At 51.1% G+C, this 56,489-nt stretch carries 44 protein-coding genes, 2 tRNA genes and 1 pseudogene (1 of these 47 only partly in view); 25 read left to right on the plus strand and 22 right to left on the minus strand.

Translation table 11 applies throughout. The annotated features are described in order from the left end of the window. The 3 genes in view from DPQ22_RS03760 to bla are tightly spaced (at most 39 nt apart) and all read left to right on the plus strand, a layout consistent with a single transcriptional unit that may run on beyond the window. Positions 1–444, plus strand: the 3' portion of a protein-coding gene (locus DPQ22_RS03760; RefSeq protein ID WP_150213271.1) for a phosphatidylserine decarboxylase. Its footprint begins 393 nt before the window's first position; the window shows 444 of its 837 coding nt (coding positions 394–837); its start codon lies beyond the left edge, outside the window; it ends in the stop codon at positions 442–444. Between the two features lie 9 nt (positions 445–453). Continuing rightward, the gene (locus DPQ22_RS03765) at positions 454–1,323 is read left to right on the plus strand and encodes a CDP-alcohol phosphatidyltransferase family protein (protein ID WP_150213273.1); all 870 of its coding nucleotides are present in this window, start codon (positions 454–456) and stop codon (positions 1,321–1,323) included. A 39-nt stretch (positions 1,324–1,362) separates the two neighbouring features. After that, on the plus strand, positions 1,363–2,304 hold the full coding sequence (gene bla, locus DPQ22_RS03770) for a class A beta-lactamase (RefSeq protein WP_210244015.1): 942 nt from the start codon (positions 1,363–1,365) through the stop codon (positions 2,302–2,304). Positions 2,305–2,576: 272 nt separating this feature from the next. Here the strand turns inward: bla and DPQ22_RS03775 are convergent, their stop codons facing one another. The 8 genes from DPQ22_RS03775 to rpsF all read right to left on the minus strand — a co-directional run bounded on the left by DPQ22_RS03775 (position 2,577) and on the right by rpsF (position 10,493). Continuing rightward, entirely contained in the window at positions 2,577–3,140 is a 564-nt protein-coding gene (locus DPQ22_RS03775; RefSeq protein WP_150213275.1) for a CvpA family protein, read from the minus strand. Between the two features lie 262 nt (positions 3,141–3,402). After that, complete coding sequence (gene radA, locus DPQ22_RS03780) at positions 3,403–4,818, minus strand: DNA repair protein RadA (RefSeq protein WP_150213277.1); 1,416 nt, start codon at positions 4,816–4,818, stop codon at positions 3,403–3,405. A 21-nt stretch (positions 4,819–4,839) separates the two neighbouring features. After that, positions 4,840–5,829 (minus strand): DUF4062 domain-containing protein, encoded by a 990-nt coding sequence (locus DPQ22_RS03785; RefSeq protein ID WP_150213279.1) that lies wholly within the window; start codon positions 5,827–5,829, stop codon positions 4,840–4,842. A gap of 183 nt (positions 5,830–6,012) precedes the next feature. Continuing rightward, entirely contained in the window at positions 6,013–7,506 is a 1,494-nt protein-coding gene (locus tag DPQ22_RS03790; protein WP_150213282.1) for a replicative DNA helicase, read from the minus strand. A 404-nt stretch (positions 7,507–7,910) separates the two neighbouring features. Next, on the minus strand, positions 7,911–8,561 hold the full coding sequence (gene rplI, locus DPQ22_RS03795) for a 50S ribosomal protein L9 (RefSeq protein WP_150213284.1): 651 nt from the start codon (positions 8,559–8,561) through the stop codon (positions 7,911–7,913). Between the two features lie 21 nt (positions 8,562–8,582). Continuing rightward, the gene (locus DPQ22_RS03800) at positions 8,583–9,611 is read right to left on the minus strand and encodes a DUF2232 domain-containing protein (RefSeq protein WP_150213286.1); all 1,029 of its coding nucleotides are present in this window, start codon (positions 9,609–9,611) and stop codon (positions 8,583–8,585) included. A gap of 202 nt (positions 9,612–9,813) precedes the next feature. Further along, complete coding sequence (rpsR, locus tag DPQ22_RS03805) at positions 9,814–10,062, minus strand: 30S ribosomal protein S18 (protein ID WP_150213288.1); 249 nt, start codon at positions 10,060–10,062, stop codon at positions 9,814–9,816. 2 nt (positions 10,063–10,064) lie between these two features. Continuing rightward, entirely contained in the window at positions 10,065–10,493 is a 429-nt protein-coding gene (gene rpsF / locus DPQ22_RS03810) for a 30S ribosomal protein S6 (protein WP_150213291.1), read from the minus strand. A gap of 498 nt (positions 10,494–10,991) precedes the next feature. Between rpsF and glnA the strand changes: the two genes are divergently transcribed. After that, complete coding sequence (gene glnA / locus DPQ22_RS03815) at positions 10,992–12,398, plus strand: type I glutamate--ammonia ligase (protein WP_150213363.1); 1,407 nt, start codon at positions 10,992–10,994, stop codon at positions 12,396–12,398. A 153-nt stretch (positions 12,399–12,551) separates the two neighbouring features. On the opposite strand, the gene DPQ22_RS03820 is transcribed toward glnA, so the two are convergent. From DPQ22_RS03820 to ssb, 8 genes are all read right to left on the minus strand, one after another. Continuing rightward, entirely contained in the window at positions 12,552–14,090 is a 1,539-nt protein-coding gene (locus tag DPQ22_RS03820; protein WP_150213293.1) for a KAP family P-loop NTPase fold protein, read from the minus strand. Between the two features lie 136 nt (positions 14,091–14,226). Then, positions 14,227–14,655 (minus strand): organic hydroperoxide resistance protein, encoded by a 429-nt coding sequence (locus DPQ22_RS03825; RefSeq protein WP_150213295.1) that lies wholly within the window; start codon positions 14,653–14,655, stop codon positions 14,227–14,229. Between the two features lie 88 nt (positions 14,656–14,743). Next, complete coding sequence (locus DPQ22_RS03830) at positions 14,744–15,334, minus strand: hypothetical protein (protein WP_150213297.1); 591 nt, start codon at positions 15,332–15,334, stop codon at positions 14,744–14,746. 449 nt (positions 15,335–15,783) lie between these two features. Further along, a complete protein-coding gene (gene nagE, locus DPQ22_RS03835) occupies positions 15,784–17,565 on the minus strand; it encodes an N-acetylglucosamine-specific PTS transporter subunit IIBC (RefSeq protein WP_210244016.1) in 1,782 nt (593 codons plus the stop codon). 17 nt (positions 17,566–17,582) lie between these two features. Further along, positions 17,583–20,171 (minus strand): phosphoenolpyruvate--protein phosphotransferase, encoded by a 2,589-nt coding sequence (ptsP, locus tag DPQ22_RS03840; protein ID WP_150213299.1) that lies wholly within the window; start codon positions 20,169–20,171, stop codon positions 17,583–17,585. A gap of 37 nt (positions 20,172–20,208) precedes the next feature. Next, the gene (locus DPQ22_RS03845; RefSeq protein WP_150213301.1) at positions 20,209–21,231 is read right to left on the minus strand and encodes an SIS domain-containing protein; all 1,023 of its coding nucleotides are present in this window, start codon (positions 21,229–21,231) and stop codon (positions 20,209–20,211) included. A gap of 13 nt (positions 21,232–21,244) precedes the next feature. After that, on the minus strand, positions 21,245–22,351 hold the full coding sequence (gene nagA, locus DPQ22_RS03850) for an N-acetylglucosamine-6-phosphate deacetylase (protein WP_150213303.1): 1,107 nt from the start codon (positions 22,349–22,351) through the stop codon (positions 21,245–21,247). 513 nt (positions 22,352–22,864) lie between these two features. Further along, positions 22,865–23,389 carry a single-stranded DNA-binding protein gene (ssb, locus tag DPQ22_RS03855; RefSeq protein ID WP_190323134.1) on the minus strand — a complete coding sequence of 175 codons (525 nt, stop codon included), beginning with the start codon at positions 23,387–23,389 and terminating at the stop codon, positions 22,865–22,867. Between the two features lie 257 nt (positions 23,390–23,646). Between ssb and uvrA the strand changes: the two genes are divergently transcribed. From uvrA to DPQ22_RS03870, 3 genes are all read left to right on the plus strand, one after another. Next, a complete protein-coding gene (gene uvrA, locus DPQ22_RS03860; protein WP_150213305.1) occupies positions 23,647–26,574 on the plus strand; it encodes an excinuclease ABC subunit UvrA in 2,928 nt (975 codons plus the stop codon). A 486-nt stretch (positions 26,575–27,060) separates the two neighbouring features. Further along, a complete protein-coding gene (locus DPQ22_RS03865) occupies positions 27,061–27,579 on the plus strand; it encodes an NYN domain-containing protein (RefSeq protein WP_150213307.1) in 519 nt (172 codons plus the stop codon). 222 nt (positions 27,580–27,801) lie between these two features. Further along, positions 27,802–28,023, plus strand: coding sequence for a hypothetical protein (locus DPQ22_RS03870; protein WP_150213309.1), 222 nt, complete (start codon positions 27,802–27,804; stop codon positions 28,021–28,023). A 76-nt stretch (positions 28,024–28,099) separates the two neighbouring features. Here the strand turns inward: DPQ22_RS03870 and DPQ22_RS03875 are convergent, their stop codons facing one another. Next, a complete protein-coding gene (locus DPQ22_RS03875) occupies positions 28,100–29,887 on the minus strand; it encodes a glucan ABC transporter ATP-binding protein/ permease (RefSeq protein ID WP_150213311.1) in 1,788 nt (595 codons plus the stop codon). Positions 29,888–30,201: 314 nt separating this feature from the next. On the opposite strand from DPQ22_RS03875, the gene DPQ22_RS03880 reads away from it, so the two are divergent. The 3 genes from DPQ22_RS03880 to DPQ22_RS03890 are packed head-to-tail and all read left to right on the plus strand — an operon-like array spanning position 30,202 to position 32,708. Continuing rightward, on the plus strand, positions 30,202–31,173 hold the full coding sequence (locus DPQ22_RS03880; protein WP_150213369.1) for an RluA family pseudouridine synthase: 972 nt from the start codon (positions 30,202–30,204) through the stop codon (positions 31,171–31,173). A 33-nt stretch (positions 31,174–31,206) separates the two neighbouring features. Further along, positions 31,207–31,848: a GIY-YIG nuclease family protein gene (locus DPQ22_RS03885; RefSeq protein ID WP_150213313.1), complete on the plus strand. Its 642-nt coding sequence runs from the start codon at positions 31,207–31,209 to the stop codon at positions 31,846–31,848. 17 nt (positions 31,849–31,865) lie between these two features. Beyond that, complete coding sequence (locus DPQ22_RS03890; RefSeq protein WP_150213316.1) at positions 31,866–32,708, plus strand: ATP12 family chaperone protein; 843 nt, start codon at positions 31,866–31,868, stop codon at positions 32,706–32,708. A 103-nt stretch (positions 32,709–32,811) separates the two neighbouring features. On the opposite strand, the gene DPQ22_RS03895 is transcribed toward DPQ22_RS03890, so the two are convergent. Then, positions 32,812–33,438 carry a MarC family protein gene (locus DPQ22_RS03895; RefSeq protein ID WP_150213318.1) on the minus strand — a complete coding sequence of 209 codons (627 nt, stop codon included), beginning with the start codon at positions 33,436–33,438 and terminating at the stop codon, positions 32,812–32,814. A 449-nt stretch (positions 33,439–33,887) separates the two neighbouring features. On the opposite strand from DPQ22_RS03895, the gene gyrA reads away from it, so the two are divergent. From gyrA to tgt, 6 genes are all read left to right on the plus strand, one after another. Then, the gene (gene gyrA, locus DPQ22_RS03900; RefSeq protein ID WP_150213371.1) at positions 33,888–36,620 is read left to right on the plus strand and encodes a DNA gyrase subunit A; all 2,733 of its coding nucleotides are present in this window, start codon (positions 33,888–33,890) and stop codon (positions 36,618–36,620) included. Positions 36,621–36,836: 216 nt separating this feature from the next. Beyond that, complete coding sequence (coaD, locus tag DPQ22_RS03905) at positions 36,837–37,334, plus strand: pantetheine-phosphate adenylyltransferase (protein ID WP_150213320.1); 498 nt, start codon at positions 36,837–36,839, stop codon at positions 37,332–37,334. Positions 37,335–37,500: 166 nt separating this feature from the next. Then, positions 37,501–38,100 (plus strand): peptidylprolyl isomerase, encoded by a 600-nt coding sequence (locus DPQ22_RS03910; protein ID WP_425305142.1) that lies wholly within the window; start codon positions 37,501–37,503, stop codon positions 38,098–38,100. A 151-nt stretch (positions 38,101–38,251) separates the two neighbouring features. Beyond that, entirely contained in the window at positions 38,252–38,767 is a 516-nt protein-coding gene (locus DPQ22_RS03915; protein ID WP_150213324.1) for a peptidylprolyl isomerase, read from the plus strand. 195 nt (positions 38,768–38,962) lie between these two features. Then, positions 38,963–40,120 carry a tRNA preQ1(34) S-adenosylmethionine ribosyltransferase-isomerase QueA gene (gene queA, locus DPQ22_RS03920; RefSeq protein ID WP_150213326.1) on the plus strand — a complete coding sequence of 386 codons (1,158 nt, stop codon included), beginning with the start codon at positions 38,963–38,965 and terminating at the stop codon, positions 40,118–40,120. Between the two features lie 58 nt (positions 40,121–40,178). Next, complete coding sequence (gene tgt / locus DPQ22_RS03925; RefSeq protein ID WP_150213328.1) at positions 40,179–41,327, plus strand: tRNA guanosine(34) transglycosylase Tgt; 1,149 nt, start codon at positions 40,179–40,181, stop codon at positions 41,325–41,327. 109 nt (positions 41,328–41,436) lie between these two features. Here the strand turns inward: tgt and DPQ22_RS03930 are convergent, their stop codons facing one another. Continuing rightward, a complete protein-coding gene (locus DPQ22_RS03930; protein WP_150213331.1) occupies positions 41,437–42,702 on the minus strand; it encodes an AbrB family transcriptional regulator in 1,266 nt (421 codons plus the stop codon). 598 nt (positions 42,703–43,300) lie between these two features. On the opposite strand from DPQ22_RS03930, the gene DPQ22_RS03935 reads away from it, so the two are divergent. Further along, positions 43,301–44,548 (plus strand): MFS transporter, encoded by a 1,248-nt coding sequence (locus tag DPQ22_RS03935; RefSeq protein WP_150213333.1) that lies wholly within the window; start codon positions 43,301–43,303, stop codon positions 44,546–44,548. Here the strand turns inward: DPQ22_RS03935 and DPQ22_RS03940 are convergent. Together DPQ22_RS03940 and DPQ22_RS03945 are read right to left on the minus strand one after the other, a co-directional pair. Next, positions 44,529–46,052 carry an MFS transporter gene (locus tag DPQ22_RS03940; RefSeq protein WP_150213335.1) on the minus strand — a complete coding sequence of 508 codons (1,524 nt, stop codon included), beginning with the start codon at positions 46,050–46,052 and terminating at the stop codon, positions 44,529–44,531. The genes DPQ22_RS03935 and DPQ22_RS03940 overlap by 20 nt on opposite strands. Positions 46,053–46,917: 865 nt before the next feature. Further along, positions 46,918–48,135, minus strand: a complete 1,218-nt coding sequence (locus DPQ22_RS03945; protein ID WP_150213337.1) for an NADP-dependent isocitrate dehydrogenase — start codon at positions 48,133–48,135, stop codon at positions 46,918–46,920. A 282-nt stretch (positions 48,136–48,417) separates the two neighbouring features. Between DPQ22_RS03945 and DPQ22_RS03950 the strand changes: the two genes are divergently transcribed. The 5 genes from DPQ22_RS03950 to DPQ22_RS03970 all read left to right on the plus strand — a co-directional run bounded on the left by DPQ22_RS03950 (position 48,418) and on the right by DPQ22_RS03970 (position 54,839). Next, a complete protein-coding gene (locus tag DPQ22_RS03950; RefSeq protein ID WP_150213339.1) occupies positions 48,418–48,984 on the plus strand; it encodes a Csu type fimbrial protein in 567 nt (188 codons plus the stop codon). 282 nt (positions 48,985–49,266) lie between these two features. Then, on the plus strand, positions 49,267–50,019 hold the full coding sequence (locus DPQ22_RS03955) for a fimbrial biogenesis chaperone (RefSeq protein WP_190323135.1): 753 nt from the start codon (positions 49,267–49,269) through the stop codon (positions 50,017–50,019). 350 nt (positions 50,020–50,369) lie between these two features. Next, the gene (locus DPQ22_RS03960; RefSeq protein ID WP_190323136.1) at positions 50,370–52,976 is read left to right on the plus strand and encodes a fimbria/pilus outer membrane usher protein; all 2,607 of its coding nucleotides are present in this window, start codon (positions 50,370–50,372) and stop codon (positions 52,974–52,976) included. Between the two features lie 413 nt (positions 52,977–53,389). After that, the gene (locus DPQ22_RS03965; RefSeq protein ID WP_150213345.1) at positions 53,390–53,911 is read left to right on the plus strand and encodes a L,D-transpeptidase; all 522 of its coding nucleotides are present in this window, start codon (positions 53,390–53,392) and stop codon (positions 53,909–53,911) included. A gap of 325 nt (positions 53,912–54,236) precedes the next feature. Continuing rightward, complete coding sequence (locus tag DPQ22_RS03970; protein WP_190323137.1) at positions 54,237–54,839, plus strand: rhomboid family intramembrane serine protease; 603 nt, start codon at positions 54,237–54,239, stop codon at positions 54,837–54,839. 39 nt (positions 54,840–54,878) lie between these two features. On the opposite strand, the gene DPQ22_RS03975 is transcribed toward DPQ22_RS03970, so the two are convergent. Next, entirely contained in the window at positions 54,879–55,832 is a 954-nt protein-coding gene (locus DPQ22_RS03975) for a TrmH family RNA methyltransferase (protein WP_150213349.1), read from the minus strand. Between the two features lie 225 nt (positions 55,833–56,057). On the opposite strand from DPQ22_RS03975, the gene DPQ22_RS03980 reads away from it, so the two are divergent. From DPQ22_RS03980 to DPQ22_RS08835, 3 genes and pseudogenes are all read left to right on the plus strand, one after another. Beyond that, positions 56,058–56,142: transfer RNA gene (locus tag DPQ22_RS03980), tRNA-Tyr, on the plus strand. Positions 56,143–56,173: 31 nt separating this feature from the next. After that, a tRNA-Gly gene (locus DPQ22_RS03985) sits at positions 56,174–56,247 on the plus strand. A gap of 166 nt (positions 56,248–56,413) precedes the next feature. Next, a pseudogene (locus DPQ22_RS08835) lies at positions 56,414–56,489 on the plus strand (GTP-binding protein); the annotation flags it as partial.

Consider the following 56,489-nt stretch of genomic DNA (forward strand, 5'->3'; position numbering starts at 1 on the left):
ATGCTGGATAAAGCCGGTGAGTCTAATGAGGCCAACGGCCTGTTGCTGCAAACAGCCTATGGTGAGGTGGGCGTGGTGCAAATTGCCGGGCTGGTTGCCCGCCGCATTGTCTGCTGGGTAAAAAAGGGGGAGGAGCTGGCGGCCGGCCGGCGTTTCGGCCTTATTCGCTTCGGCTCGCGGCTTGATGTTTATCTGCCGCTACAGACAGAAATCTGCATAAGCGTGGGGCAGAAAATGGTGGCGGGAGAGACTGTGCTGGCGCGTTTTGCCGCTGTCGATAATGGCAAGGAGAATATCGCCGATAAGGCTGAGCCTGATGGCGCCGGGGATAGTGCCGGTAGGCGCGGCAATAGCGACAGCATGAGCACTGCTGTTCACCCGCCTGCTGTGCCTGATGAGGAAGAGGGCGACAAGCCGGATTTTTTGCATTTTCGTTTAGATTAGGTCAGGCCAATGAAACCATCGCTTCCTTTTCCGCCTTTTGACGGTGACAAAAAAGCCGGGAGGCTCCGCCGCTTTGATGCGGATAATGTTTTTGCTCAAACCGGGCAAGAGGGGGAAGCGCAGGAAAAGCAGCGCAAATTTATTTCGTTTCGTTTTTTGCTGCCAAATATTATTACGGTTGTGGCAATTATTTCCGGCCTTTCCGGCGTGCGCATGGCGATAGAAAACCGCTTTGAGCCGGCCGTTATCTGCCTGTTGCTGGCGGCTTTTCTCGATGGGATAGACGGCCGCATTGCCCGCGCTATTCGCGGCACTTCACGTTTTGGCGAACAGTTGGATTCGCTGGCTGATGCCATTAATTTTGGCGCTGTGCCGGCTTTGGTGGTTTATATTTATATATTAGATGCTATGGGGCGGTTTGGCTGGCTGGCGGCGCTGATTTACAGCACCGCCTGCTGTTTGCGGCTGGCGCGGTTTAATGTGATGATTGACAATAGCAATTCTACGCCCAAATGGCAGCAGAATTATTTTGTCGGCCTGCCTTCCCCCGCCGGGGGGTGCCTGTTGCTTTTGCCGGTTTGTCTGGGCTTTTTGGGCATGCCGCAGACAAATGCCGCTGCCCTGTTTTTCTGCTTTTATACGATTTTTCTGGCTTTATTGATGGTATGCAACCTGCCTGTGTGGAACGGCAAGGCTATTCGCGGCGGTTTGCGGCGCGATATTGTTATACCGGCGCTGTTTTTTGTGGTGATTTATCTTATTTTGCTGGTCAGCTATATGTGGGAAACACTGGCCGTTACCTGTTTTATCTATCTCGCCTTTTTGCCGCTCAGCGCCTATAGCTATTATCGCCTCAGTAAAAAACAGGCGGGCAGGTGAAATATTGGCAGCCTGGATTTTGTGGCTGGAGGAGGGGTTATGTCGTCTGGCCGGTTTTACCGGCAATGGCTGATTGCCGGAATTTCCCTTGTCTTTTGCAGCAATATGGCCAATAGTGCAATAGCAGCAAATGAGGCGATAAAGCCGGCGGCTTTTGTAAATGGAGCGCCACAGGCTAGCTGGCTTGCCGCCATTGCCGGGTCGGAAGAAAAGTTTTTGCAGGCGCGCATCGGCATTGCCGTTCTTGATAAAGCCGGCGGTATTATAGCAGCCTGGCGCGCTTATGAGCATTTTCCTCTGAACAGCACTTATAAACCGCTTCTCTGTGCGGCCTTGTTGCATAAGGTTGATAAGGGTGCCTTGGATTTGAGCGATAAAGTGCGGTTTGATAAAAGCCGGCTGGTCAGTTATTCCCCCGTTACACAAAATTTTATTACCCCCGCGGCCATGGATTGGCGGCAATTATGCCGCGCCGCGGTGGAGTTTAGCGATAATACTGCCGCTAATCTGATTTTAGCTGCTTTGGGAGGGCCGGGGGAGTTTAACAGATTTTTGCGCAATATGGGCGATAATATCACGCAACTTGATCATTTTGAGCCGGATTTGAATCACATCAAGCCGGGTGACAAGCGTGACAGCACAATGCCTGTGGCGATAGGCCGGACATTGCAGCAACTGGTGTTTGGCGATATTTTGCAGCCGCAATCGCGCCGGCAATTAACGCAATGGCTGTTAAATGATAAAGTGGCCGACGAGTTGTTACGCTCCGTTTTGCCGCCGCAGTGGAAAATTGCCGATAAAACAGGGGCAGGCGATTATGGTTCGCGCTCTATTATCAGCATTATCTGGCCGCAAAAGAGAGAGCCGCTGCTTATTGCCATTTATATTACCGCAACAAAGGCAAGTATAGCACAAACTAATGCCGCTATTGCCCGCATAGGCAAAAAAATATTCACTATTCTTGCGCAGGAGCATGAATAAAAGCTTTAATTCTGAGAGCCGGGGCAGTGCGGCGCGCGGCAGCTTTCATCACGCATAATAATATAGAAATTCTATAATTATTCTGTTGCTCTGTGGCGCCATCTTCGCCGGCAGAAGGGAGATAAAACCAGTAATTGCCAGGATAAGAGCAGGCTGCTTGCCCCTGTTTGATCATTGATGCAGCCGAAAGTCATTGAGCTGGAAAAGCGAAAGGACTTACCGTGTTAAGCCTGAAATAGTGCTGCCGCTTCTTTTCAATTTTGCTCTTCAGCCTATTCTACCGGCGTTGCTTCATTATCATTGCCGCTTGCCGCACCGCTGGCGGCAGGGGCGGTTTTTTCGTCAATTTTATCAATCAGGCTTTTCGGCACGGCGCGCCAGATCGCGCTGCCAATATTATCCAGCAGCGGCTTGCTTTTCGCCTGCGCCAGCCAGGCCGGCTGTTCATCAGGCTTGATAAGCCCGTTCAGAAACAGAATGGCAATGGCCAAAATCACCAGGCCGCGGACAATGCCGAAAACAAAACCCAAAGTGCGATCCAGCGCGCCAATGCGACTGTCGATAACTATATCGGCAAATTTCATGGAAATAATGGAAAGAATAATCAAAGCAACCAGAAATAATACAATAATAGTAACACCAAGGGCAATTTTGGGGTTATGAATATAATTAGCGGTGAAGCCGAGCGCCGGCTTATAGGCCAGATAAGCGAATAAAGCCGCCAAAGCCCAGGAAACCAGCGATAATAATTCACGCGACAGGCCGCGCACCATCGCCAGGACGGCGGAAAGAAAAATAACGAGAATAACAATTCCGTCTAACGCTGTGACCGGCATAATCTATCTCTATCCCTCAAACGAGCCTCAGGTGCCGGGCCTAACCTCCCCACCGGGGCTTTTGCGCTCCCCCACTCGCAGCCGCTTTACCTTATCTGCCACAATAGCTGTTTCCGCTAGCGCAAGGCAATATTTTTTTGCCCTGGCTTTAACAGCTTTCACTGTTTTAAGCGACTATAGGGCGCAAACAATATTATCCGGCCCTTAAACCTGTTTTTCTTTACGCGGTGATTTTACCCGGCAATAAGAGCGCGGGCAGTGTTTATTTTTGCCGGTTTTTCTGTTGCGCGGCTTGCGCGGCAATTTGTGCTACTAATTGCGGCAGCGATTCTATTTTATCCAGCCGCAAGGCGGCATTGGCTTTTTCACCCTCTCCCGTGCTTTTGCGGTTGAGAGAGGCCGGCAGCACGGCCTGTTTGAAACCCAGTTTCTCGGCTTCTTTCAGCCTTTGCCCGGCGTGGCTGACCGGGCGCAAACTGCCGGAAAGGCTCACTTCGCCAAAATAAACGCAATCAGCCGGCAGGCTCACCCCGGCCAGCGAGGAGGTCAGCGCCGCGGCCACGGCTAAATCGGCCGCCGGTTCGCTAATGCGATAGCCGCCGGCAATATTGAGATAAATATCATAATTGCCAAAACGCAGGCCGCAATGCGCCTCAAGCACGGCAATAATCATCGCCAGCCGGCTATTATCCCAGCCAATAACGGCGCGGCGCGGCGTGCCGAGCGAAGTTTGCGCTACCAAGGCCTGAATTTCCACCAGCAGCGGCCGCGTGCCTTCCATGCCGGCAAAAACCGCCGCACCGGGAGCGTGCTGACTGCGCTCACCCAAAAACAGTTCAGACGGGTTGGCTACCTGCCGCAAGCCACTATCCGACATTTCAAAGACGCCGATTTCATCGGTCGCACCAAAGCGGTTTTTTACCGTGCGCAAAATACGATAATGGTGGCCGCCTTCCCCTTCAAAATAGAGCACGGCATCAACCATATGCTCAACCACGCGCGGCCCGGCTACCTGGCCGTCTTTGGTCACATGGCCGACCAAAACCACCGCCGCGCCGCTTTGCTTGGCAAAGCGAATCATCGCCTGAGCTGAGAGCCGCACCTGGCTCACCGTGCCGGGGGCAGAATCGGCAGTGTCCGACCATAAAGTCTGCACGGAATCGATAATCACCAAATCAGGGCTTTTTTCCTGTTTGAGGGTGGCGAGAATATTTTCTACATTCGTCTCTGCCGCCAGTTTGACGCCGCTTTGCTCAAGTTTCAGACGCCGCGCCCGCAGGCGTATTTGCGCCACCGCCTCTTCGCCTGAAACATAAAGGACATTATGGCCTTTATCGGCCAGCGCCGCCGCCGCTTGCGTGAGCAGGGTGGATTTGCCAATGCCGGGATCGCCGCCCACCAGCAGCGCTGAGCCGCGGACAAAACCGCCGCCGGTCACCCTGTCCAGCTCGGCAATGCCGGAAATGATCCGCGGCACTTCTTCCGTTTCACCGGCAAGGCGGGAGAGCGCCACCGGCCGGCCGCTTTTGCCCGGCATGGCCGGCGCGGCACCAATACCGGCGGAAATGCTTTCTTCCGCCAGCGTATTCCAGCCGCCGCATGTGTCACAGCGCCCCTGCCAACGCGGATACACCGCCCCGCAATTTTGACAAATAAACTGGATTTTAGCTTTGGCCATAAATTAAGGTGCTTTGTGATATTAACCGCTAACGGCTGAGTCTGATTCAGTTTTTGCTTTACGAGCGAGGTAGTCGTCATCGGAAATTTTTTCACCTTGCTCAGTAAGCTTCCAAATCCCATCTTGACAAGAAATTAAATCCGAGTGTCTAAATTTCCTACGGATATGTTCAAGCTGGCCATCATCAATTTTGCATTTAAACTCAGCGGCGAAAAGTTCGGGCATTATGAGACATCTATTCAAGACGGCTTTTACATAATCATCTGTCCTTTCCTTTTTAAAGGGGAATCTTGCTATAGTCAGGAATAAGTGCCGCCATGTTATAATTATAGGCGGTTTTATATTTCGCGTATTCTCGGCAAGAAATTCAGGCGGGATAGGGTCATCTAAGCCAGAAATAGAGGATTTATTTTTCCCTAATTTAGCTTTCAGTTTTTCGTTTTCAGCTTTCGGGGAATCGCGTTCCTTCAGCAAGGCATTTTGCTCGGCAGTCAGTTCCGCGCTTGCCACGGTATCGCCGCGCACCCAGCCAATAGCGGGTTGTATGCCTATAGCCTGAGCAATACTGGCCACAACAAGAGCGGGAAGATTTTTATGCTCGTTCCAGCGCTCGACAAGATAGGAATTTTCTACCTTTTGGCGGAAGTCTGCCAGCTTTTCAAGCATTTCAGGGTCGCTATCCGTATGCTTATTGGGCAAATCTTCAGGCGCATCATGCACAAAAGCCAGAATAGGCAGACCTTTTTCAAGTGCGTAATTATATTCTGCTTCTGTGTAGCTGATACCTTCCTTAGTGAGGGAACCATATCTACCGCCAATGATAAGGACATAATAATCGCATTTATCAATAGTGCGCCGAATATAATCCATCTGTTTTTCACCACTGGCAGGGAAGCCTTCCATACCCATAGGCGCATGGCCCATTTTGCGGATAGCATGAGCTATGGCATTTCGCTCCTGTTCCAAATCGGTAAAAGTTGAACTGAGAAAAATAAGATAAAGCGTTTCCATAGACGGAATCCTTTAAAACCACACCGCGCTGCTGTCTGTTTGTAAGCTGAGGCAGCGGCTAAGGCAAGGCGCTATCGGTTCACGCGCCAACTCTTTTCGCCGCGGGTTTTGCGCTTTTCGGATTCTGTTTTGAGAGCCGCTAAATTTATGCACCAGCCCCTTTACCGCAGAGCTTTGCCGCGCTCAGCCATAGCGTTCGGGCAGGCGACTTTCATCAGCCAGGTCGCTAAAGCGGGTATAATCAGCCTGGAAGGCGAGGCGCACAGTGCCGGTTGGCCCGTGGCGCTGCTTGGCGATAATCACTTCCGCCTTGCCAAAACTGTTTTCCATATCTGTCTGCCATTTAGAATAGTCTTCTGTCCCCGGTTTCGGTTCACGATTTTTAATGTAATATTCCTCACGAAAGACAAACAAAACCACATCGGCATCTTGCTCGATAGAGCCGGATTCACGCAAATCTGAGAGCTGCGGCTTTTTATCCTCGCGCGATTCTACCTGACGCGATAATTGCGACAAAGCAATAATCGGCACATTCAGCTCTTTGGCCAGCGCTTTTAAGCCGGTGGTGATTTCGGTTATTTCCTGCACCCGGTTTTCAGAAGCGCGGCGGGAAGAGCCGCTCATCAACTGCACATAGTCAATCACCAGCACATCAAGCCCGTGCTGGCGTTTCAGCCGGCGGGCGCGGGCGGCCAGTTGTGCCACCGAAATGCCGCCCGTCTGGTCAATAAACAGCGGCACTTGCTGCATTTTCTGCATAGCGCGCATAAGGCTGGCGAAATCATTTTCGCTAATATTACCGCGGCGAATATCGCTGGAAGAAATTTCCGCCTGCTCGGCCATAATACGGGTGGCAAGCTGCTCAGACGACATTTCCAGCGAAAAAAAGCCGACCACGCCGCCTTCATTTTCTTCGCCTTTATCTTTTTGGCAGGCAGCGGCAATATTAAAGGCAATATTGGTGGCGAGTGAGGTTTTGCCCATGCCGGGGCGGCCGGCCAAAATAATCAGGTCGGATTTTTGCAGTCCGCCCATTTTATTATCCAGGCTGTGAATGCGGGTGGCAATGCCGGAAAGCCTGGAAGAGCGTTTTAACGCGGCACCGGCCATATCAATGGCTTTGGTCAAGGCGCTGCCGAAATTCTCAAACCCGCCGCCGTAACGGCCGGTTTCCGCCAGTTGAAACAGCCGCTTTTCCGCTTCCTCTATTTGCTGCGCCGGCACCAGCTCTACCGGTGCGTCATAGGCGGTATTGACAATTTCTTCTCCCAGATTGATGAGGGAGCGGCGGGTGTAAAGATCGTAAATAATATGGCCGTAATCAGCAGCATTGATAATGGTGATTGCCTCAGCCGCCAGCCGGACAACATATTCAAACACGGTCATAGTGCCGATTTTTTCTTCTGCCGGAATAAAAGGCTTGATGGTAACCGGATCGGCCAGCTTGCCGCTGGCGACCAGTGTGGCCAGAATTTCATAAATTTTGGCATGCAGCGGCTCAAAAAAATGTTCAGGCTTTAAAAAATCAGAAACGCGGTCATAGGCATCATTATTGATCAAGAGCGCGCCCAGCAATGCCTGTTCTGCCTCAATATTATGCGGCGGCCGGCGCCATGTGGCCGGGTTATTATTCTCTTCCGCATGTTGTTTCAACGCATGAATTTCTGCCGCTGCCATTGTCCAACCCTTATCTGTTGCTGCCGCTTGACAAACATAGCGCTCCGGCTGCTAAAACTGCCTCACGCGGAAACAGGCTGCCAATGCCGCAGCATTGCCGGTGCGCTGTCTCACAATTTCAAGAAATGCTGTAAAGCGGGAAAACCCCTGGCACCAAGCTTAGCGCTTCCGGTAAGCCGGCATAAGTGAAAAAAACGGGGCATTGCCAATAATACCCGCGATTCACAGAGATTCGCACAATTTGCGGTTTTTATAGTGAAGATGGATTTTATGCCTTGACGGCCGGGCGACTCAAGTGCAAATCCGGCAGGAAAAGCCGTGCCGGTTTTATATAATGCGCAGCGGTCAAAAACAAAACAGGGCGCAAAACGCCCTGTTTATTAAACTGTTTTCCGGCAATAAGATCAAGCCTGCTCGGCTTTCCCCAGTGCCGCTATTTTTTCAATCGCTGCTATGTCTGTTTCTGTTTCAATTTCTTCCTGAGCGATTTCAGTCATTTTGTCATCAAGAGCAATTTCAGTCTCAAAGGCAGTTTCATCATCAAGGGCGGCTTCGCGGTCGCGCTCACGCCCGGTCAAATTTTCACCTTTTGCCTGCCTCTCTGCCTCTTCTGCCGTGCGCGCAACATTAAGCATAATTTCCACTTCCACTTCCGGGTGCAGGCTGATCATAACCGGCTGCAGGCCGATTGTTTTAATCGGGTGATCCAGTTTTATCTGATTGCGATTAACGGCAAAGCCCTCAGCCGTAACAAGAGCGGCAATATCACGCGGTGAAACAGAACCGTAAAGATGCCCGGTTTCCCCGGCAGCGCGGATAATGACAAATTTTTTATCTTTAAAATGGTCAATATGCTGTTCCGCCTGCTGACGCAGATCGCTATTGCGGCTTTCCAGCTCGGCCCGGCGCTCTTCAAAATATTTACGATTAGCAGCCGTTGCCCGTAAAGCCTTACCTTGCGGTAACAGAAAATTGCGGGCAAAACCGTTTTTTACCGCAACTCTGTCACCCATATTGCCCAGGCGGGCAACGCGCTCCAATAAAATAACTTCCATGATGTTTTCCTTTCACTTGAATTACGGAAGAGGAGGTTTTCTACCCTGTCTGGCAGAGGGAAAAGGGGTAGCGAAAAGCCCCATAATAACCAGGCCGAAAAAAATAATCGGTGTCAAAACAAGGCTGAAAAGGCAAATATAAATAAGAAAACGCAGCCACGACCATGAGCCGCGCGCTGTCTGATGCAAAACAGCCAGGCCGGAAACACAAAAACCGGCCGCCAATACTGCCAGAATAGTATTGACGCATAAAGTCAGGGTTGGAGCAGCGGTAAATGCAGCATTGCCGATGAAATAAGAGGCAAGCCACAGGCCGATAAACAGGAATAAGGCCATAGGCGGCAGGCGCAAATCTGCCGGCCAATAGCCGAAAGGGCGTCTCAGGCTGTTATTGCGCCGGGCAAGACGCATGGCGCAATAAATGGCGGCGAGCTGAAATAAAAAGCCGTAAAGAGCAAGCGAAACAGCAAGCAGGACGGGCAGCAAATGCTGGAGAATATTATGTATATCGCCGCTTTGTGCCGGCATATTATAGAAATTTTTCTGGGCGATAAAATCGGCAATCTGGCTGGTAACCATGTTGAAAGCCTGTGCTTTATCGGCATTTGAAAAGCTGTAAAACAGCACGGCAATAGTTACAAAGGCAATAATAAGTGCAAGCTGGAATATGGCTGCCGGCAACGGATAAAATTGCGGCAGATTTTGTTCCCCAAAGGCGTTTTTACCCGGCTTTGCCTGGCCGGAATTAGTCTGTAGCCCCAAAAGCCAGCCGGTAAATAAAGCGGGAAGGAAGAAAAAAAATGCCAGCAGCAAAGCCGGCTCTGCCGGCAAAACCAGGCCTGAAAACAGGCCGGCAAGCAGGGCGGCAGCCAGGCCGCTTTGCCAGCCATAGGAAAAAAGCACAAAAAGAACGGGAATATTAACGCCAATGCCGAAAAACACCGGCAAAAACGGTATATTGAACAGAGTAAACCACAGCAGCATAATCGAAGCGGCAGACAGAATAGCTGCAGCCAAAGCGGCTTTTATATTGATTTTCTCTTTTATCATTTGTGCTGTCCTGCATCTCTCCCGACCAGGCGGGAAGCAGTTAGAGACAGGCTCAGCAAAATGCTCCGCCTGCCCCAACCTGAATTTACTTTGACCCGGTTAAAATATCGGACACTGCACGCGGAGCAGGGAAACCGCTGCGGCGCTGCAAGTCTGACGAGAGCAAAACCGGATTTGAAGCTCCCAAATTTCACGCGCCTGTTTATTGCACAACATAAGATAACAGCCCAAGAAAACGCGCCCGTTTGATGGCACGCGCCAGCTCACGCTGTTTTTTCTGGCTGACAGCCGTAATGCGCGAAGGGACAATTTTACCGCGTTCAGAAATATAACGCTGCAATAATTTTACGTCCTTATAATCAATTTTCGGCGCATCAGAACCTGAAAACGGGCAGGTTTTGCGCCGGCGGCTGAAAGGACGGCGCACCGGCATTTGAGTGACATCAGCCATTTTTATTCTCCTTTGTCGGCGGCATTATCCGCATTGCGGTTATCGCTGCGCGGGCGCCTTTGGCGGCGCGGTCTTTCTTCATCGCGGTCGCGAAAGCGGTCATCTCTGTCGCGGCGCGACATTATTGGCGAGGGCGTATCGTTAAATTCTTCCACCCGCAAGGTCAAAAAGCGCAATATATCCTCATTAATGCCCATTTGCCGCTCCATTTCCGCCATAGCGGCGCCTGAAGCATCAATATTCATCAATATATAATAGGCTTTGCGGTTTTTTTTGATACGATAGGCAAGGGGGCGCAAACCCCATTGCTCAACCCGGCCGATTTTGCCGCCTTGCGCTTCAATTACAGCTTTATATTGCTCCGTCACCTGATCAACCTGCTGTTGTGTCAAATCCTGACGGGCAAGAAATACATGTTCGTAAAGAGCCATTTTCTGCCTTTCTTTGGGTTCCCTGCGGAATTGGCGCAAAGCCTCTGCGACTTAATCTTCAACCTCTGCAAGCAAGGCCGGGAAAGGCGCAAAAACCAGAATATTTCGAGAGCGGAGACACAGGAGGCGCAGAGCTTTATGCCCTGCAAAACCGGCTATCGGCATTGTCTGCAAATACCCCGCCTGCCGTATTTACGGCTTATAGCGCAATAGAGCAAACAGCAAAATAACCGACCCTCCGTTCAGCCACCGGCCAAATTCCGGGTGAATAGCCCCCCATTAAAGCTTTTAGCGGCAAAATGCAACTCTTTTTTGCTCCGGCAGCTTTGCTGTTGCTTTGAAGGCTGCTTAAAAAGCGGGGAAAGGCGGCGCCGCTGCTTGTGTTCATTTTCAGGCAATGTTAGGACAAAGAAGAGGTTTATGAATGGTGCCGGAAATGAGGGGCGGGTATTGCGGCCGGGCCTTGCCGGCAGATTTGACAGGAGGGAACGGCAATTTATGCTCATATCGGCAATTCTTGAAAAAATACGCGCTGAAAATATTCGCTTTATTGATTTGCGTTTTACTGATTTGCGCGGAAAATGGCATCATATTACCATAGCCGCTGCCACTGTGGATAAAGCGCTGTTTGCGGAAGGGGTGGTATTTGACGCTTCGTCTATCGATGGCTGGAGAGCTGTTGATGATTCGGATATGGTGCTGCGCCCCGATTTGGAAATTGTCTGCCTTGATCCGTTTTTTGCCGAGCCGACTCTGGTGGTTTTCTGCAATGTGGTTGATCCCGTTTCATTACTGCCTTATAATCGCGATCCGCGCACTATTGCCGGCCGGAGCCAGGCCTATGCGCGCGAGCATGGTTTTGGCGATACGGTTTATATCGGGCCGGAGGCAGAATTTTTTGTCTTTGATACTGTGCGTTTTCAGGCCGGCCCTTATGAGAATTTTTATTATCTGGACAGTGATGAATCGCCGCTAAATAGCGGGCGTGATTATGCCGCCGGCAATATGGGGCACCGCCCGCCGGCCAAAGGCGGCTATTTGCCGGTGCCGCCGGTTGATTCGGCCCAGGATATGCGTTCGGAAATGCTGGCAATGCTACAGGATATGGGGGTTGTGGTAGAAAAACATCATCATGAAACAGCAGCAGCCCAGCATGAGCTGGGTATTAAATTTGATTCGCTGCTGCGCCAGGCCGATAAAATGCAGATTTTTAAATATGCGGTGCGGCAAGTGGCGCAATCTTACGGCAAAACGGCCAGTTTTATGCCAAAACCCGTTTTTGGCGATAGCGGTTCGGGTATGCATGTGCATTTATCCCTGTGGAAAGATGGGAAACCACTTTTTGCCGGCGATAAATATGCCGGGCTTTCTGAAGCCTGCCTGTATTTTATCGGCGGCATTATTAAACATGCCCGTGCCTTGAATGCGTTTACCAACCCTGCCACGAATAGTTACAAGCGGCTGGTTCCTGGTTTTGAAGCGCCGGTTTTACTGGCTTATTCGGCGCGCAATCGTTCTGCCGCCTGTCGTATCCCGCATGTATTTTCGGCTATGGCCAAGCGGGTAGAGGTGCGTTTTCCTGATCCGGCAGCCAATCCTTATCTGGCTTTTTCAGCTTTGCTTATGGCCGGGCTTGACGGTATCAAGCATAAAATTCACCCGGGCGAGGCGATAGATAAAGATCTTTATGAATTGCGGCCGCGAGAATTGAAAAATATTCCGACTGTCAGCGCTGATTTGCGTGAGGCGCTGGCGGCGTTAGATAAAGACCGCGCTTTTTTGAAAGCGGGTAATGTATTTGATGATGATATGATTGAGTCTTATATTGCGCTGAAGCAGCAGGAAGTGCAGCGCTATGAGACAATGCCCAGCCCGGTAGAATTTGCCATGTATTATTCCGTCTAAACTGCGAAGCCCGGTTTTCGGTTAGAGAGTGTGCTGCCCTGCACTTGAAATAGGCGCGGCCTGCCGGGTCGGCAAGGGCAATAGCCGGAATTGGAAAGGGGAAAAGTGTCTCCTGGTTTATTTGATTGCCCTATAGTGCAATAATTGTTTCCCTTATTCTTCATTTGAATTTTCATCAACTGCGAAATCCGGGTTGAATATATCTAAATATTGCTGCTGAACTTGCTGAGATATAGGCCAAGTGGCTGACTTACCGTTTAACTTTAATCGCTCTGTGAGGTTCTGCAAACCATATGGCTCAGAGGCCTTTGTAACAGCTTTTAGCCACATAAATGCGCTTTTGAGCCCGATTTCGGAGCTGTTTACGCCATAATTATAATTACGCTGATGCTCGTAGTAAGCTGGGAAATTGAGAGTATATTCTATAAAATTAAGAATATTTATAGGTGATTTTTCATACTTTTCATATAGAGAACCGTGATAGCGATTAGTATATCTACTATTCAGGTCGATATAATTTTGTTCTTTTACTCCATAATAATATAGCACTTCGCTTTCGCTTATTGTTGCATTGAGAAATTTCTGATAATAATCATGTTTGATAATATTTGAACTTATTAGAGCCAGGCATATTTCCAGTGTTGCAACGGGGAGCTGTAAAAAATTTTTAATCCCCGTTGCTGTTGCAATGAGCGTAAACATAGAAAGAATTCGTTCAGCTTCACGCAAGGATAGAGAGTTGTTTTTTGTCACGCAGCTCAGATGATTCTGTAATAAACTCGCTAATTGCGGCTCTATCCCCATTTCTTTTGCAGCCCATTCCGTATAAGCCAAAACAGTTTTATGAGCTTGGCCGTTTTTTTGAATAGTGTCGGATAAGGTCAGGGGAAAACTGATAAAACGTTGTAAATAACCGTCAGCCCCAATATCGCTGCCATGGCGGCATTTTACCATGCTTTCCAGCTTTTCCATATTGACGCCGAGGACAAAATGGATACCGTCTACGGAGAAGAAATGCTTGATCGTTTCCAGCACGGAAAGCGCATAATCAGGGCGAGCACGATCCAGCTCATCAACAACGATAACCAGTTTTTGTTTTGCGGCAAATTTTCCTATGGCGCGCACAAACCGGCGCATTGTCGTCCGTCTGTCGTCTTCTTGTTTCCAATAGGCATTTAGAGCCTCATTACCTTGCTGATTGGCTGCGTCACTCATTGCTTTACTCACTGTTTCAGCACCGGATTCTGCCACAAGACTGATGCCGGAAGCTATAGCCGCTAAACTTGCCTGAACGAAAAACTTCCCTAATATGCCGCCGTATTTTTTGACTTCGGTAAATAGTTGTTTGGTTTTCCCCTCTGTCTCTTCCAGTCTTCCTTCTATTGCCATAATAAGAGCGGGCAACGGGTCTTCCAGATAATCATGATTAAAGGCATTGATATAGACAGTCAGAGCTTCGCCGCCGTTTTTCTGCCCATGTGCAGCGACCCATCGTTGCAAAAACCAGGTTTTACCGGTGCCCCAGCCGGAATTGACAGCAATTACCAGCGAGTCTTCCACATTCTGCACAATATTGGAAAGTTTTTTGCCGATTTCCGCCCGTTGCAGAATATCAGATGCCATTTCCTGATTAACTGCCGCGAAACCCGTTTTATAAAGCTCTATTTTTTCTTCCGGCGGGCGAAAGCGCACGAAAACCCTCTTTTAAAAAGGCTTAAAATTCGCTTTAGCTGAAAAACAGCAAATTATAGAACAGCAAGCCGCGCGGGGTAAGAGGGCAGGCGACCCTGCTTCTTATTTGTCACCCAAGCGCGGGATCAGGCGAGCGTTAAATAATTTCTACCTGCACAGCAATATTGCCACGGGTAGCGTGCGAATAGGGGCAAACTTCATTATGCGCCGTGCGGGCAATCTGCTCCGCCTGCTCTTGGCTCAAGCCGGCCAGATGCGCCTCTAACGTTACATAAAGCTGAAAGCCGCCGGCTGCGCGCGGGCCAATGCCCACTTTGGCGGTTACATGTGTATCATCACCAAGCGACAAACCTTCTTTGCGGGCAAGAAAACGGCAGGCCGACTCAAAACAGGCGGCATAGCCGCAGGCAAAAAGTGTTTCAGGATTAGCGCCTTTTTCACCGCTGCCGCCCATTTCTTTCGGCATGACAAGCGGCATATCGACCGCGCCATCGGCAGAATGAACGCGCCCCGTGCGCCCGCCATTGGCTGTTGCTTCTGTCTGGTAGAGAATTTTCGCTGTCATAGCCGGATTTCCTTTGCTGATACCCCCCCCGGTGATCGGAATGCTATAAGCGAAATAAGGCGAAATAAAGAAACTGCGCCGGGCAGATTTACGGATAAATATGCCGGTAATTTTGCCCTTCATAGGGTGCGCTGTAAATGCGGCGATTATTATCCGGGCTATAAGTCGGGCTCGGCGGTGCCGGATAGGGCGAAGCGCTATAAGAATTTTCCTGATAGGGGCTGGGGCTGTTTGGCGGTGCTGTAAGATTCCCGCCCCCTTTAAAGGGAGTAGCCGGGCTGTAATAATAATCATGGCGCAAGGGGCTGGCATAAGTGCCGTTACCGCGGGAATAATAATGGGTGCGATAGCGATAGCCGCCGCCATTATAGGGCGTAGCATAAGTTTTATAGGAGCGATGATAGCGGAACGGATTGCGATAATGGCGCTGTGGCGCAGCGTAATCGCTTTGCTCATTATCGTAATAATGTTTTTGCACTGTGGCGGCAGAATAGCGGCCTAGGGGTGCGGTATAGTGGGCTTGCGGCGCGCTATAGCCTGGTTCACTGCCGAAATTATAGGAATTGTCACTATTATAGCCGGTATCCGGCAGCGGCGCCTGATAGATTTTTGCCCCGGCGAGAGAGACGGGGCAAAGCAGCAGAGCCAGGCAGCTTAAAACAGGATATTTTATCGGCATAGTCTGCCTCCTTTAGCTCAATAGCCCAGCTATACTAACATATATTTTCCAGCAATTTATAAATTTACAATGGAAACAGTCTTAATTATGTTATAATTCAGTATATACTGTGATTAGACAGAAAAATATAGAAACTATCTTGCTTGCACCAATAAAATTCTGTTATTCCGCTGCCGCTTACTTTTAAAAAATACAAAGCAGCGCTATTTATGGCTGTTTGCGCGGGATTTGTGCAGAATCCGCCGGGGAAACTACAATATAGGGCGCAGTTTTGCCCTAAATATAGAGCGAGCAGCTCAATGGAGCAAATCGGAGAGGTTATGTGCGCGCGAAATCACGCAGCGCGCCTGAACCGAGTTAATACGCGCCGGCTAAGGAGAAACAGAGCAGAAGAGGCTGGCAGGACTGAAAATTTTACCGGGCCGGGCACGGCCGGAACCGCGGGAGTATTATGGCGATAATCGGGCAGCAAGAAGGCGCGGTAAATCCTGTGAGCTGAAAATAATATGCACAAGCTCTTTGCCCAATATTTCAACCGCCGCCGCGCCGAGAGAGGTGACAGCAGCGGTATTCAGCGCATCTGTATCCGCAAGCTCAAGCCGCAGGCGCGTAGCGGCAATGGCCGTGGCTTTACGCAAATTGCTGCGGCCGCCAAAGGCTGTCACCCAATCGGCCAGGGCAGCAGCAGTGATTGGCGCGCTATGAAGGCCGGCTGGCGGCGGTTCTGCGCCCGCACTCAAAGCACTGCTTTCGCCGGCGCCGGCCATTATTATTTTATTATTATCTCCGGCACCGACAGCGGAACGCATAGCTTGGGCAATATCATCGGCAATAGGGCCGAGAATAACCTGAACATTATCATCGCGCATTTTCATGACAGCCACAGCACCTAGTTGTTTGAGCTGCTTTTCATCAATTTTATCCTGATTGCGGACAGTCAGCCGCAGCCTTGTGGTGCAGGCGCCGATAGAAGACAGATTTTGCCCTCCTCCCAGCGCGGCGACAAAATCGCGCCCAATATTGCCGCCGGCTTGCCTGACCCCGGCCAAAGACTCATCTGACTCAGGCTCTCGCCCTTGGGTTTTCAGGTTAAAGAGACGAATTGCAGCGCTGAAAATACAATAATAAACGGCAAAATAGGAAAATCCTATCGGGATAAGCCATAAAGGGTGAGTCGCTTTGCCATAAGACAGAACATAATCAAAAGCGCCGGCTGAAAAAGTAAAACCGAGCTTTACATCAAGCAGATTCATAATAATCATTGCCAGCCCGGTAAGAAAAGCGTGCACAGCATATAAAGCCGGGGCAAGAAACATAAAAGAAAATTCAATCGGCTCCGTAATACCGGTAAGAAAGGAAGTCAGCCCCATAGATAGCAGCAAGCCGCCCAGCACCGGCCGCCGCTCTGCTTTGGCATTACGGTAAATAGCTAACGCCACTGCCGGCAGGCCGAACATGGTAACGGGAAACATGCCGGCCATAAAGATTCCCGCTGTTTTATCGCCCGCGAAAAACCGGCTCATATCACCATGGATAATCCCCCCCGCAGCATCGGTAAATGAGCCGAACTGAAACCAGACCAGATTATTGAGAATATGGTGCAGCCCCGTGACAATCAGCAGACGGTTAAACAGGCCGTAAAAGAACAGGCCGATATTGCCCGATTCAATCATAAAATTGCCAAGGCTGTTAATGCCGTGTTCAACCGGCGGCCAGATATAGGCAAATATATAGGCGAGAAGCAGCGCTGTCGCCCCCGATATAATGGGAATAAAACGCCTGCCGCCAAAAAACGCCAGATATTCCGGCATTTTAATAGCATTATAGCGATTATAGTAAACACCGGCCACAATGCCGCAAATAATGCCGCCTAAAACCCCCATATCAAGATTTTTGTCAAGGCTGTTTAAAGTGGCGTTTAAAACGAGAAAAGCGGTCGCGCCTGCCAGAGCGGCGGAACCGTGATTATCTTCAGCCAGGCCGATGGCAACGCCAATAGCGAAAATCAGCGCCAGATTGGTAAAAATTGCTCCGCCGGCGGCAGATATAGCCGGAATATTCAGCAAATCCGGCTGCCCGAGCCGCAATAAAATGCCCGCCACGGGCAAGACGGCAATAGGCAGCATGAGCGATCGGCCGAGTAATTGCAAGGCGCCCATAATATTCAGGCGCGCCAAAAAGCCCGCTTTATTTTTAGATTGCGTTTCGCCGGCCGGGATTGTCTGTTCCATTTATAGGCGCTTTCCGTTTATGAGGTTTTTATCTGCGCGGCCAGCCAGCGGCCGAGATTTTCTCTCACTGCTGCGCCGTCAGCCAGCGTCAGGGCTTTTTCGCACTCTGCTTTCAAGGCGGCGAGATCAATTTGGCGCAAACGCGCTTTGGCGGCCGCAATATGCGGTGATTCCATCGACAATTCCTCGGCGCCCAGTGCCGCCAGCACCGGCCCGGCGACAGTATCGGCCGCCGCCGCGCCGCAAATGCCGACAGGGCAATTTTGCTTTGCCGCTTCCGCACAGCAAAAAGCAATCAAACGCAGCACGGCAGGGTGCAAAACATCAAGCCGCGCACTGAGCTTTGTTTCTTCCCTGTCCATGGCCAGCGTATATTGGGTGAGATCATTGGTGCCGACAGAAAAGAAATCTGCCTCGCGCGCCAGATTGGCGGCCATGAGCGCCGCAGAAGGCACTTCAATCATGGCGCCTAATTGCGGCATGAGAAAATCCTCTCTTTTGTCTATTCCCAATTTGCCGGCCAATTCTTCCATCATAGCGCGGACAGCAATAAAATCATGAATATCTGTTACCATTGGCACCATGATTTGCACCGGGCTTTTGCCGTTTTTCAGCGGTTTTGCTTTGACACGCAACAGGGCTGTTAATTGTGTTGACATCAATTCAGGATTGGTCAGGATAAGACGCGCGCCGCGAATCCCCAGAGCAGGATTAGGGCCGCCGCCTATTTTCAGCCATGAAAGCTGTTTATCGGCACCAATATCCAAAGTGCGGATAATAACCGGCCGGCCTTGCATAGCGTCCACTGCGGCCTGATATTGCTGTTGCTGTTCCTCTGCTGAGGGAGCGCTGTCGCGCCCCAGAAACAGAAATTCGCTGCGAAACAGCCCGACGGCATCAGCGCCATTGATCAGGCTGTTTTCTGCTTCCAAAGCCCCGGCAATATTGGCGGCAACAAGGACAAGCCGGCCGTCTTTAGAGACAGCCGGGCGGACAGATTCCGCTTTGGCTTTTGCCTCATTTTGGCCTGTAAGCTCCTGCCGGCGGCGCGCTGTTGCAAGCTGCTCTACCGTTGGCTTGAGCTGTATTATGCCTTTATCACCGTCAAGAATAACGGTATGCCCTTGTAGTAAAACCGGGTCAAGAACAGCTTTTCCCAACCCCATAAGGCATGGAATGTTTTTGCTGCGGCATAAAATAGCGACATGAGAGGTAATGCCGCCATAAGCAAGGCACAAAGCGGCAGGTTTTTGCGCAGCAAGCATCATAAACTGCGAAGGCGTAATATCCTCTGCCGCAATTATCGCTCCGCCAAATTTATCTGTTTCTGCCGGTTCTGCCGCCGTATTGCCGGGCAGCAAACTAATAAGCTGAAGCTGAATATCGCGCAGATCGGCGGTGCGCTCGCGAATGAGCGGATTAGCAGAGCGGGCAAGAGCCTCAATGCGCCTGTCCATAATAGTCTTCCAGGCAAAGGCGGCGCTTTTGCCTGCCTGTATTTGCGCCAGCGCCTCGGCAAGAAGCTCGTCATCATCAAGCAAAGCCCGATGAGCGGCAAGAATATCAGCCTGAGCTGTATTTTCCGCCGCCTGCACTTTATCTCTGAGCTGCGTTTGCAAAGCCTTTATGGCGCGCTGCAAATGCTGCTTCTCAATTTCTGCCTCCTTGCCATATTCGGCAAAAGCAGGCAGAGCGGGTTTGAAAAAACGCAATAAACCGATAGCATAGCCGGGGCTTGCCACCAGACCCTGTAAAATATCTGTTGCAGGAAAAGTTTGATTCTTATCCGGCCTACAGGCAGCAGATAGTGCCGGGCCGCTTGTCACTCCTTCCGGCGTTTCCAGTATTTTGCGGATTTCCGCTATTGCCTGTGCCGCTTGCGCGCCGCCGGCGGTTATAACAACCTTGTCTTTATACATAAGGCCAAGATCAAGCAGAGCGGCAATGCGGCTCACCGAGACTGTTTTAGCTTTATTGCGGATAAAAACATCAGCCTGATAGCGCTCGCTCACAGCTTTCAGCCGGCTGGCCGGGCGGGCATGCAGGCCGTTTTCCAGTGCGATTTCAACGCTTGCTTCCACAATTTCCTTTGCCGCGCCGGCGTCCGGCTGTTTGCTGCCTGTATGCGCCGCGTCAGCGGCAACAAGCCTGGCAAAAGGCGCGCCCATTGCCACGCGCCCTGTTGCCAGAGCAATCAGGCGCAAAGGCTTTTCACCGACAAAAATAAGCGGTGTAATCAGGCTGGTGGCCGCGACAGCTACTTTATCAACATTAAACCGGATAAGCGGCGTTCCCTCTGTAACATAATCTCCCGGTTTGACCAGCAGCGACAGCCCTTCGCCGTTAAGCTTAACCGTATCCACCCCTAAATGCAGCAATATTTCTACTCCGTCAGCCAGCTTCAGCGTGACAGAATGGCGTGTCGGCGCACATTGAATCACTGTGCCGGCGGCAGGCGCGCATAAATGATCCCCCAATGGCTCAATAGCTACAGTTGAGCCTAACATTTCCTGAGAGAAAACAGGGTCTGGTATAGCATGAACCGGAACACAAAGCCCGTCAATCGGCGCAGAAATAAGCCAGCTTTGTGACAGATTGGCGGACATGGCAGCTCCTTGGCAGGTTTGTAAAAGCTTAAAACCTTTAAACGGTAACAGTCACTTTATTAAGAAAGCGGGGCGTATCAGGATCCAGCCCGCGGGCGCGCGCCAGTTGCTCCACCATAATATAAAAACTTTGTATGGCGCTAATGGGAGAAAGGGCGCTGTCAGGGGCAGCGGCAATATCCAGATCGCGATCGGCAATATTTGTATCGGCTGCCAGCAGCACCCTGGCCTGACGGCTGCGAAACTCCCGCGCCAGAGCAAGAAGCCCGCTTTGGCCTTGTCCGGGCAGAGCGAAAATCAGGACAGGGTAACCGCTGCCGACCAAAGCCATAGGGCCGTGCTTGATTTCCGCGCCGCTAAAGGCCTCTGCCTGCATATTACAGGCTTCCTTGAATTTAAGCGCCGCTTCCTGCGCAACTGCCAGCCCAAGACCGCGGCCGATAACAATCATTTTTTCTTCATTTTCAAGCATAGTGACGGCCTTTTGCCAATTAAGGGAGCAGGCTTTATGCAAAGTCTCCGGTAGTGATGCCAAAGCCTGCTGCAACGGCCTGTCTTCCAGCCAGGCTGCCAAAAGCTGGGCAGAGGCAGCCAGAGAGGCAATATAGGTTTTTGTCGCGGCCACACTTTTTTCCGGCCCGGCATGGAGGGAGATTGCCTCGCGGCTTGCTGCCGCCAGCGGAGAATTGGGCGCGTTAATCATGGAAATGGCATAGGCTCCGCCTTTACCCAGCGCGGTCAGCGTTTCCACCAGATCTGTGCTTTGCCCCGATTGCGAGATAGCCAGAGCAAAATAGCGCGCTAACCGCCATGGCGCGTTAAACAGGGTAGTGAGGGAAAGCGGCACTGAAGTCACCGGTATGCCGGCGCGAATCATGCACAGATAGGAAAAATATGTGGCGGCGTGATCAGAGCTGCCGCGTGCCACTGTTACCCCGCCAAAGGGATTGACAAGGCGCAGTTTTTCTCCCAATTCCCGCATTTGCCGGGCATTTTCCCGCAGGGCAAAGGCAATGTGCTCCGGCGCGCTGCTTGCTTCCTGATACATAAATGTTGTCATTGCCTGCCTTTCTTCAGTCTTTGTCCCGGCCGACACGCCGCCCGGCAATATAAGTATCAATAATATTATAATGCGTATCAATTATATTCAGATCGGCGCGCAGGCCGATTTCCAGCCGCCCGCGATCTTGCAGCCCCAAATAATCGGCCTGATAAGCGCTCAGGCGGTGCGAGGCCTGAGCCAGCGAATCGCCCAGGCGGATAAAATTTTTCAGCGCCTTATCAAGCGTCAACACACTGCCGGCCAAAGTCCCGTCTGCCAGCCGCACGGCATTGCCTTGTTTATAAATATCGTTCTCCCCAAGCCTGTACTGCCCGTCAGGCATGCCGCAGGCCGCTGTTCCGTCTGTAATGCCGTAAAGGCGCGGAATAGCGCGCATAGCGGCGCGCATGGCGCCTTTGCCGACATGAACCAGATCGGGGATTATTTCGCAATAACGGGCATGAGCCAAAGCGGCTCCGACAGCGCCGGCCGCGCGATGTGAGAGCGGTGACATGGCATTATAGAGATGGGTGAAAGATTTGGCGCCCGCCTGTAAAGCGCAGCAGCACTGCTCATAATCGGCCAGTGTATGGCCGATTTGCACACGGATATTCTGCCGGCCCAGCCAGGGAATAAGGGCAAGATTCTCGGCAAATTCCGGCGCTATGGTGATAATGCGGATTGGAACGGCGGCATTCAGGCGGTTGATGAATTCCTTATCGGCGCGAATAGCATAAGCCGGCTGCGCCCCCAGCTTTTCCGGGTTGATAAACGGCCCTTCCAAATGTATGCCGAGAATATCCGCCCCGTCTGCCGGCGGGTTGCGCCGGACAGCGGCAACGGCCGCAAAAGCTGCGTCAATAGCGGCCGGCGGCGCTGTCATGGTGGTGGCCAGCACGGAAGTCGAGCCGAAACGGGCATGGGTGCGGGCGAGGACGCGCGCTGCTTCACCGCCTTGCATAATGTCATAACCGCCGCCGCCATGCACATGCAGGTCAATAAAACCGGGGATAAGGCAGGGGGCACCTGTCACAATTTCCCCCGAAATTCTGTTAATTCCGGCTATCAATCCGTCTTTTATTGTCAAATGGCCGTTTATCCAGCCGTCAGCCGTCAGAATATTGCCTGCCAGTTTCATATTACGCCTCAAAAACTGCGAAATGTCTTATAGAGTCGTCTAAAGCGGTTGCCGAGCCCCCTCTACCGTTACTGCCTCTTGCGCCTTCTGTCAAAGAGCGTGACTGGTGAAAAATGCCGCATATAGTCCTGCGCTGCAAGGCGTAAAAGAGCGGATTATCCGGCAAAAAAATGCGGAATATTCAGCAATATATCACAGGAAAGGCAAAAAATCGCCGATAAAACAAATATAAATCGGTGTGAATTATTTCAGTGCATTCAAAATTGCTAATATTGTCGATAAAGATAATCAAGCGCCGCGCTGAAAGAGATAAGCCACCCCCGGCGCCCATAGGCCGGCGTTGAAAGTGATGAAAGCCTTATGCACGCCGATACAGGTAATGATTCGCAGGGAAAAGGGGCAGCTCATATTGCGCATTATCTGCTGCGAGCCATTCTTTCGACAACTCCGCCCCGCCGCCGGCAAAACTGCTCGCAGTCCTACGGGCTTGTCACTGCCCTGGAGTTTCAGCCTTCAAAACGGCACTTCATCGTCAATATCGCGGGCGAAATCCTGACTGTCGCCCTGATTGCCCTGCCCGCCGCGGCGCACGCTGTCGCCGGAAGAATTATCACCATAAGCGCCCTGATGATAATTGCCGCCCTGATTATTATGCGCAACCTGATTATAGCCGCCGCTGTCACCATTGCGTGAATCGAGCATTTGCAGCTCACCGCGAAAATTTTGCAGAACAATTTCTGTCGTATAGCGATCCTGCCCGGATTGATCCTGCCATTTACGGGTTTGCAACTGGCCTTCAATATAGAGTTTTGCGCCCTTTTTCACATATTGCTCAACGACTTTAACCAGCCCTTCATTATAAATGACAATGCTGTGCCATTCTGTCCGTTCTTTACGCTCGCCGCTATTTTTGTCGCGCCAGCTATCGGAAGTGGCGAGGCGTAAATTGGCAACACGGCCGCCTGAGGCAAAATTGCGAATTTCCGGATCGGCGCCAATATTGCCTACCAGAATAACCTTATTGACACTGCCCGCCATAATTATTTGCCTTCCTGAAGATTGTTTTTGCTGCTTTATTTGCCCGTTCTTATGGCAGTTTTTTGCATTTTTTGCTGCCAAGGTTAACGGCTTTTATGATTTTGGCGCCAATTTATGCTTTTTTCCACAATTTATCGCTCTTGCCTGTCGGCCAACAGGCCGGCTTTAGCCCTGAAAGGTTGAATTTGCGGGTAACAAAGCCTATTTCCATGAGGGCTTGAGCCAGGCGAAAATTTTTCAATAATGATTGGTGCCGAATGTCTGAACAAAAATATATTTCTGTCCGCGGGGCGCGTGAGCATAATCTGAAAAATATCGATATTGATCTGCCGCGTAACAAATTGATTGTCATGACCGGGCTTTCCGGCTCAGGCAAATCTTCGCTGGCTTTTGACACAATTTATGCCGAAGGCCAGCGCCGTTATGTGGAAAGTCTGTCTGCCTATGCCCGCCAGTTTCTGGAAATGATGCAAAAGCCCGATGTCGACCGGATAGACGGTTTGTCTCCCGCTATTTCGATTGAGCAAAAGACAACAAGCCGCAATCCGCGCTCGACGGTAGGCACGGTGACAGAAATTTATGACTATATGCGTCTGCTTTTTGCCCGTGTCGGCGTGCCTTATTCGCCCGCAACGGGCCTGCCCATTACCAGCCAGACCGTCAGTGAAATGGTGGACAGGGTAATGGCCGAGCCGGAAGGCACAAGGCTGCTGATTATGGCGCCGCTGGTGCGCGATCGCAAAGGCGAATTCCGCAAGGAATTTGCCGATTTGCAGAAAAAAGGCTTTCAACGGGTTAAGGTTGACGGGCAGTTTTATGAAATTGCCGATGTGCCGGCGCTGGATAAAAAATACAAGCATGATATCGATGTGGTGGTTGACCGGGTTGTTGTGCGGGCGGATTTGCCGGCCCGGCTGGCCGACAGCCTGGAGACCTGCCTGCAACTGGCGGACGGCCTGGCACTGGCCGAATTTGCCGACAGGCCGCTGGCTGCTTTGGGCAGTGCCGGCGGCAAAAGCACCAATAAATCCAAAAACGCCACGCATGAGCATATTCTGTTTTCAGAAAAATTTGCCTGCCCGGTTTCCGGCTTCACCATTCCGGAAATTGAGCCGCGGCTGTTTTCCTTTAATAATCCGGTTGGCGCCTGCCCGCAATGTGACGGGCTGGGGGTAAAGCAGGCGGTAAATGCCGCCCTGATTGTGCCGGATAGAAGCCGGCGCCTGAGCGAAGGGGCAATCGCCCCTTGGGCGCGCTCTTCTTCTGCTTATTATGAGCAGATTTTGGCGGCTTTAGGTCAGGTTTACCGTTTTAAACTGAGTGATAAATGGCAGGATTTGCCGGCTGAGGCACAAAAAGCGGTTTTATACGGCAGCGGCAGCAAAGCAATTTCCGTTACCTATCAGGACGGGGCGAGAGAATTTACCACGCATAAGCCGTTTGAAGGGGTTATCCCCAATCTCGAGCGCCGCTGGCGCGAGACGGATTCTTCCTGGGTGCGGGAGGATATAGAGCGTTTTATGGCAGCCACACCATGCGAGGCCTGCGGCGGCTACCGGCTGAAGCCGGAAGCGCTGGCGGTAAAAATCGGCGGTCTGCATATTGGTGAGGTGGCGGAAATGTCCATTGCCCAGGCTGATCAATGGTTCAAAACCGTTGATCGCGGCTTTAGCGCCAAGCAGCGGGAAATTGCTACCCGTATTCTAAAGGAAATCCGTGAGCGGCTGCTGTTTTTAAATGATGTCGGGCTGGATTATTTAACGCTGGCGCGTTCTTCCGGCACACTTTCCGGCGGGGAAAGCCAGCGTATCCGTCTGGCTTCGCAAATCGGCTCCGGCCTGACCGGGGTGCTTTATGTGCTTGATGAGCCTTCTATCGGCCTGCACCAGCGCGATAATGCCCGGCTTCTGGATACATTGCGCCATTTGCGCGATTTGGGCAATACGGTGATTGTCGTCGAGCATGATGAAGATGCTATTTTAGCAGCGGATTATGTGGTTGATGTCGGCCCGGCAGCCGGCATTCACGGCGGGCAGATTGTTGCCCGGGGCACACCGCAGCAGATTATGGCCAATCCCGCTTCGCTGACCGGGCAATATTTATCAGGCAAAAAATCGGTGCCCGTGCCGGCAATGCGGCGGAAAATTGATAAAAATAAACAGATTAAGCTTATTGGCGCGCGCGGCAATAATCTGAAAAATGTGACGGCGGAAATTCCGGTCGGCGCTTTTACCTGCGTTACCGGGGTTTCCGGCGGCGGCAAATCCACTTTTTTGCTGGAGACTCTTTATAAAGCCGCCTCGCGCAAAATTATGGGCAGCCGCGCCCAGCCGGCGCCTTTTGATAAAATAGAGGGGCTGGAATTTTTTGACAAAGTGATCGATATTGATCAATCGCCCATTGGGCGGACGCCGCGCTCCAATCCGGCCACTTATACCGGCGCTTTTGCGCCGATACGCGACTGGTTTACCAATTTGCCGGAAGCAAAAACGCGCGGCTATAAGCCGGGGCGTTTTTCCTTTAATGTCAAAGGCGGGCGCTGTGAAGCCTGCCAGGGGGACGGCGTGCTGAAAATTGAAATGCATTTTCTGCCCGATGTTTACGTGACCTGCGATGTCTGCCATGGCAAGCGTTATAATCGTGAAACGCTGGAAGTGCTGTTTAAAGGCAAATCTATTGCCGATGTGCTGGATATGACGGTGGAGGAAGGGGCGGAATTTTTCGCCGCCGTGCCGGCTATACGCGACAGGCTGGCCGGTTTGGTAAAAGTCGGCCTCGGCTATGTCAAAATCGGCCAGCAGGCAACCACACTTTCCGGCGGTGAGGCGCAGCGGGTCAAGCTGGCCAAAGAGCTGGCGCGCCGGGCGACCGGGCGCACGCTTTATATTCTGGACGAGCCGACAACCGGTCTGCATTTTGACGATGTCGCCAAATTGCTGGAAGTGCTGCATGAATTGGTTGATCAAGGCAATACGATTGCGGTAATTGAGCATAATCTGGAAGTGATCAAAACGGCAGACTGGATTTTGGATTTTGGCCCGGAAGGCGGCGATGGCGGCGGTTATATTGTTGCCAAAGGTCGGCCGGAAGATATTATTCGGGAAAAAAACTCTTATACCGGAGCGTTTTTGCGGGATTTGTTGCAGCGGCAGCAAAAAAGCAAAAAAATATCGGCAAAAGCTTAGAATTTGCAGCGAATGGGTGGCAGATTTGACAGAGTCTTATTGCCTCGCTGCCTTTGCCGGCAATAAGACGGCGCCCCTTGCCTTTGCCGGCGGTGATTTTTGTGGTGCAAACGGCGCAGCAATATGGTGTTATAATTATGTCCGAATCACCGGGCAGTGAAGCATGTTGAGCTGAAACATGCGATTGGGGGCATATAGAGGGGATTTCACAGAAATTATGGTAAAAGCCGGAATTACGGCTTTGTTTTATGCGGTTCCGTCTGCTCATATTGCGGGGCATTCGGGCTTGTTCATTTTTTGGCTGTGTGCCGCAACCGCCGGCCGGTTGAGAAGGAGGATAAGGAAATATAGTGACGCGGTTATAAGCGGCCGCCCCGATGAAAAGATAAAATAATATTGCAGCTTTTCGCCTGTGATTCTGCAAAGGGTAGAGGGGGCCGCCATCGGAAATTTGGCTATTGGGTGGAGTAATTAGGGGAATATATAATGAAATTTATATATGTTGATAATTCAAATTTATTGTATGGCGGGCGCGGTGTTGCCGATTCCGCCGGCTGGAGTCCGGATTATAATGCTTTGCGCCTGTTATTATGCGGCAAAGAGGCGGTGATTTGCCCAAGGCCGAAGATTTTCGGCTCTTTCAATAATATGGCAAAGTTTAAAAGCATTATTGAAAGTGCCGGTTGCAAACTTGTCGGTTATGAAAAGAATAACGGCAATACCGATGATTACAACTATGCCAGTAAAGAGAAAAAGGTTGATGTCGCTATTGCTCACCAGATCACCAAAGATGCCTATAGCAGCAAAATTGCCCGGGAACATGATGAAATTATTCTTGTTTCCGGTGATCGTGATTTTGTCCCGGTGGTTGAGGATCTGGTAGAGGAATGCTTTATTGTCCGCATTTATTCATGGGAGCATACTATTGCCTGGGAATTAAAAAATGCCTGTTCGCAATTTATCAGCCTGAATGCGCATCTGGATTTTCTTAACTGCAAAACCTAGTTTGATTTGTCCCGCAGCGCGGGGGTTTAACGGCAGATGCAAGGCTTGTATTCTTATAAAGATGAGGTGCGGCATAAATTGGATAAGTGGAATAGGGATAATGAGATTTTAGCCTTGGGGCTTTATAGCTGCTTTTGCGGAAGGGGAAATATACAAAAGGATAAACAGAAATATATAAAGGCTGCTGCGGATATATGCGGGTTAAAGCCCGGAAGCTTCAGAATGAAATTGTCAAATATTGCTTTTTTAGAAAGGAAAAATTACGGTAAAATTTCAAGCGGATTCAGCCCGCTGGAAAGTTTTTCTAAACAGAATGAAGTTGTGTTCAAAGAGCTTTTCCATAATAAAGCAGAACTGCGCCGCCAGGCTGAGATTATTATTGCCGCCGCACCGTCTGATTATTTTTTGCAGAAAAACATATTGCAGCCGCTATTGGCAGGCTGAGGCATTCTTAAAACAGGCGGCGCGTAAGCATCGGTCTGTTTTTGTTTTGCTGTTTCTGCCTGCACTCTCTTTGGTTCTAAGCCTTGACGCGGCGCGGGAAGGGGGTAACATTATCCGCTGTTGTGTTAGCGGGCGCAATATCAATGGTCAGGCCGCCGGCGCGCAAAAGCGCGGTAAAACGGCCGCCTTTAGCCGCTAACTGGTTAAATGTGCCTTGCTCCACCAGCCGGCCATGTTCAATAAACAGCACAATATCGGCATTGCGCACGGTGGAGAGCCGGTGCGCAATAATAAAAGTGGTGCGATTGCGGCTGATTTTGTCCAGAGCTTCCTTGACGCGGGCTTCCGTCTCTACATCAAGAGCGCTTGTCGCTTCGTCCAGCACCAGAATAGGGGCGTTTTTCAACACGGCGCGAGCAATGGCAATGCGCTGACGCTCGCCGCCGGAAAGCAGCGCTCCACGCTCCCCCACCTGAGTATTATAGCCCTCAGCTTTATCGACAATAAATTCATGCGCGGCAGCGGCGCGCGCGGCTTTTATCATTGCCGCTCTGGTGGCCGAGCTGCGGCCTATCAAAATATTTTCGGCAATAGAGCGTTTGAACAGGCCGGCGTCCTGAAAGACAGAAGCCAGATTTTTGCGCAAGGAGTCGCGGCTGACAGTGCCAATATCAATACCGTCAATGGCAATATTGCCGATTGACGGCTCATAAACCCGCTGCAGCAAATTGATAAGCGTGGTTTTGCCTGCGCCTGTCGGGCCGACTATTGCAGCAGTCTGCCCCGGTTTAATGTCAAAGGAAATGTCATAAACCCCCTGACCGCTATCGGCAAATTCATAACTGACATGGCTGAAACTCACTGCACCTTTGACATTGGGTAAATCAGGCAGTTTTTTCGGCTCGGCCAGGGCTTTGGTGGCATCTTCCAGCTCAAAAAAATCCGTCAGGCGCGAACGGCTGGAAACAGCCAGATTGATAAAGGCGGAAATCTGGTCAAGCCGGCCAATCATTAACTGGGCAAAGCCGACAAAAGCCACGACATCGCCCACCCGCAAGCGGCCTTGTGTTACCAGAAAAGCGCCGAGCAGCAGCACAATCACCATAGAAACGGTAGAAGCCATGCGGTTAAGCCCGCTGGCCAGCGCCCACCAGTTAAGCACCGGATATTGCACTTTCAGCAAATTGGCAGCATGTGAACGCAGTGATTGCGATTCCTGCCGGATACGATTATAGCCCTGTACCACGGCAACATTATTGATGGAATCGGTAATATGGTCAAACAAAACATGGTGATGATGTTCTACTGCCGCCTGGCCGCCTTTGGTTTTACGCATAACCAGGCGGGCAATCATCAGATACAGCACCCCTAAAACACCAAGAACCATAGACAGGCGAATATCCATATGCAGAGCGGTGGGGATCAGCACAAGAAGAGCAATAATGGTGGAAAAATGCTGGCGCATAAATTCCAGCCAGATGGAAAAGAGCGAATCTCCGGCGCGGATAAGCGTATGCAGAGCCTTGGAAGTGCCGCGCTGCTGATGCCATGACAGCGGCATGGCAATAATTTTTTCAAAAGAACGGGTTATAACGCCCATACGGCGGCGATGTGCCAGCCTGTCGGCCCCGCGCGCCACCAGCACATAAGCAATAATATTGAAAATGCCAAAGGCAACCCAAAAGCCCAGCGTCTTGAAAATGCCGGTTTTATTGGCTATTGCGTCAATAACGCGGCCAAATAATATCGGCTCGGCAATGGTGATGGCAGCCAGCACAATATTGGCAAGGCAAATGGAAAAAAAGGCATGCTTTTCTTCCCGCAAATAAGATAAAGCGCGCAGATAAGTCTGGATTAGTGACACGAATATGCTCCCTGATTGCGATTGCTGCTGTTCTTGCCTTGCCGGGCCTCTGGCGGGCAGATTGGCCTTAGGCCCGGCTCCCGCCGCAACAGGCCTATTATAAAGGCAATTTGCCTGTTATATAGAGGTGCCGGCGGACACTTTTTTGCCTTGCCTGTAACGACATGTGATAAGCGCCTGTTTCCCGGCGCCAGGGCAGGAGGCCGCCGGAAACAGGATAAACCAAGGGTCAGAACAGGGTTAATCGGGGTATATGCCGGGCAAAGCGGCAGAAAGGACTTGCCTTGCAAAAGGTAGAGGAAGAAGAAAATGCTATGCGGCTTGACCGCTGGTTCCGGCTGCATTACCCCGATTTGAGCTTTGGCGCTTTGCAGAAACTGCTGCGCTCAGGTCAAATCCGGCTGGACGGCAAAAGAGCAAAATCAGATATGCGGGTGCAGGCCGGGCAATTTGTCCGCGTGCCGCCGCTGCCGGGCGGGCCGGCGGCCGCCGCGGCAAAAAGTGATAGCAGCGCCGGCGCCGGCGGGCTGAGCAAAAAATTATTGCGCCAGAGCAGTGACGGCGAGGCGCTGGCCAAAATGCTGCTTTATGAAGATGACAAAGTCTTTATCTTTAACAAGCCGGCCGGTCTTGCCGTGCAAGGCGGCTCAGGGCTTAGCCGCCATATAGACGGCATGCTGGAGGCATGGCGCAATAAAAAAGGGGAAAAGCCGCGGCTTGTCCACCGTATTGATCGTGAGACTTCCGGTATTCTGGTGGTGGCGCGCACACGCGGCGCAGCGCAAAGCCTTACTGCTGCTTTTCGCACGCGGGAGAGTAAAAAGACGTATTGGACGCTGGTGCGCGGGGTGCCGCGCAAGGCGCAGGATAAAATTTCCACCTGGCTGGTCAGGGAAAAAACCGCTCAGGGTGATAAAATGCGTGTTTGCCCGCATGGAACAGTGGCAGCGGATCATGCTGTCTCCTATTACCGCGTGGTCGATAAAGCCGGGCGCAATATTGCCTGGCTGGAAATGGAACCCTATACCGGCCGCACCCACCAGTTGCGCGTTCACGCCGCCTATATGGGCCACCCGATTATCGGTGATGACAAATATTTCTTTGCCGATGATAATTGGCAATTACCGGGCGGCATGCAAAACCGCCTGCATTTGCACGCCCGCTCCATTCGCCTGCCGCACCCCGGCGGCGGTATTTTGGCGTGCACGGCGCCTTTGCCGCCGCATATGGTGCAGAGTTTTAATTTGCTGGGCTTTAGGGCAGAAACGGCAGCAGAAGAGCAATAAAAGATTGCGGGTTTAAAGCGGGCAGGTAGGTAAATGGCAGGAAAGCGGCACTTAACGAAAGTAGAAAGCGAGGCCTTGGCGGCGGCGGTGGCTTTTCTGTTGAAGGGATATATATCTCCGCTTTGCTGGAAAAATGGCAGCCTTTATTATGTTCTGGCTGCTTATGCCATCTGCTTTATGGCCGGTGCGGCTCTGGTGCTGGCGGGGTTTTCTGCTATGCCGGTGGCTATTCTGGCTCTTGCTGTGGCGATTGGCTTTGCTTTTTATTACTACAGCCTTGAACAAAAGGAGTTTGAACAGCTCTATCAGGCCTGGCAGGCGCGGTTTGCGCCGCCTTATCAGAGCCGCTTTGCCTTAGCCGCCGGGCGCAATAAAATTTATGCTTATACAATTTACGGCAAACAGGGGCTGATAAAACTGGGGCAGACACAACAACGCACAGAGGACAGAATTACAGCACAGCTCAGGACAGCCGATATTCGCCCTGAAATTTTATGGGAGATTGAGGCCGTCAGCCAAAGCGGCCGGCCGTTTGATGACCATGCGCTGCACCGGTTTCTGGCGAGAAACGGCTATCAAAGAATTAAAGCCGCAAACGGGCGCAATACGGAATGGTTCCAGATTGGCCGGGAAGAGCTGCATAAAGCCGTCTATAAATTTTATGTAACCCATTAAAGCAAGTTTGAGGCTTTATGAAAATAGAAAATAAAACCGGCGCGCCGCCGCTTTTGCCCAGGCGTTTTTACAAAAATGTGCAGGTGGCACCGGTAGCGGGCGAGAGCGCCGGATCTGCGGCAACGGCACCGGCAGCGGCTGGCGAAATTGTGGCAGAAATAGCAATGGAACAGGCAGCCTGCCCGCATTTCACAATTTTACTGGACGGCCGCCCTGTCAAAACGCCGGCACGCCGGCCGCTTATAGTGCCTTGCCGCGCGCTGGCGGAACTGATTGCTGAGGAATTCCGGGCGCAGGAAAACACTGTAAACCCCGCTTTAATGCCGGTCAATCGGCTGGCCAATACGGTTATTGACGGCCTCTCGGCCAATCAGCAGCCAGTGCGGGAAGATATATTGCGCTATAGCGCCGGCGATATGGTGTTTTATCGCGCCGACTCACCGCGGGAACTGGCGGAAAAACAGGCCCAGGGCTGGGATAAAGTGCTGGATTGGGCGTGGGAGATTATGGAGGCGGAATTTCAGGCGGGCACAGGGGTAATGTTTATAAGCCAGAAGCCGGAAGCCCTGGCTGCCGTCAGCGCTTATTTGCGCCAAAGGCTAAGCCCGGCAACAGCATGCACGCCTTTTGCGCTGGCGGCTCTGCATGTCATGACTTGCGTTTCAGGCTCGGCCTTGCTGGCCTTTATGGTGGAAAGCGGCGCGCTTGCCGTGCGGGAAGCATGGCAATTAGCGCAGATTGAGGAAGATTGGACCATGGCGCAATGGGGACAAGATGCTGAAGCGGCGCAAAGGCGCGCCGGGCGCGAGCGGGATTTTTATGCCGCCGCCGCTGTTTTGACGGCGTTAAAGGCAGAATAAAGGCTTGGCCGGCAGGCGGATAATAATGAAAAAAAGCTACAATTTCGCGGCAGCGATAATGCGCGGCAATTTGCGACTGGCGGGCTGTGCCGGTTTGCTGCCTTCAGGCAAAAAGCAGGGCGCGCAAGCCGTTGGCAACAAATTGCACAGCCATGGCAGCTAGCAGAATACCGAATAATTTTGCCACAATGGAGCGCCCGGTATCGCCGATTACCCTTTCAATCGGTGTGGCCAGCAGCATGCAAATATAGCAGATAATAACTGCTATGGCCACAATGCCGAGGCTCATGGCCAGGCCGGAAAAGCCGCTATGCTTGGTTGCCATTAAAATAGAGGCGGAAAGCGTGCCCGGCCCGGCAATAAGCGGCATAGCCAGCGGAAAAGCGGCAATATTGCGAATATGATCGCGCGATACAGCTATTTCTGCCGTTTTGGCGCGTCTTTCCGGCGTTTTTTCAAAAATCATCTCGAAAGCAATGTAAAATAATAAAATGCCGCCCGCCACGCGGAAAGCGTCGAGCGAAATGCCCATAGCGGCCAGCACCTCAATGCCGCCCAAGACAAAAATGGCGATAATGACAAAAGAAATAATAGCGGCGATCAGCGCGGTTTGCTGCCGGTCGGTTTTGGTCATGCCCACTGTCAGGCCAAGAAAAATAGGGATCAGCCCTATCGGATCGGTGATAACGACAAGCGCGACAAAATCATTGGTCCAACTGGTAATGGGCATGGCAGACTCTCTTTCCGATGACGATCCCGGCGCACTATAAAATTATTGTGCCAAGATGAAAAGCCCTGACAATAGACAAAGGATTGGTGCGGCAATGCGCCGGGCAAAATCGCCGGCCGGCCTGTTTTTTTCGTTCTGCCGCGGGAATTCGCTCAAATCGTCCACTGTTTTTTCATAAAATTGTATAATGCCTTGAAATTTATATATATATATATGCCGATTTCGCCCTCTCCGATTGGCTTTTTGGTTTTTAATCGTTTATAAAGGAAAAGCCTGCTGCTTTTCCTGCGTCTCTCCCGTCCGCAATTTAAGCGGGGCAGGCATAGGGTCGCAATATATAGGGGGGATAATGCTTTTTTCAGGGATTGGTTGTTTTCGTGGCTGACGAAGTTTTATTGCCTGCTGCTGATGATACAGGCGGCGTGACGCCGGTTAATATTGCCGAAGAAATGCGCCGCTCTTATCTCGATTATGCGATGAGCGTTATTGTGGCGCGCGCTTTGCCTGATGTGCGTGACGGCTTCAAGCCTGTGCACCGGCGCATTCTTTATGCCATGAACGGCATGGGGCTGGACTGGAATCGCGATTACCGCAAGGCGGCCGGTGTTGTCGGCGAGGTAATGGGGAAATATCACCCGCATGGCGATGCCTCTATTTATGACGCATTGGTGCGCATGGCGCAGGATTTTTCCATGCGTCACCCTTTGGTGGACGGGCAGGGCAATTTCGGCTCCATTGACGGCGATCCGCCGGCGGCCATGCGTTATACCGAAGCCCGGCTGGAAAAATTATCGCAATGGCTGTTGGCCGATATTGATAAAGACACAGTCAATTTTCAGGATAATTATGACGGGCGGGAGCGGGAGCCGGTGGTGCTGCCGGCGCGTTTTCCCAATTTACTGGTTAACGGCTCCGGCGGTATTGCTGTCGGTATGGCCACCAATATTCCGCCGCATAATCTGGGTGAGATTATTGATGCCTGTATGGCGCTGATTGATCGGCCGGGTCTCACTCTGGACGAAATAATGGCCATTATTCCCGGGCCGGATTTCCCCACTGGCGGGCTGATATTGGGGCGCTCCGGCATTCGCTCTGCTTATGAAAGCGGGCGCGGATCGGTTATTATGCGCGCCAAGGTAGAGATTGAGACAATTCGCGCCGATCGTGAGGCGATTATTGTCACTGAAATTCCCTATCAGGTTAATAAAGCGGCGATGATAGAAAAAATCGCCGAGCTGGTGCGGGAGAAACGACTGGACGGCATTGCCGATTTGCGCGATGAATCCGACCGTGACGGTTATCGCATTGTCATTGAGCTGAAACGCGATGCTGTGGCCGATGTCGTGCTGAACCGGCTTTATCGCTGGACGCCGCTGCAAACCTCTTTCGGCTGCAATATGGTGGCCTTGAATGGCGGTCGGCCGCAGCAAATGGGGCTGCTGGATATGCTGCGGGCCTTTCTGGCTTTTCGTGAGGAAGTTGTTCGCCGCCGCACCAATTATTTATTGCGCAAAGTGCGTGAGCGCGCTCATGTTTTGGTGGGGCTGGCTATTGCCGTTGCCAATATTGATGAAATTGTCACCCTTATCCGCCGCGCGCCCGATCCGGCTGCCGCGCGCGCGCAATTAATGGAGCGCCGCTGGCCGGCCGCCGATGTGGCGCCGCTTATCCGCCTGATTGATGATCCGCGGCATATTATCAATGATGATGAGACCTATAATTTGTCGGAAGAACAGGCGCGCGCTATTCTGGATTTGCGCCTCCAGCGGCTGACCGCGCTGGGGCGTGATGAAATTGGCGATGAATTGAAAAAAATCGGTGCCGAAATTATTGATTATCTTGATATTTTATCCTCCCCCACGCGTATATGGAACATTATCAAGGGCGAACTGGCCGAGCTGAGAGAGGAATTTGCCGCCAATAATCCGCGCCGCACTCATTTTGGCAGTGGCGGTGCCGATGTTGAAGATGAAGATTTGATTGCGCGGGAAGATATGGTGGTAACCGTCAGTCATGCCGGCTATATCAAGCGGGTGCCGCTTTCTGCCTATCGGGCGCAGCGGCGCGGCGGCAAGGGACGCTCAGGCATGGCGACACGGGACGAAGATTTTGTAACCCGCCTGTTTATCGCCAATACACATCAGCCGGTCTTGTTTTTTTCTTCTCGCGGCATTGTTTATCGCGAGAAAATATGGCGCCTGCCGGTGGGTGCGCCGCAATCGCGCGGCAAGGCGCTGATCAATATGCTGCCTTTAGAGCAGGGAGAGCGGATAACTACTATTATGCCGCTACCGGAAAATGAGGCGGAATGGGCAGAGCTTGATGTCATGTTTGCCACTACGCGCGGCACAGTGCGGCGCAACAAGCTTTCCGATTTCGCCCAGATTAACCGTAACGGCAAAATTGCCATGAAACTGGAAGAAGACAGTGATGAGATTTTATCGGTGGAGACATGTTCTGCCAATGATGATGTCTTGCTGACGACGGCAGGCGGCCAGAGCATTCGCTTTCCGGTAGAGGATATTCGCGTTTTTGCCGGTCGCAGCTCGCTTGGTGTGCGCGGTATTGCGCTGGGGGCTGATGATCGGGTCATTTCCATGGCGATTCTGGCGCATGTTGAGGCCGCGCCGCAGGAGCGCGCTTCCTATATGAAGCAGGCTGTGTCTGAGCGCCGCGCCCTTGCTGCCGGCGAGGAAGAAGAGGCGGCGGCAGATGGCGCCGGTGAGGCGGAAGATATAGGCGCGGCAGAAAATATTGTGCTGGAAGCCGGCCGTTATGAGGCTTTGCGCGCGCGGGAGGAAATGATTTTGACTATTAGCGAATTCGGCTATGGCAAACGTGCTTCCTCTTATGATTTTCGTGTCTCAAACCGTGGCGGCAAGGGGATTAAGGCCACTGATACAGCGCGGGTAGAAGAAATAGGCAAGCTTGTTGCTGCTTTTCCGGTCAAAGGAGGGGATCAGCTTATGCTGGTTTCTGATAATGGCCAGCTTATCCGCGTGCCGGTGGAAGGTATCCGCATTGCCGGCCGCGCGACCAAAGGGGTGATTGTTTTTAATACGGCCGCGGGCGAAAAGGTAGTCTCGGTGGAGCGTATCTCAGAAGCCGCTCTGGGTGAGGAAGAAAACGATGATAAGGCATTGCCGGAAGAAACGGGTAAAGTAGAAGAAACAGATAAATAAATGCGTTATCAGATAAATACGCTCTGGAAATGATGCGTTTGAGGCTCTGCCCGGCAAAGATAAAACGGGCCGGCCATAGTTTTGGCGATCAGGGCATTGCGAAGGGTGTGTGCTGCGCTTCGCCGGGCGGGTGCAGGCCGTAAGACAGAGCCGGTAAAATGAGGCGGGAAGAGCTTAAAATGAGGGAAGGGTTAAGGTTGAGAAGTGAGGTGACTTATGGCGATAGCGGTTTATGCCGGGTCGTTTGACCCGATTACCAATGGTCATATGGCTGTTTTGCGCGGGGCGTTGCAGTTGGCGGAAAAAGTAGTAATGGCTATTGGCACACATGAAAGTAAAAAACCGCTTTTCACTTTTACTGAGCGGAAAAAGCTGATTGAGCAGGCCCTGCAAAATCTGCCTGGGCAAGAGGCCGGGAGAGTTGAAGTTCTTGCTTTTGATGCGCTTCTGGTGACAAAAGCGCAGGAGATAAACGCACAAATTCTTATTCGCGGCCTGCGCAACAGCACGGATTTTGACTATGAAATGCAAATGGCCGGTATGAACAGAAAATTAGTGCCGAATTTGCAGACCATATTTGTGCCGGCAGAAGATGAAAATCGCTTTATATCCGGCAGCTTGGTGCGGCAAATTGCTTCTATGGGCGGCGATGTTACGCCGTTTGTGCCGCTTAATGTGGCGCCGGCCTTGACAAAAAAATTCGCTTTGGCCTAGACGCCGCCGCTGCCCGTGGTCTGCTGCTTTTATCGGCCGGCGGGTGGGGCCTGTGCCCGCTGCCTCTATTTGCTGCTGCGACCAAAGAAATATCGCTAATGTCTAACTCTGTTCGGGAGGTTTTATGTCTGTTTATTTTTCACGAAATATCAGGAATTTTCGCGCTTTGCGCCTTATTGCTTATGCTTTGTTTGCTGTTTTTGGTCTGGCTCTGGCGGCTCAGGCGGCAGGAATTCAAGGCGGTGATAAGGGCAATATTTTGCTTTTGACAGTAAATGCGGCCGGGAAAGACAGCATTATTGCAATTAAATTGCGCCCTGATCTGGCGCCGCGCCATGTTGAACAAATCAAAAAACTGGTGCAGGAAGGCGCTTATAATAATGTCGTTTTCCACCGGGTGATTGACGGTTTTATGGCGCAAACAGGCGATGTGCGCTATGGCAATCGTCAGCATTATGATGCTGATAATGTCGGCACTGGCGGCTCCCATTATGCCGATATTCCGGCTGAATTTTCCGATGAGCCGTTCAAGCGCGGCACAGTAGGCATGGCGCGGTCGCAAAATCCTGATTCTGCCAATTCGCAATTTTTTATTTGCTATGCTGATGCCGCTTTTCTGAATAAGCAATATACTATTGTCGGCAATGTGGTTAAAGGCATGAATAATGTTGACAGGTTGAAAAAAGGCAGTAACGCCGATAATGGTAAAGTGGAAGGCAAGCCGGATTATATTGTAAAGGCGCAGCTTGCCGATTTTGCTCCCTGAAAAATGTGACTGGGCAGTATTACGGCTTGCCGGGAGAGCCGGCAGATTAAGCAATCAACATGGCGGGGGAGCCTCCCGCCATTCGTGTAATTTGGGCTTTTGCTGTTGAGTGAGGCAAGGCCTGGTGCAAAAAGTGATAATGGAGATAAAAATGGCGTATCAGGATCCTGAAAATATTCTTGTTCTGGAAACCGGCAAAGGCAATGTGGTGTTGCAGCTTTTTCCCGATATTGCGCCCGCGCATGTTGCCCGTATCAAGGAGCTGGTGCGGGAAGGTGCCTATGATAATGTTGTTTTTCACCGGGTGATTGACGGTTTCATGGCACAAACGGGCGATGTGCGCTATGGCAAAACGGATAATGCGGAATTTAACCCGCAGCGCGCCGGCCAAGGCGGCTCAAACAAGCCGAATTTAAAGGCAGAATTTTCTGACAAGCCGCATAGACGCGGCACGGCCTCAATGGCGCGGGCGCAAGACCCTGATTCCGCCAATGCGCAATTTTTTATCTGCTTTGAAGATGCGCCCTGGCTGGACAGGCAATATACTGTTTGGGGTGAAGTGATTGAAGGCATGGATAATGTCGATAAAATTGAACGCGGCGAACCCGTAGCTCGGCCTGATAAAATTATCAAAGCCAGTATTGCCGCTGATAAGGTCGGTAAATAAGGCAGCAAACCGGTCGCTGACAGGCCTGAATTTCGTGGTCTACAGGCGGTTTGGTTTAAATGGCGGTTTGCCTTTATAAGGGGCGGCTCTGGGGGGGGGCTGTAGCTGCTCGCCGGCAGGGCTGCCGCCTGATATAGGCTAAAGCCGGCAGCGGCTGTAAAAGAGTGGCGGCAGAGTGGTTGAGGACGCATTCTTATGAAAGTGGACAGATTTGATTTTTATCTGCCCGAGAATAATATCGCCCTGCACCCTGCTTCTCCGCGCGGGGCGGGGCGCTTGCTGCGCATTATCCCGCCCGACAGGCTGGCAGATTATTATGTGCGGGATTTGCCGCTTTTGTTGCAGCCGGGCGATGCTTTGGTATTTAATGATACCAAAACTATCCCGGCGCGGCTGGAGGGCAGGCGCTATCGCCGCCCTGCTGATGACAGGCCCAGAGCCGGGCAAAAGCCAAACCCGGCCGCCGGTGAAATGGCCATTGCCAATATTGGCGTTAATTTGCATCAGCGTATAGCCGGGGATAAATGGCGGGCTTTTGTCAAGCCGGCACGCCGCTTGCGCCTGGGCGAGGAGATTATTTTTACGCCGGCGACTTCGCCGCTTTTTGAGCCGGTGAATGGTGAGAGAAGGCAGGAGCCGTTAAGCGCCTCTGTGCAGGAAAAAGGTGAAGCCGGCGATATGCTGCTGCAATTTAATAAAGCCGGGGCGGAGCTGGACGCAGCGTTGATGCGGTTTGGCACCATGCCTTTGCCGCCTTATATTGTTGCTCGCCGCGCTGTCGCGCCGCAGGACAGCCAGGATTATCAAACTGTTTATGCGCGTGAAGAAGGCGCGGTGGCCGCGCCGACTGCCGGTTTGCATTTTACCCCTGCTTTGCTGGCAGATTTGGCCGCGCGCGGGGTAGAGCAGTATTTTATAACTTTGCATGTTGGCGCGGGAACATTTTTGCCGGTTAAAGCGGCAGATACAAAAGATCATAAAATGCACGCTGAGAGCGGCGTAATTACGGCAGAAACAGCGGCAAAACTGCAAAAAGTAAAAGAGCGCGGCGGTAAAATTATCGCTGTCGGCACAACGGCGCTGCGTTTGCTGGAAAGTGCGGCGACAGCGGACGGGCGGCTGCCGGCCTGGTCAGGCGCGACCGATATTTTTATCACCCCCGGCTATCAATTTCGTTTTGTTGACCGGCTGATGACCAATTTTCATTTACCGCGCTCCACGCTTTTTATGCTGGTTGCAGCGTTTAGCGGGCTGGATTTGATGAAAAAAGCCTATGCTCACGCTATAGAGGCCGGCTATCGCTTTTATTCTTACGGCGATACAAGTTTGCTTGATTTGGCAAAAAGGGCTTAACTGCCCGGGCGTGTTGCCGCGTGGCAAAATATAAGACAATAAAGGGAGAAAAGCTGCTATGACACAGGTTTTGGCGGCGGGGGATTTTGGCTATAGCCTGCTGGCGCAAGACGGCGCGGCGCGGCGGGGTGAAGTAATAACCGGACGCGGGCTTGTCGCCACGCCGGCTTTTATGCCGGTTGGCACGGCAGCTACGGTCAAGGCCATGTATATGAGCCAGGTGGAGGAGCTGGGCGCTGATATTATTCTTGGCAATACTTATCATTTAATGCTGCGCCCGGGGGCAGAGCGGGTGGCGCGTCTGGGCGGGCTGCATGAATTTTGCCGCTGGCAAAAGCCGATTTTGACGGATTCCGGCGGGTTTCAGGTAATGTCTCTGGCCGCTTTGCGTAAAATCACTGAAGAAGGGGTTGTTTTTCAATCCCATATTGACGGCGCTTCTTATGCCATGTCGCCTGAAAGATCGATTGAAATCCAAAGTTTACTGGATTCCGATATTCAGATGCAGCTGGATCAATGTGTAAAATTGCCTGCTGCGCCGAAAGAAATAGAGCAGGCCATGGAATTGTCGCTGCGCTGGGCCGAGCGGTGCCGGCGCGCTTTTGGCCGGCAGCCCGGCAAGGCCATGTTCGGCATTGTGCAGGGCGGCGATAATGCTGTTTTGCGCGAGCGTTCAGCCCGGGTTTTGGCGGCCATGGATTTGCCCGGTTATGCTATTGGCGGCCTGGCAGTAGGTGAGCCGCAATCTGTTATGCTGGATATGCTGGCTCTTGTCTGCCCGCTTTTGCCGCATAACAAGCCGCGTTATTTAATGGGAGTGGGCACACCGGACGATATTCTCAAATCTGTCGCGCGCGGGGTTGATATGTTTGATTGTGTCATGCCGACTCGCGCCGGGCGGCATGGGCTGGCTTTTACCCGCTTCGGCAAAATCAATTTGCGCAATGCCCGTCATGCTGAGGATAAACGCCCGCTTGATGCGGAGTCACTATGCCCGGCGGCACGGGATTACAGCCGCGCTTATCTGCATCATTTGGTAAAATCAGGCGAGGCTTTGGGTGCTATGCTGCTGAGTTGGAACAATTTGAGCTATTATCAGCAATTAATGCAGGGCATAAGGCAGGCCATAACGGCCGGGCGCTTTGCGGCTTTTGCCGAAGAGGCGGCCGAATTGTGGAAAACAGGGGAAAAAGAAAATCGCGGCTGAGGGTTTATGAATTTCGGCTAAAAAATAAAGACAACTATAATGAATAGTGTCTCTAATAAATATTTAAAAGCCGGCTGAGCAACAGGCCTGCTGCCGGCCAGGCTTTTATTTATCCCTGCCTGTCTGCCGGTTGCGGTATTTTTTTGCGCAAATATTTGGCCATGGAAGTGGCAATAAACGGGCCTGTCAATGTTACCAGCAGCAGGCGGACACTTTGATAAGACATGACAAACGGCATATTGACATTGGTGCTGGCGGCAATAATGGAAATAGAATCGGCGCCGCCCGGGCTGGTGGCGAGATAGGCCGTGAGCAGATCAACCTTAGCGACATAGCTCAAAATAACAGCAAAAATGCCGCATATGGCCATAAGACTCAAAGTAGAAAGCAGCAAAACAGGGATAAGAGCCAAAGCATGCAGGCAAATGGCGCGGGTAAAACGCAGGCCAATATTCCAGCCGATAATCATATAAAATATTGCCAGAAGCCAGGGCGGCAAAATGGGAAAAAACAGCCCGGTATTTTGTAAAATAGCGGTGAGAATAAACGGCAATAACAGGCCGCCTGCGGGTATGCGCAGTATATAGCGGGCGCCAAAAGCTCCGCCAAAGGCGATAAAAAGCGTAATGAGGAAGCCGCCTGGCGAAAAAGGCGGGAAACTTGCCGCAATAACAGGGGCAGCAGCCGGCGTAACAAAATGGGCCAGCAGCGCCCCGGCCAAGGCTACCAGAACCACACGCAAATATTGCATGACGGCTACCAGCCTTATATCGGCGCCGTAAGATTCTGCCATCAGCACCATAACCGAAGCGCCGCCGGGGGCTGAGCCCCAAATGGCGGTAGTGCCGGGTAAAATCTGCTTTTTTGCCAGAATATAGCCAATAATGGCAGCGGCAATAATGACGGAAACCACGCCGCCGATAAAAATCGGCCAGTCAGTCGTCATTTCATGCAGAATATCAGGCGTGATAGCGCGGCCAATCATGCAGCCGATAATACCCTGTGCGGCCGTAAACAGCCGCAAATCAATTTTCAGGCGAATTTCACACAGGCTTAATAAAATAGCACTTATCATCGGCCCAAGCAGCAAAGCTGCGGGAATATGGGCAAGCTCCAGGCCTGAAGTGAGCAAAGCCGTTACCAGCGCCAGCAGGCAAAAACGCAGCGCTCGCGGCAAAGAGCCGAAATTTAACCGGTTGATAATTGCTCCCGGCAAATAAAATTTACCCTGCTGCGCAGATTTGGGTCGGGCAAGGCCGGAACCCGATTCTTCCGCCGGGGTAATCCGGGTGCCACACTTTAGCGCCGCCGGCCGTTTCCGCTCTTGCTGCGGCTTGTTGCTTTTGGGTTTATTTGTCGGTTTTTTCCATTTCATCAGGTCTCTATTTATGGCATTGGCTTTATACTATAGCAAGTGAACTTTCCGGCTTTATTGCCTTAGCGTTGAGCCTGAGCCGGCAGGGGCGCAAAATAAAGCCGCATAGACGCGTTAAGCGCCATGCGGCCTCGCCGCCTGTTGGGCGGCCCTGGATTATGCTGAAAAATGCTCCGGTACGCGAGACCTTGAGCCGGAGAGCAGCAAAGCGAAAGCTGTTTCGCCTGACTGCAAAAATAATAGCCGGATAATCTTAATGCCCGGTTAGTGACCGCAGCCGAAAAGCAGAAAAATGCAAATTATCGTATTTTGTAATAAGAAGACGGCTTGCCGCAAGATAAGCCGGGAAATGGCGGCGCAGCTTTAACCGGCGGCCCGGCGGCCGAGCTGAGGCAAGATTTTGTTCTTCTGGTTTAGTATTTGTAAAAGGTCGATTCTGCCTGTATTATGAGGCAGAATTTTCCGGTAAGATTACAGGTATTAAACCCGTAATGGGCAGCCTGGCCTGCGGGGTTGAAGATTTTCTGCGGCAATGTCTTGTTGCCGGTAAAGCGTGATCCCCTGGTAAAACAGCAAATTTATCAAATATGGAGTTATAATGACGCAGATAGCAAATAAAGCTGCAACCCAGACGATTCTCATAAATCCGGCACGCCGCAATTTGTGTTTTCTGGCTTTTGCCATTGGCAGTTTTGCCATTGGCACGGCAGAATTTGCTGCTATGGCGCTGCTGCCGGAAGTGCAGGAATTTATGCATATAAATGAGACTCAGGCGGGGTATTTTGTCTCATTTTATGCTTTGGGCGTGGTTATTGGTGCGCCTTTGCTGGCGGTGCTGACAGCGCGGGTGCCGCGCAAAATATTGCTTGTCTGTTTTATGCTGTTTTATGCTTTGGCCAATTTGCTTAGCGTTCTGGCGGCTGTTAATCCGTATCTTTATGGATTTTTCCGTTTTTTGAGCGGTTTGCCGCATGGCATTTATTTCGGCGTTGCCTGTATTGTTGCTGCTTCCATGGTGGAGCCGGCGCGGCGCCCCGGGGCTATTGGCTCAGTTATGCTGGGTTTGACAGTGGCAACAATTTTTGGCGTTATGCTGGTTACCTGGATAGGCCAGCAGGCCTGGATAGGCGAACACGCCAACTGGTTGCTGGCCTTTGTGCTGGTCTCAGCCATAGCTGTGCTGGCGGCCGGGTTGATTGCCGTATTTATGCCTGCTGTCCCCCGGCCTGAAAAGGCCGGGCCGCTGGCTGAATTGCGCGGCCTGAAGAATGGGCAATTATGGCTGCTGCTCATGGTTATTGCTGTCGGCATGGCCAGCACTTTTGCGGTTTATACTTATATTCGCGAGATTTTATTTACTGTCAGCCATGCGCCGGATAGCTGGGCGCCAATTATTTTGCCGCTTTTCGGCTGCGGCATGGTGGCAGGCAATCTTATCGGCCCGCGCATTGCCCTGCATTTCGGCCTGATGCCTTCTATATTTATTACGCTGCTGTGGAGCCTGCTCACTTTCATTATTTTCTATATGTTAATGGGGGCGCCGGCCAGCGCGGCCATTGCCGTATTTCTGGTCGGCACAAATTTTATGAGCCAGCCCTCTATCCAGACGCGGATTATGGACGTCTCGCCCGGAGCGCGTACTTTGGCAACCGCCTTAATGCAGTCTTTTTATAATATTGCCAATGCTTTTGGCGCTTATGCCGGCGGTGCCGTTATTGCCCGGGGCTTTGGCCTGTCGTCAACTGTTTGGGTGGGAGCGCTTTTCGCCCTTCTTGGCCTGCTTATTTTTGTCTGGTCGTGGTATCTGGCGCGTGGCAGCCGGACTGTCAGTCCGGACAGGTTTTAACTCTCAGGCAGAGGAAGAAGACAATAAGCAGCAAAAGCAGGCAATAGCCAAAAAGCACAGCGGCGCTATGGGCGAGAGAGGCTGTATTCTCTATTTGCAGGCCGGTAATATTGGCAACAGCCCCGGCGAGACAATCCGCCATCGCGGCGGCGAAAAACTGTATGGTGACCAGTGAGCTGCCGGCCGCCTCCTGTTCTCCCTCTGCGGCGTTTTGCACTATGCGCGCCAAAATATGCGGCCATAAAATACCGGAAAAAAAGCCTGTTATAAAAAGAGAACAGCCAATGAGACCAAGGACAAGATAAGAGCCTGATAAAACAGGAACAAGCAAAAAAGCACCGCCAAGGCCAAAAATGCAGCCGAGCGGCGCAATAATAAAAACAAACAGTGACCCCGCCTGATTTTTTTGCTGAAAGAAATTTTTATTGCTGCCTTTATCGGGTTTTGCAGTGTTGAAGGTCGCGCCGATTAAAGTGCCGATTGTCCAGCCTATAGTGTCAACAAAGCTCAGATAGCCGGCGCTGACTGGCCCGGCCTGGTGCAAATTTTGCAAAAATAGCGGCAAGTATAATCTCGCCCCGCCCAAGGCGACCATATTTAAAATAATAATGCCGTAAAGCGGCGCAAAAACGGAAGAGAGTGAAAATGTGCCGGCCGGCAATAGCCTTTTGGCAGAATTTCTTTCGGTAACAGCCAAAAACACTATCAGAAGAAAAGCCAGTCCCAGACTGCCTGTATTGCCGGCAAGCAGGCCGATAATAAAGCGGAAAAACGGGCAGGCGCCAAACAGGCTGTCACGCTCTGCTTGTAAATTTTCCAGCAGGCTGCCGGCGCTGATGACAAAAACGAGGCTTGTCAGAATAAAAACAGGCAGTAAAGGCGCAGCTTCCGGCCGGCGACCCTGCCGCTTTTGCTGTGTTCGGCCCAATATATTGAGCATAAAGGCGGCAAGCGGGCAAAAGAGCAGGCTGAGACTGCCAATGATAAAAAAGGGAAGGCGCCAATTTTCAAACCAGCCGCCAAGATAGGGGCCAATAAGTGTGGCCAGGCCCCACATGGCGGAAATAAGCCCGATACTGCGCGGCAGCAGACCGGGCGGCAGAGCTGTATTGAGCATAGTATAAGTAAGCGCTACCATAAGCCCGCCGCCCAGACCCATTATGCCGCATGCCGCCAGTAAAAAGGCTAAAACCGGAGCATAAGCGCAGGCCAGGCTGCCGCCGGCAAACAGGAATAAGGCACCGGCATAGGCCATGGGTGCCGGCATTATATGCAGAATATGATTTAACAGGCAGGCGCCGACAAGCGAGCCAAGGGCAAAGAGCATGGCTATCCAGGCATAATAAAGCCCGGCATTCAGCTCTTTGGCAATGGCCGGCAAAATTGTATAACTGACAGGCAAGACGAGCGCATAAAGCAGAATTCCGGCGGTTAAAGTGAGGCAATAAAGCCCTTGCCTGCCTTGTAGAAGGGCGCGCCAGCCGGTATGCGTTGCTGCTGTCATCTGGAAAACCTGCTTTGATAGGCCGCCCGGGCCTGGCCGTTGGCACTAATGGAGAAAGCCAAAGAGCGGGTGAGGAGAATTATAGCAGGGCTTTACTTTTGTAAAACCGGAATTTGCAGCAAAATTTGGAAAAATGGAACAAAATGCCGTCCGCAGCGTTTTGAAACTACAGGGAGAAAGAAAATATAAGCTTTATCAGAAAATGCGGCCGAGACGCAACAGGCCATGCGGCCGGGCGAAAGCGATCAAGAATATAGCCTGTCAGAAACCGCAGGGGCGCGCGGAGCGTGCAAACCGCAGGGGCGCGCGGAGCGTGCAAACCGCAGGGGCGCGCGTAAGCCGTGCAAACCGAAGGGGCGCGCGTAAGCCGTGCAAACCGAAGGGGCGCGCGTAAGCCGTGCAAACCGCAGGGGCGTGTGAGCTGTGCAAGATACGATCAAGCCGCAACATGCCCGGCGCCCTTACCGTGGCAGGCCGCAGCATAGCTAATCAGAAAAATGAGCCAGGCAGTAGCCCAAAATTTGCTTTGGATCGGCAAGGCAATTTATCTCAAAACCGGCAAGGGCAGCCGCCGGCAACAGCCAAATGAAGCTGCAACAAACCTCCCGGCATAACCGGCCAGGCGCGTTAAACAGCGAAAAAAGCGCTGCCGCCTAAAGCCGGCAAATGAGCCTGAAGCATTCCGAAAGCAGACAGACCCCGGCTGTTTTCACGCAAGCACATAACCTGTTTTCGTGCTATATACGAATAAAAGCTCACAAACCACCGCTGCCCCCAGATTTTGTCAGGCAGATCCCGTCCTCAGGCAGATCCGGCGGCAAGGCAATAACTCTACTTGCCTCGCCGCGGCGGAAACCCGAAAATTCTAATGCGCGGCCACAGATTTTGCCAGATTTTCGGCAATTTTATCCAAAAAGCCGGTGGTAGAAAGCCAGCTTTGCTGCGGGCCGACCAGAATAGCCAAATCTTTGGTCATAAAGCCGGATTCTACTGTATCAATGCAGGCTTTCTCCAGCCTGTGAGCAAAGGTTTTCAGCTTTTCATTATTATCCAGCTTGGCGCGATGCGCCAGACCACGTGTCCAGGCAAAAATGGAAGCGATGGAATTGGTAGAAGTTTCCTGCCCTTTTTGATATTGGCGATAATGGCGCGTAACCGTGCCGTGAGCAGCCTCAGCCTCAACTGTTTTGCCGTCAGGCGTCATCAGCACAGAGGTCATCAGCCCCAGCGAGCCAAAGCCCTGAGCAACAATATCCGATTGAACATCGCCGTCATAATTCTTGCACGCCCAAACATAACCGCCAGACCATTTCAGGGCAGAGGCAACCATATCATCAATCAGACGGTGTTCATAAAACAGGCCGCGTTTTTCAAATTCGGCCTTGAATTCAGCGTCATAAAGCTCTTGAAAAATATCCTTGAAACGGCCGTCATAGGCTTTGAGAATAGTGTTTTTGGTAGAAAGATAAACCGGCATAGCGCGCTGGAGGCCGTAATTAAACGAAGCCCTGGCAAAATCGGTAATAGATTTATCCAGATTATACATGGCCAGCGCCACACCGGCACCCGGCGCGTCATAAACATTATGCTCAATGACCTTACCGTCTTCACCGACAAATTTAATAGAAAGCCTGCCTTTGCCGGGAAAAGTGAAATCTGTGGCTTTATATTGATCGCCAAAAGCATGACGGCCGATAATAATCGGCTTGGTCCAGCCGGGAACAAGGCGCGGAACATTTTTGCAGATAATCGGCTCGCGGAAAATCACCCCGCCCAAAATATTGCGAATTGTGCCATTAGGCGATTTCCACATTTTTTTGAGATTAAATTCTTTTACCCGCGCTTCATCAGGGGTGATAGTGGCACATTTAATCCCCACACCATATTTCTTAATGGCTTCAGCCGCATCAATAGTGACCTGATCTGCTGTCGCATCGCGGTTTTGTATCGATAAATCATAATATTTCAGGTCAATATCCAAATAAGGGAGAATCAGTTTTTCTTTAATATAACCCCAGATAATGCGGGTCATTTCATCGCCGTCAAGGTCGGCAACAGGATTTTCTACTTTGATTTTGGTCATTTTGCTACCCTTTTGTTACAGGCTTTCGCGCTTTACGCTTACGCCTTAAAATGAGGCAAAACAAGCAGGGCAGGGAGTTTTTAAACAGTCTTTCTTTAAATTATGAGGTTTATAGCCATAAGTTTGACAGGCAGCGGTGGCGAAGACGGCTATTTTACTGTAGTCACGGCATTATAGCGGTTCAAAGATAATTTTTATTGCTTTATGACAAAAAATCTATAGAAGATTGCAGTGCTCTTTAAATATTGTGTAATCAGAGGTAAAACGGGGAGAGGCAGTGAAATGCGTAAATTGAAAAAACCGGCAAATTTTGGTTTTTGCCTGGTGGTCGGGTTTTTTGCCGGCTTTATGCAAAGGCCGGCCTGGGCAGAAAATACTACAGCAAATTTGAATGTTTCTTTGGAAATTACGGCGGGCTGTTCTATCGGTTTTGGCGCTAATGGCGATGGCGAGGCCGGTGCGGTTAATTTCGGCTCTTTTATCAATCTGAATACGGCGCAATCTGCGCAGATTGCGCTTACTATCCGTTGCAACGGGGGCAGCAGCCTCAAATATAATATCGGCCTGGATCAGGGCAAAAATGCCACAAGCGATTATAAAAACCGTAATCTGGCGGCAAATATAGATGGAACAGTGCGTCTTATCGCCTATAATATTTACCGGGATAGCGCTTATAGCCAATTATGGGGGCCTATTGGCAGTGATGATGTTCTGGGGCCTGTCACTTACCCTGACAATGCCGATTCGGATACGCATCAGGTCTATCTTCTGGTTCCGCCAAAGACGGGGGAGACCCTTTATCCGGGGACATATACAGATACGGTTATTGCCACAATAAACTGGAGTTGACAGGCCCGAAACCGGGGGTAACAGGCTCGGTGAAAAAGCAATGCCAAATTGCGCCCGGACTTAAGAGAGATAAAGATTCGCTCGCCTCTTGTCCTCAAGGGGTGAAGTCGCCTAAGGCGTGGGCAGAGGGGGCGGTATTTGTTTAAATGCGGTAAAAGCGTGTTAACAAAGAGCTTCTCTGGTGAATATGTTTTGCCAAATGTGCCGGATCTGGTAAAATAGAAGCAGAGTGTTTGCACTTTATATTTTTTCCGGTGATTGCTGTTTATGGGTGGATATATCATGAAATATCGTTTTTTCTTTGTGTTTCTGGTTTCTCTGGGGGCTGTTTTCAGTTTTGTTGCCCAGCTTGCGGCGGCGAATTTGACGGTTATGCCAACCTCGCTTCGAATTGCGCCGCCGAAAGCTGCCGATATTGTTACGATTCGCAATGAGGGTCGCCGCCCGGTGAAAATGCAGATACGCCTTTTCCGCTGGGAGCAAAAGGGCGGCAAAGATGTCTATCACCCTGCGCAGGGTGTGGTCGCCACTCCGCCTTTCATCACTATTAAAGGCGGCGCGGACGGTAATATCCGTGTTATCCGCACGGCTAAAACAGCCGTCTCGGGAACTGAGAGCTATCGTCTGATTATTGATGAGCTGCCTTCATCGCGCGTGCGCGCCAGAGTAAAAGGGCAGGCGGCTTCAGTTGAGGTGGTAACACGGCAAATCCTGCCGGTGTTTTTTACCAGCACGCCGGAGCCCGGCGGCAATCACGGCGGCGGTGCTGCTGCTCCTCGCCTGTCTTTCCGCGCTCAGGCCGCGCGCGGCGGTTATGAAATTACGGCGATTAACGGTTCCAGGGCCGTTTTGCGTATAGGAGCTGTGTCTTTATGGGCGGGGGGCACGGAAATCGGCCGCTCCGGCCGAAGTGTCGGCAATGTTTTGCCCAAATCGGAGGTCAAGTTTTTCGTTCCGGCCAAAGGCGGCGGCAAACCGCAGGAAATACGGGTTTTAGAGGGTAAAGGTATAGAGGGAACTTACCCGCTGCAGTGACAGATTTTATATAAGTGACACATAAAGAGACGAAGGGTTCCGCGCGGATTTTTCGTCTCTTTGCTTTTATGTGGCGGCGCTTGATTGCTCTATGAACATTGTCTTAATAAAAATTGCAATTTAAAATAATAATCTGTTGCATATGAAAAAAATATATTGTAGAGCTGACGCAAGGGTAAGGGGGATATAGCCGGAAAATTCGCCGTTTTGTGAAAGCTTGAACAAAACGGGGAATGTTTGTGACACATAGCGCAGAATAGCTTGTATTGCGCTTGTTTTTTTATTTAATGCTGGAGTTGGGTCGAGTGGCGGGAAGCGGGACGGAGAACCGTATTAAACAATTTTGCAGGGTGTTTCGTGCGCTCTTTTCGGCGGGCAGTGTTCCTGCCGGTATTTTGATCTGCCTGCTTTCTCTCGGTAAAAATGCGCAGGCAGAAGGCATTGATATTTCTCAGGGCGTCGGCGATCCGTCTCTATCTGATGAGGCGCTTTCTACCGGTGCGGGGAAAAATGATGATATTTACCTGAATGCCGAAGTGAACGGCGAAATGCGCAAGGATATGTTTGCCTTTCGGCAGAAAGAAAACGGCGATTTTCTTATCAAGGAAAGTGAGCTGGAGACTATCGGCCTGCTGGCTGATAAAAAAGCTGTTGGTGCAGATGATTATGTTGATCTTGCTGCTTTGTCTGATATACGCGTAGATTATGACGCCGAAAAACAGGCTATTATTTTTACCACTTTGAGCGACAAGGCTCTGGCGCCTTATACAATCAGCGTTAATCGCTGGGCGGCAAAAGCGCGGCGGGGGGACGATATGGAAGGTAAGCCGCGCTCGGATTTGGCCGGTATTATCAATTATAATGTTTATGCCAATTCCAATTCAGAGAAGAAAATCCGCAAAGCTTTTGATTTGAACGGTGTTTCGGCCAATCTTGGCGGGCGTGTTTCCAGCCGCTTCGGTTCATTGGATAATAATCAGTTGCTGACCTATAGCGATAGCGGCCATGATGTTTATAAAAGTGTTCGCCTTGATAGTTACTGGTCTTATTCCGATCCGAAAAGGCTGGTAACTTACCGCGCCGGTGATCTTATCACCCGCAGTCTGCCGTGGAGCCGTTCTGTCCGTCTGGGGGGAGCCCAGATTCGCCGTAATTTCGGTTTGCGGCCTGATCTGGTCACCATGCCTTTGCCCAATTTCTCCGGCTCGGCTGCGGTTCCTTCTGCCGTTGATCTTTATATTAACAATGCCAAAAGGGCGACAGAAAATGTTCCTGTCGGGCCGTTTAATCTGACAGATTTGCCTGTTGTTTCAGGTAATAATGAGGCGAAGCTGGTGGTGCGTGACGCCCAGGGGCGTGAAACGACAACGACTGTTTCTTTCTTCGGTTCTTCTGAGCTTCTATCCAAAAATCTGTGGGATTTTTCGTTTGAGGTGGGGACGCCGCGCCGTAATTACGGCACGAAATCCGGTGATTATGACGATAAGGTCTATGCCACAGGCACAACGCGTTACGGCCTGAGCAATAATATAACGCTGGAGGGACATGCCGAAGCGGGTGAGAATTTTGTCAATGGCGGTGCCGGCACCGTATTCAGCCTGTGGGATTTCGGCACGCTTGCCCTGGCCGGCAGCGGCAGCTCTCATAAAAGCCAGACAGGTTCGCAATATTCAGTCGGCTTTCAGGCACAAAAATGGGGATTTTCTCTTACGGCGCGGACTCAGGGCGCTTCGCGCGATTATCATGATATTGTCTCTGTTTCGGCCGACAGGTCGGCAGTTGATTATGCTGATATGGATTATTACGGCTCCGATACGCTTTATGATGAATTTGTTTCTCCCGATCAAAGGAAAAATCGGAGAAGACGCCGCTATCGTGATTCGCAGGTTCCGAAAACCGCCAATCAGATAGCGCTTTCCGTGCCGCTGTTTTTTGACCCGGCTGCTCTCAGCTTTACGTATACGGAATCGAAAAGACGGGGCGAGGCGGAGTCGCGTTATGCCGGTTTTTCCTTATCGCGCAATTTCGGCCGCCGCATTTACGGCTATATGAACGGTTTTCAGGATTTACGGCATGATAAATCCTATAGCCTCTTCGCCGGTATGACGGTTACCCTGAGCGAGAAATATTCTGCCTCGGTAGATAGCACGACAGATCACGGCGGCACGAATATCAGCTCCAGCCTGACACGCCAAATGGGCAGCAATATTGGCGATTACGGCTGGAGTTTGCGTGATATTGAAGGCGGGGCACTTAACGACCAGCGCGGCGCTTCCGGTAATTATCGCAGCCGTTTTGCAACTTTTGCCGGTTCGGTTGAGCAGGTAGACGAACGTTACCGCGCTACCATCGATATGGACGGTGCCCTGGTTATTGCCGATAAAAGTATTATGCCCTCCAACAAGATTTATGATTCTTTCGCGGTTGTTAATGCCGGCGCGCCTGGTGTGCGTGTCGCCAGCCAAAATGTTTATTACGGCAAAACCGGGTGGAATGGCCGCCTGGTTGTGCCGAATTTAGTATCTTATCGCGATAATCGCTTGAGTATTGATGTGGATTCGCTGCCGCTGGATACGCTGATTACTGAAACTGACGCTGTGGTGGTGCCGGCCTATCAGAGCGGCGTTATCCAGCATTTCGGTGTTTCCGGCAAATCGGATTATATTTATGCGGCCTTGCAATATGCCGGGGGCGAAGCCGTGCCGACAGGCTCTTATGCTGTTATCGACGGCACCAATCAGGGTTTTGATATTGCTTATGACGGTATTGGCGTTTTGCCGACAAAAGGCGCTAAATATCCTATCCATCTGACAGTATATCTGCCGGAAGAAAAGGCCTGCCGGGCTGTGATTGCCAAAGCTGACAATAGCGGCCTGAGTGGCGGCGCTATTCCTGTAACCTGCACTCCTGTCCCCGGCACTGTAACGCCGCCGCAAATTGATGAAATACCGGCTTGAATATTTCTTTCCCGTCAAATTTATTGCCCTCCCTTACTGATTCTGCTTTTTATAGAAGCGATTTCGGGGCAAAAAGTCTGATAAGGGCAAGCCAGGCGCACAATATTTCCTTATTCTGCCAGAGTTCTTTTCATTTCTTTCTCTGCTATCCATAATAATACCCGCCATTTATCACCTAAATATGGCTTCCGCGGTGAAAGGCAAGGGGTCTGACAAGTAAATATTACTGTATTTCTGTTAACCTATATTTAATATTTTCTTAGATTGAAGAAAAAATTGCTCTTTAATTGTTTTTTTATTTTTGAAAAGGCCTTAGAGTTTTATATGAAAAGCTAAGGTCAGGGAGTGAGCCCGGTTTTCAGATTCTTCAGAAAATTGCCAATTTCCGGAATGCAAAGAGTTGGGGTTGAGTAATGTCTCAGAAAAAATTGATTAAAAATCTGCTTGCTCTCGGCCTGGTATTCTCTATATGGGGGATTTTCGGTTTTCATTCAGGCGAATTGGGAGAAGGCGGCGATAAAGAGCAGATAAATACAGGCAAAAGCCTCCAAACGACAGAAACGGAAACACCGCGCGAAGCTATTATAGTTGAAATCGACATAGCAAAACAGATAATGACCGTGCATCGTGACGGTGAGGTTTTATATATATGGAAAATTTCTACAGGACGCGCAGGCTATAAAACGCCTGGCGGCTCTTACCGCCCGCAGCGTATGTATACAATGTGGCATTCCAGAACTTATAATAATGCACCTATGCCTTATGCCATATTTTTTCATAATGGCTATGCTATTCACGGCACAACGGCCATTGGCCGGCTGGGATCGCCGGCTTCACATGGCTGTGTGCGCCTGGAAACTGCCAATGCCAAAGAATTATACAAGCTTGTAACCGCTGCCGGCGTCAATGAAACGCAAATTCTTGTCCTTAATTAAAGTCTCGGCTTTTGCCATTGTGACATATTTACAAAAATATAAAGAGAAACAGGGTAGTGGCGTCATAAAAGGGTGGAGGAAATAAGGTTGAGCGCATGGCCGGGCTTTGCCTTAAACGATAAATTCCTTTTCCGCCTGTTGGCCTTGCGCTACACGCATTTGATATATTGAGCCGGCACAAATCCAAATCAGCGGGGAGCAATAGCGCTTTATGCAAAAACATTTTTTACATGATAAAAGTGGGAATAAGCGGCAAAGAGAAAGGATTTTCAACCTTCCGCTCGTGATTATTGTGTTTTTTGCAGTATGTTGCCTGGCTTATATTATGCCCGCTTATTTACTGTCTCCCGGCAAGAGTGAAGAATTTTTTGCTTTTTTCGGTTTTGTCCCTGTCCTGTTTTTGCATAATCATGATGTAATGACGCAAATAAGTGCGGTCAGCTATTCTTTCCTTCACGGCAATTTTGCCCATTTGGGGTTGAATATGGTGTGGTTTGTTGTTTTCGGTACACCTCTGGCCAATCGTTTAGGCGGCACTTTTTTTATTTTATTCTGGTTTTTTACCGCTTTTATCGCCGCTATGATATATTGTCTGGCACATTTTGACAGTGAAACCACACTTATCGGTGCTTCAGGGGCGATTTCCGCTATGATGGGCGCTTCGGCGCGGTATGATTTCCAGACTATTGGCGGATCCTACGTGCCGGGGGCGATTTTATCGATAAAAAAAGCCTTATTGTCACATTCTGTAATTCTGGTTATGGGCAGTTTTGTGACGCTTAATTTCCTGACAGCTATTGATCAGTGGATAACAGGCTATGCCGGTAATCCGGCCGGCATAGCCTGGGAAGCGCATATTGGCGGCTTATTGGCCGGCTTTCTGGTCATCGGCTTTTTTGATAAATGGACTCATAATTTCAAGACCTGAATTATGCAGGCAGGCCAGGGCAGGGAAAGCCGCAGCCTTTCAGGCCTGCTTATGCCGACAGGCGGCGTAAAGAGCAATGGCGGCAGCATTAGAGACATTGAGCGATTTAATCGCCCCCGGCATATCGAGCCGCGCTACAACAGAGACAGTTTGCCGTGTTTTTTGCCGCAAACCCTTGCCTTCCGCCCCCAGAACAACGGCAATTTTCTTTCCCGAAAAGGCGGATTCCAATAATTTGTCCCCCGCCGAATCAAGGCCAATAGTCTGAAATCCTGCTTTATGCAATTTCTCCAGTGTTTCGGCCAGATTGCGCACATTTAAATGCGTTATTTTTTCCAGCGCGCCTGAAGCTGATTTTGCCATAACACCTGTTTCCTGCGGCGAATGGCGCATTGTGGTAATAAAAAAATCGGCGTTAAACGCCACCGCCGAGCGCATTATGGCGCCGACATTATGCGGATCTGTGATCTGATCAAGCAATAAAATCAGAGACGATTCGCCAAAATCATCATTATATTGCGGCCTCAAGGCCTCTGTTTCCAGGGCAATGCCCTGATGGACTGCCTGTGAACCAAGAATCCTGTCTAATTCCTTCGGTTCTACAATGGTAATCGGCACAGAAAAACACAGCTTTTCTGCCGGATATATATTTGATCTTGATTCGCCCGGCTGCGCTGCCGGCGTTTTTTCATGGTGAGATAAAGCCCGATTATCATCGGCAGCAACGAGGGAGGAAGTGCCGGCAGCGTCCTGTTTTTGCTGTAGCCGGTCATAGGCATTTCTGGTTAAAAACAGGCGATGCAGGACACGGCGGGGATTATTCAGCGCTGCTTCAACCGTGTGAAAGCCGTAAAGCCAAAGCTGCTCCGCCGCCGGCTTTTTAGCGCGAAATTGCGGCTGCCGCTGCTCTGCGCTTTGTTGTTCAGCCTTATTGCTGCGATGCCGGCGCCGCAGGCGGGCATAATGCGAATCTTTTGCCGTTTTCTCTTTCATATAATATTCTCACAAGGCTTTCAGCGCTCTTGAATTATCAGGCGCAACAGGAATTTCCGCCAATTTGGCATTTATTGCGGGAGTTTGCAATTAAGCTGTTGACAGAAAGGGTTCTTACCGCCATAAGTGCCCTGCAGCCGGGTATTGGCGAGGGATTTGCCTTTGCGGCCTTTGTCATGACGTGCTGTTTCGCTTCGGCGCTACTGTTTATGCCGGGATTCCAATGGAGGGATGCCCGAGTGGTTAAAGGGGACGGACTGTAAATCCGTTGGCTTTGCCTACGTTGGTTCAAATCCAACTCCCTCCACCATTTGCCTGTTGAAATGATCGCGTGTGAGCCGGCGGGTATAGCTCAATGGTAGAGCAGCAGCCTTCCAAGCTGAATATGCGGGTTCGATTCCCGCTACCCGCTCCATAGGTCTTGACTTGGGGAAATGGCCGCAAAATACGGAAAATTTGTCCCGATTCCTGTGAATTTTAATGTTTTTTGTTGACATTTGACACACGCCGCTTTAAACGGCAGAGAGCAATATTTACAGGACAGGCTTCTGTTTGGGCTTTCAAAAGAGAGAGTGAAGGCAATGTCGAAGAGCAAGTATGAACGGACTAAGCCGCATGTCAACATAGGGACGATTGGTCATGTAGACCATGGGAAGA

Origin of the sequence: Candidatus Tokpelaia sp. (assembly GCF_008636115.1) — a bacterium.
Taxonomy (GTDB): domain Bacteria; phylum Pseudomonadota; class Alphaproteobacteria; order Rhizobiales; family Rhizobiaceae; genus QLZD01.

Excerpts from the sequence above, each read along its gene's own strand:
- DPQ22_RS03765 (WP_150213273.1), top strand. The coding sequence starts at position 454 with ATGAAACCATCGCTTCCTTTTCCGCCTTTTGACGGTGACAAAAAAGCC.
- bla (WP_210244015.1), top strand. The coding sequence starts at position 1,363 with ATGTCGTCTGGCCGGTTTTACCGGCAATGGCTGATTGCCGGAATTTCC.
- DPQ22_RS03775 (WP_150213275.1), bottom strand. The coding sequence starts at position 3,140 with ATGCCGGTCACAGCGTTAGACGGAATTGTTATTCTCGTTATTTTTCTT.
- radA (WP_150213277.1), bottom strand. The coding sequence starts at position 4,818 with ATGGCCAAAGCTAAAATCCAGTTTATTTGTCAAAATTGCGGGGCGGTG.
- DPQ22_RS03785 (WP_150213279.1), bottom strand. The coding sequence starts at position 5,829 with ATGGAAACGCTTTATCTTATTTTTCTCAGTTCAACTTTTACCGATTTG.
- DPQ22_RS03790 (WP_150213282.1), bottom strand. The coding sequence starts at position 7,506 with ATGGCAGCGGCAGAAATTCATGCGTTGAAACAACATGCGGAAGAGAAT.
- rplI (WP_150213284.1), bottom strand. The coding sequence starts at position 8,561 with ATGGAAGTTATTTTATTGGAGCGCGTTGCCCGCCTGGGCAATATGGGT.
- DPQ22_RS03800 (WP_150213286.1), bottom strand. The coding sequence starts at position 9,611 with ATGATAAAAGAGAAAATCAATATAAAAGCCGCTTTGGCTGCAGCTATT.
- rpsR (WP_150213288.1), bottom strand. The coding sequence starts at position 10,062 with ATGGCTGATGTCACTCAAATGCCGGTGCGCCGTCCTTTCAGCCGCCGG.
- rpsF (WP_150213291.1), bottom strand. The coding sequence starts at position 10,493 with ATGGCTCTTTACGAACATGTATTTCTTGCCCGTCAGGATTTGACACAA.
- glnA (WP_150213363.1), top strand. The coding sequence starts at position 10,992 with ATGCTCATATCGGCAATTCTTGAAAAAATACGCGCTGAAAATATTCGC.
- DPQ22_RS03825 (WP_150213295.1), bottom strand. The coding sequence starts at position 14,655 with ATGACAGCGAAAATTCTCTACCAGACAGAAGCAACAGCCAATGGCGGG.
- DPQ22_RS03830 (WP_150213297.1), bottom strand. The coding sequence starts at position 15,334 with ATGCCGATAAAATATCCTGTTTTAAGCTGCCTGGCTCTGCTGCTTTGC.
- nagE (WP_210244016.1), bottom strand. The coding sequence starts at position 17,565 with ATGGAACAGACAATCCCGGCCGGCGAAACGCAATCTAAAAATAAAGCG.
- ptsP (WP_150213299.1), bottom strand. The coding sequence starts at position 20,171 with ATGTCCGCCAATCTGTCACAAAGCTGGCTTATTTCTGCGCCGATTGAC.
- DPQ22_RS03845 (WP_150213301.1), bottom strand. The coding sequence starts at position 21,231 with ATGACAACATTTATGTATCAGGAAGCAAGCAGCGCGCCGGAGCACATT.
- nagA (WP_150213303.1), bottom strand. The coding sequence starts at position 22,351 with ATGAAACTGGCAGGCAATATTCTGACGGCTGACGGCTGGATAAACGGC.
- ssb (WP_190323134.1), bottom strand. The coding sequence starts at position 23,389 with ATGGCGGGCAGTGTCAATAAGGTTATTCTGGTAGGCAATATTGGCGCC.
- uvrA (WP_150213305.1), top strand. The coding sequence starts at position 23,647 with ATGTCTGAACAAAAATATATTTCTGTCCGCGGGGCGCGTGAGCATAAT.
- DPQ22_RS03865 (WP_150213307.1), top strand. The coding sequence starts at position 27,061 with ATGAAATTTATATATGTTGATAATTCAAATTTATTGTATGGCGGGCGC.
- DPQ22_RS03870 (WP_150213309.1), top strand. The coding sequence starts at position 27,802 with ATGAAATTGTCAAATATTGCTTTTTTAGAAAGGAAAAATTACGGTAAA.
- DPQ22_RS03880 (WP_150213369.1), top strand. The coding sequence starts at position 30,202 with ATGCGGCTTGACCGCTGGTTCCGGCTGCATTACCCCGATTTGAGCTTT.
- DPQ22_RS03885 (WP_150213313.1), top strand. The coding sequence starts at position 31,207 with ATGGCAGGAAAGCGGCACTTAACGAAAGTAGAAAGCGAGGCCTTGGCG.
- DPQ22_RS03890 (WP_150213316.1), top strand. The coding sequence starts at position 31,866 with ATGAAAATAGAAAATAAAACCGGCGCGCCGCCGCTTTTGCCCAGGCGT.
- DPQ22_RS03895 (WP_150213318.1), bottom strand. The coding sequence starts at position 33,438 with ATGCCCATTACCAGTTGGACCAATGATTTTGTCGCGCTTGTCGTTATC.
- gyrA (WP_150213371.1), top strand. The coding sequence starts at position 33,888 with ATGCGCCGCTCTTATCTCGATTATGCGATGAGCGTTATTGTGGCGCGC.
- coaD (WP_150213320.1), top strand. The coding sequence starts at position 36,837 with ATGGCGATAGCGGTTTATGCCGGGTCGTTTGACCCGATTACCAATGGT.
- DPQ22_RS03915 (WP_150213324.1), top strand. The coding sequence starts at position 38,252 with ATGGCGTATCAGGATCCTGAAAATATTCTTGTTCTGGAAACCGGCAAA.
- queA (WP_150213326.1), top strand. The coding sequence starts at position 38,963 with ATGAAAGTGGACAGATTTGATTTTTATCTGCCCGAGAATAATATCGCC.
- tgt (WP_150213328.1), top strand. The coding sequence starts at position 40,179 with ATGACACAGGTTTTGGCGGCGGGGGATTTTGGCTATAGCCTGCTGGCG.
- DPQ22_RS03930 (WP_150213331.1), bottom strand. The coding sequence starts at position 42,702 with ATGAAATGGAAAAAACCGACAAATAAACCCAAAAGCAACAAGCCGCAG.
- DPQ22_RS03935 (WP_150213333.1), top strand. The coding sequence starts at position 43,301 with ATGACGCAGATAGCAAATAAAGCTGCAACCCAGACGATTCTCATAAAT.
- DPQ22_RS03940 (WP_150213335.1), bottom strand. The coding sequence starts at position 46,052 with ATGACAGCAGCAACGCATACCGGCTGGCGCGCCCTTCTACAAGGCAGG.
- DPQ22_RS03945 (WP_150213337.1), bottom strand. The coding sequence starts at position 48,135 with ATGACCAAAATCAAAGTAGAAAATCCTGTTGCCGACCTTGACGGCGAT.
- DPQ22_RS03950 (WP_150213339.1), top strand. The coding sequence starts at position 48,418 with ATGCGTAAATTGAAAAAACCGGCAAATTTTGGTTTTTGCCTGGTGGTC.
- DPQ22_RS03955 (WP_190323135.1), top strand. The coding sequence starts at position 49,267 with ATGAAATATCGTTTTTTCTTTGTGTTTCTGGTTTCTCTGGGGGCTGTT.
- DPQ22_RS03965 (WP_150213345.1), top strand. The coding sequence starts at position 53,390 with ATGTCTCAGAAAAAATTGATTAAAAATCTGCTTGCTCTCGGCCTGGTA.
- DPQ22_RS03970 (WP_190323137.1), top strand. The coding sequence starts at position 54,237 with ATGCCCGCTTATTTACTGTCTCCCGGCAAGAGTGAAGAATTTTTTGCT.
- DPQ22_RS03975 (WP_150213349.1), bottom strand. The coding sequence starts at position 55,832 with ATGAAAGAGAAAACGGCAAAAGATTCGCATTATGCCCGCCTGCGGCGC.